The following is a 55,352-nucleotide window of genomic DNA, read 5'->3' on the forward strand; positions in this document are numbered from 1 at the left end:
TGCTTTATTCTAAACACCAAATCTGGCTCATCAATTTTCTGACATTAATTTCTCAAATAAACTTCGAGTAATTTCTACCATCAATCAATGAAAATAATTTCGATCAATCAATCAGTAAAAATCCACACAAGTTGTTCTTCATAATCTCTTAATGATCTATCTAATACCTCGTCAGTATTAGATGCTGGACTCAATAAACTCAACAACTCAGTGCTTCGCACTTCGTTCATTTCCATCTATCTCGTCGGTATGGGGTGCATTCTATACGGTTTTATTTTCAGTGCAAGCCTATTTTATAAATAATTATAGAATATGCCATTAAGCGATCAATATTTATCCCAATTGAGCATTTATAGCACTAAATTTAAAGTCTGAGTACACTTTTTATAGGTTTTGATACACAAAAAACTTAGTCCATAATACGTGTACTAAGTTTTTTGTGTTGCGGTGTGATCTAGTTTGCTTGTGTAGCGAGCCAACTCATAAATTTTTGACGTTCTGTTTTATCCGCTTTCTTCCATAACTCAATTAATTGTTGATCTACAGCTATAGCATTTGATTTTGTATTTGTAGCAATTTGTTGAGTCGAAGATTGTGGGTTTGTCACAGTTTGTGTATATACGGCTGGTGGCTGATTAGCAGGCGTAGCATTTTTTTGTGTTAAATCTAAAGCCCCTCCAAACATGCTTCGACTTAACCATGGTTTTTGTTCTGTATTCGCACCAGTTTGCTGAACTAATACTTGCTGTTTTTTGTCAAAAAGTGCAATTGTCGGTTGCTGCGCATATTTTTTTGCATCTTCAAACGTTTTTGGAGCATTGATTAAAGCTAATTTATAGGTTTCATTATCTTGAAGGCTTGGTGTTTTCAAAGTAACAACACCTGATTTTACGATATCGTGCTCACCAGACATATGTTCAAAGTATTGAATGTAACGAACACTAATGTCTGAGCTGCCTGCATCTAATTTATAGACGTTATTTTCTGAACGAAATAAACCTGTATTCACTTCTTGATCGTTTACCGCAAGGATCTTAATTTCTTCTGGTGCTGTAATTGTAACCGCTGAAAATACTGAACTACTTACTATTAATGCCGCTGTAGCAAATGTTAAACGTAAAGCCATTTTGCCTTCTCTTGATTCATTGTTAAATTTTAGTTGCACTATGCAAGTTATAAATGACAATTTTATGACAAAGTCATTTTTGAAATGCAATCGTTTTCTTGAACTTATTTTTATATGCTTTACACAATAGAAGATATTGGCATTTGGTCGAGAGAACGTTTATTTCACTAAATTTCTGTATACGTGATTATTGTTATTGGAACATTTTGTGATACCGCAACCATCAATATAGATAGTTGCGGCTAAGACATTTAGTTAAATGTTTTAAAACGAATATTATCTTCTAGATATGTTTTTTCGCCAGCAGGAGCTTCGATTGAACCTAATACTAATTGGGCGCGTAGTTTCCAATTGCTTGGAATGTCAAAAGTTGCCGCAACTTCAGCATCAACCACTGGGTTATAGTGTTGTAAAGATGCCCCAATGTTATGTTCAGCCAATATTGTCCAAACTGCATATTGGGCGATTGCTGATGAATGCTCCGACCATACTGGAAAGTTATCTGCATAGAGAGCAAATTGCTCTTGCAAGGATTTAACGACATCTTGGTCTTCATAAAAAAGAACCGTAGCATAACCTGCTGAGAAGCTATCTATTTTTTTACTCGTATTCTCAAAAGCTTCCGCTGGAACCATTTTACGCAAAGTTTCACGTACAATTTCCCAGAAATTATAATGTGATTGACCAAATAAGCTAACAACACGTGAGGTTTGAGAGTTAAATGCAGAAGGACTTTCACGTACAGCATCTTTAATAAGCTGTTCAACTTCAGTTTGTTGCAGATTTACATTTTTTCCGATTGCATAAATTGTACGGCGTTTTTTCATATGCTCTAAGAATGCCATTATTATTTCCTCATTCATTGGTTCGTTAAATAGAGATTTATATCTCAATTGACTTAGGAATATCATAAGTCCTTTGTAAATTATATAAAGACCTATGGCTGTGACAGTCTGTCTTATATTTAGAACGTTCAAAGCATAACAAAATTTGCTTCATTAAAGCCTAAACGGAATTGTCACTCTTTATTTAAAAACTAAAAATTCTGCTTCTTTATTCATAGCTTTTACATGCTCAGCTTCTTGTTCAACAGAACCAAATACCAATTGGGTTTGAAGTTTCCATTTTGTACTTATTTTTAAGTATTGTGCGACTTTGTAATCAATTGATGGGTTGTAATAATTAAAGTTTGCTCCTATTCCTATTTCTGCCAAAGCCATCCAAACCGCATACTGCGCCATTCCTGAACTCTGTTGTGACCACAATGGCACTTCTGCCGAGTTTAAAGGGGAGTTCTTTTTCAAGTTTTCAATGACTGTTTGATCTTCAAAAAATAAAACCGTCCCATACGCCGAGCTACATTTTTGAATTTTGGTTGCCGTTGCAGAGAATAAATGTTCAGGTATTTGAGTTTTTTGAATCTCTTGCACTAAATGCCAGAAATCCTTATGTGCTTTGGAAAATAAAATAACGATACGTGTAGTTTTCATATTCAATGCAGATGGACAATTTAGAACCGTCGCCTGAATTAAATCGGTTAAGTATGCTTGATCATGTACTACGCGCTTGCCTAATTGTTGTATACAGCGACGTTGTTGTAATTGTAGTAGATAACTAGACTCTCTTGAATCCGTTTCATTTTTTCTATTAAAAATTAAGTCTGTTGTAATTTCAGTCGTTAGCATTTGGCTAAGTTTATCTAATAGTGCCATTGATTACCCCATAAAACCGAATATACATATTTTTTGTAAGGATTTTATTTTAACGCTAAATTTTCGGGAAAAACCTATTTATCGCAAATAAACTGTTCTCTTTTAAATCAAATAGATACCCTAAAAAAGACAAACTCCGCATTTTGCGGAGTTTGTGTGAAATACACTACTTTTTATTTTTCTGTTTCAAACAATGCAGCTACAAATGATTTTGCAGAGAATGGTCGTAAATCATCAATTTTTTCACCGACACCAATAAAGCGAATTGGAACATGTGTACGACTTGCAATATTAAATAGAACTCCGCCTTTTGCTGTTCCATCTAATTTAGTGATCGTAATACCTGTAAGACCAACAGCCTCATCAAACAACTCGACTTGGTTAATCGCATTCTGGCCCGTGCCAGCATCGACCACTAACATAATTTCATGTGGCGCTGTAGCATCAATTTTTTGCATAACACGTTTAACTTTCGTCAACTCTTGCATTAAATGACTTTTGTTATGTAAACGCCCAGCCGTATCAGCAATTAAAACATCTACACCTTTTGCACGTGCACTTTCAAAAGCATCAAAAATAACAGAGGCACTATCTGCTCCATGACCTTGGGCAACGACAGCGATGTTGTTACGCTCCCCCCAAATTTGTAATTGCTCTGTTGCTGCTGCACGGAAAGTATCCCCTGCTGCAAGCATGACTTTCTTACCCTCACCTTGCAAACGCTTAGCCAATTTACCAATAGTGGTGGTTTTACCTACACCATTTACGCCCACAACCAAAATTACAAATGGATTTTTATTTGGATCAATATGTAAGGGCTTAACACGTGGAGCCAACAAACTTACCAATTCTTCCTGTAATGCTTTATACAAAGAATGTGAGTAAATTAAATCACCACGCGCAGTACGCTCTGTTAAATTCGCGATAATTGTTTTGGTCGCATCTACACCAATATCTGCAACTAAAAGCTGCTCTTCAACTTCTTCGAGTAGTTCGTCATCAATTTCTTTACCGCCGATCAAAATATTGACCATACCATCAGCAAAGTTTTTACGGGTTTTGGTTAACCCTTCTTTCATTCGGCTAAAAAAGCCGCCTGTTGGCTTTTCGGTAGTTTGCTCATCAGAATCTTTTTGAACTGGTGTAACAATTTCTTCAGCTTTTGGCGTCTCAATAATAGGCACATTTACCGCAGGTAAACTTGGTAAAGTTACATCATCATCCCCAATATCAGCATCAATCAAGAATTTATTTTGCCCAGTAGATTGTTGTTGCATGCCGAATCCTTTGAAAAGCAGCGTGTTAAAAGTTAATAATTTTAGCATAAAAGATAAGGATTTTCTTTATCTTGCCGTAGCCTGTAAATCAGCTACAAAAAGCTACACCCTTGTCTTGCTTTTATACGTAATTTTCTTAAAAATGAATGTAAATACCAAGGCCTGTGAGTTCCTTAAGTGTTTGGCAAAAATAATAATAAGCACCTAGAAAAACCTTCTATATTCGCAGGTATATTACTTTTTATTTGTCCAATTTATTATTCTCCCGTTTACGCAAAACCCGAAAACAATCTGACTCATTCAATCTCAAAATATACTTTAGACAATGGCCTGAAAGTAATAATTCGTGAAGACCATCGTTCACCTATGGTCATGACACAAATTTGGTATGCCGTTGGCAGTAGTGATGAATCAGGAAATCAGCTTGGTATTTCACACGCTTTAGAACATATGATGTTTAAAGGCACAACCCGAGTACCTAATGATGAATTTACCCGCCTAAGCCGTCTCTACGGTGGCAGCGTGAACGCAGCAACTTTTACCAACTACACCAATTATTATCAGCTCTACCAAAAAGATTTTTTAGCTTTAGCATTGGAAGTAGAAGCTGATCGGATGAGTAATTTACTGCTCAGACAACAAGATTTTGATACTGAAATTAAAGTCGTCATGGAAGAGCGACGTCAAAGAACCGATGATAATCCACGTGCCCTTGCATCGGAACGGTTTAGATGGATTTCTTATCCAACCAGTCATTATAGACAGCCTGTAATTGGCTATATGAAAAATCTCAACACTTTACAATTAAATGATCTCAAAAAATGGTATGAAGACTGGTACGCTCCCAATAATGCTATTTTAGTTATTGTTGGTGATATAGATACAAAACAAACGCTTCATCAAGTAAAACAATACTTTTCTTCAATTCCAGCAAAGACACTCCCCCAAAGAAATGATGTTCAAGAACATACAAATATTGGCTATCGCTACATGGAGGTTAAACTTCCCGTACAAGTGCCAAATCTCTTTTTCGCTTGGAATGTTCACTCCTTAGCCACTGCGCAAAATCCACAAGATGTCTATGCGTTGGTGATGATCAAAAATATATTGGATAGCGGAATAACTACACGTCTACAAAATAATTTAGTCCGTAAACAGAAGTTAGCAACATCGGTTAGTGTATCTTATGATCCATATAATCGTGGCGATAGTCTGTTTAGTGTTACAGCTCTACCTGTTGAAGGAATTTCACTTGAGGAGATTGAAAAAGCCTTATTGGCTGAAATTGAAAATCTTAAAAACACCCCAGTCTCTAATGATGAACTGAATCGTGTAGTGACACGATATATTGCCGATTTTATTTATAGTCAAGATGATATAGCTGGACAAGCCCGAATGATTGGAACATTGGAGGTGAATGGATTGAGCTATCAATTAATCGATCAATTACAACAACACTATGAATCAGTTACCCCCGAAGATATTCAACGCGTAGCGAATACTTATTTCAACCAAAACAATCTAAGCAACATGCATATTCTCCCTGATCAGAAAAAATAACCAATGGAGAAGAAAATGTGGAAATTTCATTTATGTATTATCAGCTCTTTTTTATGTTTACCTGCTAGTTTTGCCGAGGCTCTACCAAACACGCAATCAACAAATGAGTTCAAATCAATGACTCAGCTACAAAGCCTCAAAAATATTCAGGAAAATCCACATCAAACCGCACCTTTCGTACATGAACTGAATAATCGCTTTCATGTTCGATCACTGTTTGTAGAATCTCCAACTCTACCCATGGTGGATATTCAACTGACATTTAATGCAGGTTCAGCACGTGACTCGGAAATAGGATCTAATCTTTATGGTTTGTCCAACATGGTGGCACAGCTAATAGATGAAGGAACCAGCAACTATACGGCGGAAGAAATTATTTCTACTTTCGAAAGTGTTGGAGCAAAATTCAGCGTAGCGTCATATCGAGATATGTTTATTATCAAATTAAGAACCTTATCTGACCCTGAAAAGTTACAACCCGCAGTGGCAATGATGCTTGACATGTTGAATCATTCAACCTTTCAAACGCCAAGTATTGATTTGATGCTCAGTAATAGAGCAGTGGGGCAAAAACAATTAAAAGAAAACCCAGAGCGTATGAAAAATATTGTTTTTTATCGCACTTTATATGGGAAACACCCTTATGCCGAACCGATTACAGGAACTCAAGCCAGCATTAAACGCATTACGCCTGAAAATTTGATCGAGTTCCGCAAGCGTTTTTTAGTACGTAATAATTTGAACATTGCAATTACTGGACAATTAAATCCGAAGGAAGCATTAAAACTGTCTGAAAAAATAGCCAAGCAATTACCCGCAGGAAACGAGGCCGATCCCCTTCCAGCCCCCAATATTCGTACAGATTTTAACATTCGGCATATCCCTTATGCTTCAAGCCAAGCACATATTATTATGGGTGCAATTGGAACGACTCGTGATGATCCTGATTATTTAGCGCTACTACTTGCCAATCGTATATTCGGCACAGGTGGATTCAATTCTATATTAAGCCAAGAACTACGTGTAAAACGCGGACTAACCTATGGTGCTTATAGTAATTTTAGTTTTATGCAAGTCGCTGGTCCTTTTAGCTTAGGCTATTCTACCGAGCAAGATCATTTGTTAGAAAGCATTCAAATTGCACATCAAGCCTTAGTCAATTTCATCCATACTCCGATTGATAAACAACAGCTTGAACAAGCAAAATTGGGCATGATACGAGCTTTTCCAAATCACTATAGTAGCAATGCCGCGATTAATGCTCAGTTAGGTGCTATTGGTTTTTATCATTTACCTGCGAATTATTTAGACTACTACACTGAAGAATTAAGTAAAGTTACCGCTACTCAAGTACAAAGTGCTATTCAAAAGCATTTACATCCAGATCGATTAACGATCATTATTTTTAGCAAAAAATTAGATAAATCTGCCTTAGAGCAAATTCTACAAAATAATCTAAATACCAATGAAAAACTCATTCCAAACGAAGCAGCACGACCAAAATTCAACGAAGCGTCTCATCCGCCAAAGGAGGAAGCTCCTGCGCCCGATTTTTCTCCGCATGATACGCCCGCATCAGTTTTAGATAATGACCTATGGTGATCTGATGCTTATACAAAAGCTGATCTGCCATATCTTGAGTAGAAGGATAATATGCTTGCCGAGATAACTGCTTGATTTGATGATATTGCTCTGGTGTAACAGGTCTAAATAATGCAAAAGTGGCCAAAAAAAGAATTGCCCCAATAATCAGCAAGACCAAGAAATAATATAAATTCTCTAATTTGAATTGATTAAAAAAATGAATAATTTTTTGCTTTGCACTATGCATACACTACCTCGAATGAGTAGGTAGTGTAGGTTGACAACAATAGAATCTCAAGTTTATTTGCCCAGTCTTAACCTCAACTGGCTAAAAATGGGCAAATTCTGTCTTAAGCACTGGTAATATTACGGACTACAGCAAAATAAAGGATAAAAGCAATTAACGCTAATGCCAGTACAATGGTAAATACGCCTACACCATGTTCTGCATCTGCAGGATGTAAGTCCTCATCATCAGCAATTCTACGCAGCTCCCCATCATACATTTTATAAAATTCAACTCGCTGTTGCGGCTCTAATGTTCGTGTAAAATCATAAACACGTTTACGTTGAGCTAAACAATATTCCCCCAAATGAATCTCATTATGAAAAACAGCTTCATCTAACTGTTGACGATGATAATGAGCCAATTCAATAATTTTTTCCGCATTGAGTGGCAAATCAAAAGTAAAACCATCTATTGTATTTGTCATATTATTCTCCTTTTAATTACAGTATCCTGTAGTTCCATCTTAATAAAAAAACTTTTTGACTATTGTTTAATCATGTAACTTGAATTTATTTAGACTACCCCCATATCTTATTTGACTTTTCACTTAATCTGTAATATTAGTTTAATAATACTTAGTTAAATTAGTATGAAGACTATAAAAGTCGAGCTGTGCAATCATAATTACAATAAGGAGTTATCTATGATTCAACAAATTTCTCATCATGAGTTAGAACATGTGTATGCTAATGCGGTAAACACAATTCAATCGCAAATGAACTTTTCAGAAGCAGTTTTACAGTTGGAAGATGCTGCCCGTGCAGGTCATGGTAAAGCAGCAATGTTTTTAGCTGAACTTTATTACCAAGGTTTTCGTGTAGAACGTGATTCTCTTAAAGCTCAGTACTGGCAGAAAATGGCCACAATGCAAGCATAATGAAACGTCACTTAGGTGGCGTTTTTTTTGGGCTTTATTTAAAAAAATATTTACTTACGATTTTTCGCAAAGCTTACACTGAAATTTAACATGATATTTTTACAATAACCCATGACTTCACAAAGTTTGTCCAATATGAAACAAATTAGTCAATTACAACCGATCGCGAAAGACTTATTTTTTAAAATTACTGTTCTTAAATCCATGATGTACTGCGGTGTGTTGTGGGGTTTATATAATGAAGGCTGGGCAATCATGTCCGACCAAGATGATTTTATTTTTCCATTCTGGATGAATAGCGCTCAAGCATATAAATACGCAGAGGTACATTGGCCGAGCTATACACCTCGCAAGATTACCCCTACCGATTTTCAAAAATCGTTGCTTCCAACTTTAACTCGACTCAAAGTCATTCCTGCGCTATGTAATTCTTCTAGTCAAAAATTTAAACTCACCACTCAGCAAATGCGACATTTTTTCTTTGCTGATGTGCAATTACAGCCCGCTTAAAGCAAATTAAATTAGGTGTTTACACTTAACACCTAATTTTTTTAATTTTATGCAATTTATGACTGCTTAGGTATTTGCATTTTGCATATTTCAAGTTAAGTTAAAAGTCAAACAATAAACAACATCAGAGATGAATAATATGACTAAAGTTGTACAAGTCCTTCAAGATAAATCCGAACAGTCAGTTTTTACAATTCGTCCAGATTCAACCGTATTTGAAGCCATTACACTTATGGCAGACAAAGGTATTGGTGCTTTAGTGGTAACACAGGACGAAAAAGTCGTTGGTATTATTTCCGAACGTGATTACACGCGTAAAGTTGCATTAATGGAACGCACTTCATTTACAACCAATGTCAGTGAAATTATGACGGCCACTGTATTGACCGTAACAACCAGCACCAGTATAGAAGACTGCCTGGAGTTAATGACTGTTCGCCACCTACGCCACTTGCCTGTGGTCGAGAATGAACGACTGATTGGCTTAATTTCAATTGGTGACTTGGTAAAAGCAGCGATGGCAGATCAGAAAAACTTGATTGAGCAATTGCAGCAATATATCTCTGGTTAATCAAATATCAGCCCATATAGAAAAAAGGTCAGCGCTTGCTGACCTTTTTAAGTGTACGTTTTAATTGAGACCAAGTTTGTCTGCAACATAATCAGAATCTTTATCACCACGACCTGATAAATTCACCACAATTTTCACATCTTTAGGTAATTTAGGTGCTTCTCGTAATGCCCATGCGACTGCATGTGAGCTTTCTAGTGCAGGTACAATCCCTTCAACACGCGACAAAGTCATAAACGCATCTAAACACTCTTGATCGGTTGCTGTTGTATATTCAACACGCCCTAAATCTTTAAGAAAGCTGTGTTGTGGTCCTACACCAGGATAGTCCAAACCAGAAGCAATTGAATGTACAGGTAAAGGCTCACCTTGTTCATCTTCCAGCACATAACATGCCATACCATGAATTTGACTTGGTTTACCTAAAGTTAAAGTTGCAGAATGCATTGCTGTATCTAATCCATGACCAGCAGGCTCAACACCCACTAATTTCACCTCAGGATCATTTAAGAATGCAGTAAATGCACCAATTGCATTGGAGCCACCACCTACACAAGCCACAACATAATCAGGACTTTGCCCAAATCGGTCTTGGGCTTGCACTTTAATTTCTTTACCAATAATACTTTGAAAATCACGCACCATTTTCGGAAATGGATGCGGACCAACAACCGAACCAATCGCATAAATATAATTTTTTGGATCGTTTAGATATTCTTCAAAAGCACTGTCTACTGCATCTTTAAGGGTCGCGGTCCCACGTGTGACCGAAACTAGTTTCGCCCCGAGAATCTTCATTTTCACAACATTTGGATGTTCTTTCTCAATATCCACCTGTCCCATATGAATTTCACAAGGAATTCCAACTAAAGCACAGGCTGTCGCCAAAGCCACGCCATGTTGCCCCGCGCCTGTTTCCGCGATGACTTTAGTCTTTCCCATGTACTTAGCAAGTAATGCTTCACCAAGACAATGGTTAATTTTATGAGCACCCGTATGGTTCAAATCTTCACGCTTTAAATAAATTTGCGCGCCACCCAATTGCTCAGACAAACGTTTCGCGTGAAATAAAGGGCTAGGACGACCTACATAGTTTGCAAATAAGTCCGCCAGCTCATTTTGAAATTCTGACGTATGACGAATTTCTTCATATGCCAAGTTAATTTCATCCATTGCTTCTTTAAGATGCGGAGGAATAAACTGACCACCATAAGGCCCAAAGAAACCTTCGGCATTTGGTAAATCTACCCCATTAATTTGATGATTCATCGCTTATCCCCCCCTTTATCACATTTATTTATCAAATATTTAATACTTACTTAGAAACATAAAATATTTAACGTGCTAAGTATTTGGTTAAATCCTCTACCCCTTTTAAGGTCATCGGATACATATGCTGCTCAAAAATCTGTTTGATTGCACCAATGGTCTGCGTGTAATGCCAATAATTTTCCTCTTCAGGATTTAGCCAAGCCGTTTTATCAAAATGCTGACGTAACCGATGTAGCCACACCTGCCCCGACTCATCATTCATATATTCGACCGAGCCTCCAACCGAATTAAGCTCATAAGGTGCCATACTTGCATCACCAACGACAATTACACGATAGTCTCGCCCATAAGTATTGAATAAATCCCATGTGTTCATGCGTGTATTTGAGCGACGTACATTATCTTTCCAGACATAGTCATACAAACAATTATGGAAATAGAAATACTCGAGTGTTTTAAATTCTGTTTTGGCTGCACTAAATAATTTCTCACATTGCGCAATATGAGAATCCATTGAGCCACCCACATCAAACAACATCAAGACTTTAACGCGGTTACGACGTTCAGGCACCAATTGAACATCTAAAATACCCTGCTTTGCCGTTTCTTTGATAGTGCCATCAATGTCCAACTCCTCGGCTGCACCTTGGCGAGCAAACTTACGCAAACGGCGTAATGCCAATTGCATTTGACGTGTCCCCAAAATCTGCTCATCATCCAAATTACGGTATTTGCGCTGTTCCCAAACCTTTACCGCAGACCGCTTCCGACTTGGACCACCAATACGCACACCTTCAGGATGGTCTCCATAAGCACCAAAAGGAGATGTTCCTCCCGTACCAATCATTCGATTGCCACCTTGATGCTTTTTATGTTGTTCGCGTAATCGCTCTTCCAACATTTTCATCAATTCTTCGAGAGAACCTGCTTTTTTAAGTTCTTCACGCTGCTCTGGCGTAAGGTGTTTTTCTAATAATTCTAAATCGAACCAATCTTTGGGTAACTGCTGAACTTGATTGAGTAACTCATCCAAGTCAAATGTTGAAATACCGTCGAAATAGTCCTTCATACCCCGATCAAATTTATCGAAGAAACGCTCATCCTTCACCATAATGGTTTTTGCAAGCTGATAAAACTCTTCTTGATCGGCAAATACTAAGCCTGATGCAACCGCCTCATTCAGATCAATGAGCTCTCGTGTAGACACAGGCACACCATATTTACGTAAAGTATAAAACAAGCGCACAAACATGCGTGTTTCTCCATTAGCGACGCGACATAAAGGCTAAACGCTCAAGTAACTGCACATCTTGCTCGTTTTTAATTAATGCACCATAAAGTGGTGGAATGGCTTTAGTTTTATCATGGTTACGCAGTACATCTTCAGGCATGTCATCTGCCATTAACAGGCTTAACCAATCAATCAATTCAGAGGTTGAAGGCGGTTTTTTTAGCCCAGGAACCTGACGTAATTTAAAGAAAACTTGAAGTGCTTCATTTACTAATGCTGTTGAAACCTGCGGGAAATGCACATCAATAATTTCACGCATGGTTGCTTCATCTGGAAACTCAATATAATGGAAGAAACAACGACGCAAGAAAGCGTCAGGCAATTCTTTTTCATTATTTGAGGTGATGATGACAATTGGGCGTTGAGTCGCGGTAATGGTTTCGCCTGTTTCATACACAAAGAAAGACATTTTATCGAGTTCATGCAACAAATCATTAGGAAACTCGATATCCGCCTTGTCAATCTCATCAATCAACAACACGCAGCGTTCTTTACTCGTAAATGCTTCCCACAACTTACCAGGTTTAATATAGTTCTTAATGTCGTAGACACGGTCATCACCCAACTGGCTATCACGCAAACGCGAAACCGCATCATATTCATACAAACCTTGCTGTGCTTTGGTTGTCGACTTGATGTGCCATGTAATGAGTTTTAAACCTAAGCTATCTGCAACTTGCTCTGCCAATAAAGTCTTGCCTGTTCCTGGCTCTCCTTTAACCAATAATGGCTTTTGCAATGCACGCGCAGCTTTCACTGCTAGCTTTAAACTATCAGTCGCGATGTACTGACTTGTACCCGTAAATTGTTGAGTATCAACAGACATAAGATAACCTTATTTTTTATTTAAAGTGGTGAACTTTTCTTGTTAACTACAGAAATTCCGCGTTTATCACTGTACTTAGACCAGCAATATCCAACGATCAAACCCAAACCCAGAACACATAAAATTGCAGATAAATTAAACCAGATGAGCGGGTTTTCTTTAGTCAATATGCCAAACATCAAACCAAAAAATGCAGGCGCAATCGAAGCATTTGTCCCTTCAGAAACCGTTGGCGTTAGCATCAAGGCAAAAATAACCATCCAGCTAATACCGCCAAACGGTTTTGGCAAGCGTTTCGCTATTGCATACCAGCACCATAAAATAATGATGCTACCTAACAAATACACACTCACTGCAATCGTATCTTCAGGAATTGTGTCTAAAATTGAAAGTAAATTATCCATAGTACAACTCCTGAATGAAATTAAGCGCCACGCAAGCCTTCTGGGGCTACAGCATTCGGATTAATTAACCCTTCTGGTGGCATTTGAATGAAGAAACCGTTGGTTTGTATCGAATCCATTACATGCAATACATTTACACGTGCCAATTTGCGTGTCTCAGATAACTCAATATGCATCACGAATGTAGCACGACCAAAAGCAACTCGCAGCGCTTCAGGAACAACGTCTAATGGATTAGATGCTTCTGCATCATTTTCAGAAGGACGAGCAACATAAAGATACATCTCGTCTTTTTTGCTCGATTTATAGATTGAACAATGCATGTTTAGAACATTACTTAACTTAGAAAATACAGCGCCAAGCATACAACAAAAAATAATCTGATTCAGTAGTGATTATTAACGCAGCAGTCGTCAATTTGTCTAAGTGTCAATTCTTTAAACAAATCTGAGTGACTATTGGGCGACTTGCATTTGTGTCGATAAATATTGCTGATCGTCGTGTAATACTTGAATGAGCGGCCTAGTCAAAAGCTCATAACGCCATCCAAGTAAATAGTTTGGTAAATCCTGCTCATCATGACCCGAGACGACATGCTGATACACAGCATTGAGCCACTTTTTGCGCAATAAGACTTCCTTCGGAACTGCTGTTTCATTGACCACTTTTTGAATGACAGCATCGACCTTATTGCCAATTTCTTTAGATGAATGGCGGATTGGGCGTGCCATACGCAATGGCCATTCTTCTTGAGCAGGTAAAAATTTCAATAAGTCTAAAATGGTTTTCCCATGTTCACGTAGAATGTTTTGACGAATATCTTTGACATTACACAATTGAAAATGATTTTTCTCGACCAAATCAATCATGGTCGAATTTTTAAGAATAAAGCTACGCGGCTGATTGAGTGCCTTAACCATTTGCTCACGCCAAACAGCCAATTGCTGTAATTGCATCAGCTCACGGCGTGAATGACGATAATTTCCAATATCTTGATAAAGCAAAGCCAATGGCGTTTCTTGACCAATTTCATAGGTTAGATTTCGACAATCTTCCTGAGCAAAATCTAATAAATACTTTTCTTGTAATTCTGATCTGACTTTTTGTGCCAAAGCCATGATGTACAGTACATCATTCGCAGCATAATTGAGTTGTTCTGGAGACAATGGACGCGCCAACCAATCTGAACGGGTCTGATCTTTATCAATATCCACATTCAACATTTGTTTCAACGCATTTTGATAACTGACTTGCAAGCCATGACCTAAAAATGACATCCCAATTTGGGTATCAAAAACATTACTGAGTGACTTGTCTTTTGCGTAATGATAAATTAAATCAATATCTTCGCCGCAAGCATGAAACACATTCAATTGCGCAGTAAAGATTTTTTTCCAGAATAATGTGAGATCTAAAGTCGTCCCATCTAATAAATAGACTTGATTAGCAACGTTAATTTGGAACACACCAAGCTTTGGCCACAAGGTATCCACTTTAATAAACTCTGTATCAAGCCCATAAATGGAATTTTGATCCATGATGGACAAAAAGTTATTGAAATCTGTTTGGTGCTGAATAAACTGAAACATACTGCCGAGTCTAGGAATAGATTCTCTAAAAAGATATCTTACCTCATATATAACAATTATCTATAAAAATTTTAAATTTCTGTTAAATAATTATTTTAAATTTTAGTACATAAGCTCTATTTATCTGTTTATTGATACTTTTTTTATATTATTAATTTCCTAAAAATATACCGATCGTTAAAATATCTTTCAAAATTTAAAGGACTATTCCTCTAAAATGAACATGAAACAAGTATTTACTTATTTCATGCGCATACGGTTGTGTACAGCCTGACTCAAAGTATGACTATCCACATATTCCAGCTCACCACCTTGTGGTACGCCTTGTGCAATTCTTGTCATATGGACAGGTAAATGCTTACAAGCTTCAACCAAATAATGTGCAGTTGCTTGACCTTCAACGGTTGCGTTGGTTGCAAGAATCACTTCTGTAATCTTGCCATCAGTTAAGCGCTGTACTAAATGAGGAATGCCTATTTCGTCTGGTCCAATACCATCGAGTGGTGACAAATGCCCACCTAAAACATGATATTTGCCTCGGAAACTTCCGCTTTGCTCAATGGCCATCACATCCGCAGGAGACTCTACCACACACAATAGCTGGTCATCACGCTCGTTAGAAAGGCAGATATCACAGACTTCTTCTTCTGTAAGTGAATGGCACACACAACATTCATGAATATGATTGGTTGCTTCGGTCAAAGCATAAGCTAAACCTACTGCACCTTCCCGATTTTTCATAATCAGATGCAATGCCATACGTTGTGCAGACTTTGGCCCCACACTCGGTAAAATTCTTAAAGCTTGAACTAATTGTTCAAATCGATCACTAAACACGATTATTCCTATATAAAAATACCTCCCTAAAAAGGGAGGTAAGAAACCACTTAGGATTAGAACATCCCTGCAAGACCTGGTGGTAGACCCATGCCTGAACTTGCACCTTTTAGACGCTCTTCAGAGATTGCTTCTGCCTGACGTGCCGCATCATTCATTGCAGCAGCAATCAAGTCTTCAATCATATCTGGATCGTCTTGTAACAATTCAGGGTTAATCTCAATACGTTTCACCACATTACGGCAAGTCATTGTCACTTTAACCAAGCCACCACCTGCTTCCGCATGAACTTCGGTTTGTGCAAGCTCTTCTTTGGCTTTTTTAAGATTGCCTTCCATTTCTTTTTGCATGCGTTGAGCTTGCTGCATCAACATATTAATGTTCATAAAAGTCTCCGAACAATATTTAAAAACTAACGCTCAATTTAAATCAGATTTAAACCACGGTTTAAATCGCGAATAATATCATCAATGTCTTCTAAACCGACTGAAACACGGATTAAACTTTCACGAATACCCGCAGCTTCTTTTGCTTCAGGCGAAAGCTTACCATGAGTCGTGGTTGCGGGATGGGTAATTGTTGACTTCACATCACCCAAGTTACCTGTTATTGAAATAAATTGGGTATTGTCGATGACTTTCCAAGCCTCTTCACGTCCACCTTTTACTTCAAAAGATACAATACCACCAAAGCCAGTTTGTTGTTTTGCTGCAAGCTCATGCCCTACATGTTCAGGCAAACCTGCATAATAAACTTTTTCAACTTTATCGTGCTGTTTAAGATATTCAGCTAACTTTTGCGCACCTTCAGAGTGTGCCTTCATGCGCAAACTTAAAGTTTCCAAACCTTTGAGGAATACCCACGCATTGAAAGGACTCATTGATGGGCCTGTTGTACGCACATAACCAAAAACTTCCTCAAGAAGTTTATGACTCCCCACGACAGCACCACCCAAGGCACGACCTTGCCCATCTAAATACTTTGTTGCTGAATAAACAATTAAGTCGGCACCAAACTGAATTGGGCGCTGTAATACAGGCGTACAGAAGCTATTATCAATCGCAAGCAATGCATTATTTGCATGTGCAATATCTGCCAAGGCCTGAATATCTGCCACTTCGGCCAAAGGATTTGATGGAGACTCTACAAATAAAAGTTTAGTGGTCGGTTTAACCGCATTTTTCCAAGCTGACAAATCCGTTAAATCTACAAAATCGACTGCAACACTAAATTTAGCCACATACTTTTCAAATAATGAAACTGTAGAACCAAAAACAGCGCGGGAACAAATCACGTGATCCCCTGCTTTTAAAAACGACATTGCCACTGCCATAATTGCAGCCATACCCGAACTGGTTGCAACTGCACGCTCAGCACCTTCCAAAGCAGCTAAACGTTTTTCAAACATCGATACAGTTGGATTGGTAAAGCGCGAGTAAATATTTCCTGGTTCTTGTCCAGAAAATTTGGCCGCAGCTTCAGCCGCATTTTCATAAACAAATGATGAGGTTAAAAAAATTGGCTCGCCGTGCTCACCCTCAAAACTACGCGTATGACCAGTACGAATCGCTAATGTATCGAGTTGATATTCAATGTCGTCTTGTTGGCTCATTTCTACGATTCAGTTCTCAGAACTGCCTTTGTGAATAATTGCCAACATTTTGAGCGTCTACGGCATTTCAGGTCAAGGTAAAATATAAAATTATCGTTTAGACTTCGAGCAAATCTTCAGGTAGGTCAATTAAAATGTCCACGTTGACAAAACTAAAACAGCGGATCGCCAGTCAGAAAGTCCAACTCAAAAACTTATCTACGCGCGTCTTCAAACAACATTCGCTTATTCTGTCTGAAAGTACGCCCTACGAAATTATCGCAAGCAATGATTATGCTAAAGTACGTTACTACCCAGCCGTCTCAAAACGTTATCTCGAACCCTTAGTTTTTGTAGCACCTTTTGCCATTAATATGGCCATTTACGATTTGTTTCCTTATCGCTCTTTAGTGAAGTATTTTCAAAATCAAGGTTTTGATGTGTATTTAGTGGAATGGAAGCACTTTCGTTTTCGTGATCGACATATTCACTTTCTCACGATCGTTGATTATACACTCCCAGACTGCATTCATAAAATACGCCAACATGCTCAGTCTGAACAAATTTCACTGCATGGCTGGAGTATGGCAGGCATTTTTGTTTTACTTTATAGCGCCCTACAGCACCCTAATTTTGTCAAAAACTTAATTGTTCTGGGTAGCCCTATTGATAGTTATGCTTCTGGATTCATTGGTAAAGTGAATCAAAATATGTATCGACTTGTTCAAAAAAATACAACGCTCAATCAATTCTTGTTTTCGACCAATATTCCAAAAAAATTTACCCATACATCGGGTCGTTTAAATTCAATTGGTTTTAAAATTCTAGATCCTAAAGGCTGGTATGCAAGCTATAAAACCCTTTTGAACAACTTAGATGATTTGGAAACCATCAGTGAAAATGCCACGATTAGCCAGTTTCTCAATAATATGATTGATTATCCTGGTGGCATCAACCAAGACATGATTTTTAAAATTTGGCTAAAAAATGAACTCAAACATGGTGTTATTCAGCTTGAAGATAAACAAATCAAATTAAATTCCATCACCTCATCCTTGTTTATTGGCGCTGGTCAGACCGACCAACTTGTTACTGAAGACTCAATAAAGCCATTATGTGAATTGACAAACAGCCAAGATGTCACGTTTACTCTTATCCCCGGAGGACATTTGGGTTTAATGTCAAATAAGGCAAGCGCTGAACAATTTTGGCCCAAACTCACCTCTTGGCTAGAACAAAGATCGACAAAGATATAAAGGAAAAATCATGATTCATTCAGTTGCTTTTATCGGTTTAGGTGCTATGGGTTATCGTATGGCGGCCCATCTCCCTAAACATTTTGAAACCGTGTTTGTTTGGAATCGTAATTTTTCCAAAGCCGAACAACATGCAGCTGAATATGGAACCCTTGCTGTCTCTTTACAAGATGCAGTTCAAGCAGACATCATTTTTTCTTGCCTTCCAACGAGCCAAGATGTTGAAGCGCTTATTTCTGGATTGGAATTAAAAGCAGGCAGTATCTGGATTGATTGCACAAGTGGTGTACCAGAGTCTGCTAAAAATCTGGCAGAAGCTTTACAAACACAACAAGTGAATTTCTTAGATGCTCCTGTAAGTGGTCAAACGATTGGCGCTGAAAATGCCACACTAACCGTCATGGTAGGTGGTGATGCAGAAGCGTTCGAAAAAGCACTTCCTGCCTTGCAAGCGATTGGAAAACTCATTAAGCATGTGGGTAACTCAGGTGCAGGTTTCGCTGTGAAAGCGGTGAACAACATGCTTCTTGCGGTCAATCTTTGCTCAGTAGCCGAAGGCTTTACCACTTTAAAAGCACATGGTGTAAATTTGGGTGAAGCACTAGATTGCATTAATGCCTCTAGTGGTAAAAGTGGAGTGACGGAGACCGTATTACCGCAACGTGTTTTAAACCGTAGTTTCCCTCTTACCTTTGCTTTACCGTTATTGGCAAAGGATACTGGAATAGCATTAGATTTAGTCCGTGATGCTAAACTTTCAGCACCTGTAATTGCATTGACACAAAGTCTCATACAAGCAGCAAGTGATCTTTCGCCTGCAGAAAGTGATTTTTCTAGTGCAGTAAAATTATATGAATCTTGGAGCAAAATTACGTTGGAATGATTTGTTTTTTTATAATCAAAAGTTTATTTCAAATTTAATAAAAAAAACCCTACTTAATATAGTGGGGGTTTTTTATTTTAATAATTTTAACAAAATCAGACATAACCCAATTGGCGAATACCGCAATCTTTTAATCAAATAATTTTGACCAATTGGTCGCCAGATACTGTTCATTCTTTTCTACCACAACTCCAGAGGTTGTAATTCTCATATTTTCAGCCGTGATAATCAATTCTGGTACAGTTTTGTTAAATTCAAAAACAAATTGATACTTATCATTTCCTAGATCTTTAACTTCGTAATCAATTATGTAAAATTGCCCGCAACTTAAATCATTCGTAATACTGAATTTATCAATCGAAGCATTTTCAAAAGTCACCAAAGCTTTCTCAAGCGAATATTGTTCCAATTCACAATCAAAATCAGAAAAGATATGGACATATAAAATAACATCGAATTTCCATAATTCTGGATTCCAATCAAGTAAGAATCCATACAATCTGGCATCATGTAAAGCCCCAAGATATTTATAAAAATTTTCAATCATGTCATTCCCCATAACAAATTCAAAAAAGTCCAACATAACGTTGAACTAGAGACAATAACAATTAAAGTTAAATGAGTTAAATTTTTATTATCAATTTAACTTTATAAAATTATTGATATATATAACTTTTGCCTATCATGTTGAGCAAAAGTACGTTAGAGTAATTTATTGCCATTGAAGATGACAAATTAAACCCAATATTGTAATAAGGTATTAAACATATACTGTTACAAACCGTGAGGAAACTCTTATGAGTAAGTTGCTTATTGCTTGTCTTGCTGGTCTATCTACCCTTATTGGTGCAAATACTTTGGCTGCTACGCCAGAGCAAGAGTGTCAAAAACTCAAGAATGATCATGATGTCATCTATGCATCTAAAGGTTTCTGTTTTAAAGACCCTGAAGCAAAAGCAAAGTTTGGTAATGACAATTGCTATACTACCAAACCTAAATTTTCAGACAAAGAGCAGCAACGTCTTGACGAAATCAAAGCTCGTCAGAAAGAATTAAATTGTAAATAACCACCAAGCTTCTCCTTAAATGGAGACTGTTAAAGGAATAATTATGGCTTACGATGATCAAAATATTTTTGCAAGAATCCTTCGTGGAGAACTTCCTGCAATTAAAGTCTATGAAGATGATCAGGTTCTTGCTTTTATGGATATCATGCCGCAAGCTGAAGGCCACACCCTAGTCATTCCTAAAACTCCAGCTATAAGCTTACTTGATCTTCCTGCCGAAGCTGCCGCCTATACCATTCAGGTCACACAAAAAATTGCACGTGCAATAGAAAAAGCACTGGGTGTAGATGGCATTATCTTAATGCAATTAAGTGGAGTACCTGCTGGACAAACTGTTCCACATGTCCATTTCCATCTCATTCCGACCAACGTGCATCATTTAGGTAAGCACGCTGCACAAATGGGTGATCAAGAAAAGATTAAAGCTCAAGCTGAAAAAATTAAAGCTGCTTTAGAATCTTAAGTTGATAAGCTACAGATTAAATGGAGCCCGTTGGCTCCATTTTTCATTTAAGGTAAAAAATAAAATAAAAACTGAGCGTTATCCAATCACATCGCGTCATCAAACTGTCATTTAGTTTTCACTTTGCTGTCACAAAGTTTACAGATACTGCATAGCAAGTTGGTGAGCTATGTAACGAATTGTACAGAAGCGAGCTGAAAATAAGAGTTTGTAGGCACTTGCCATAAAAATCGTGTTTTGGAGAAATCTCAATGAAAAAATTGCTACTTGCTGCAGCAGTGACAACTTTAAGCTTAAACGCAGCACAGGCAGCGCCAACATTGTACGGTAAACTAAACGTATCGATCGACAATGTTGATAACAAAAATTTTGATGGCAAGAGTGATGTAACTGAAATCAACTCTAATGCTTCTCGCTTTGGTATTAAAGGTGAAGAAAAGCTAACAGAAAAATTATCTGCAATCTATTTAGCTGAATGGGCAATCGCAACTGATGGTTCTGGTTCAGACACAGACCTTAGCGCACGTAACCGTTTTATTGGTTTAAAAAGTGATGGTATTGGCGCATTAAAAGTAGGTAAATTTGACTCTTACTTCAAGACTGCGGCTGGTAACAATCAAGATATCTTCAACGACCACACAATTTTAGATATCACCAATACCATGTATGGTGAAGAGCGTTCAAACAATGTCGTTGGTTTTGAATCTGACCCTAAATTACTTGCAGGCTTATCATTCAACGTAATGTTCCAACAAGGTGAAAGTTCTTCTAGCGTAGTAGCGGGAACAACTGGCAATAATGATAAACGTGATGGTTTTGGTGATGCTGTTTCAGCTTCATTAAACTACGAAAATAAAGATTTAGGTCTAGCCCTAGCAGTTGCTGGTAACTCTGGCATTCAAGGTAAATACAATGCATATAGCTTAAAAGATATTTACTCTGATGCTTACCGTGTAACAGGTTCTTATGACTTCGCTTCAATTGGTGTGAAAGGTTTGGTACTTGGCGGTTTGTGGCAACATGCTGAACCAAAAGACGACTTAACTGCTTATGACACTGGTAAAAAAGATACAAACGGTCAAGCGATTCTAGCTAACTACAAAGGTCTAGAAGAAGATTCGTGGATTGCTGCTGTTACTTACAAAATTGGTAACACTCCTTTTGCTGTGAAAGGACAATACCAATCAGCAAAAACTGCACGTGATGGTCATGATGATCGCACTATTGACCAGTATGGCATCGGTTTAGACTACAAAATTAACAAGCAAGCACGATTTTACGGCATCGTAGCACAACAAAAACGTGATTGGTTAAGTGATGACGACAAGCGCACTGTGATTGGTACAGGTATGGAATACAATTTCTAATCCTCACCAATTTTATAAAAAACACGCTTAGGCGTGTTTTTTATTTAGGATTAAACCAATTCACCCAAGAACTTGTGCCGCGTAATTCTATAGGCACTGTGTCAATTAAGCGTTCTTTTAATATCGCTATTTGGTTAGTCTGCTCTGCCAAACGCGCTTTAACCGAGTGAATACATTCGCGATCTCCAAATTCACACCGGTCCAAAGTAGTTCCACCACAAGGACCATTCGCTAAGCCTTTTGGACAAGTTTCAGGGCAAATATATAAGGTGTCCGCTAGACGACATTGACCGCAACTTTCACAACCGACTACCCCATGTTTAGACAAGTATTCAGACTTTATAAGTAATTTATTAGCAAAATACCCCGACCAAAGCTTAGGATTAAAAAGTTTGCGTCCTACGTTCCTCGCAATCTTGGAATCAAACATTGAATCATGCATAAACTGCATACTTTTATATTTGAGCATTTGCTCTGAAGACACTTTCTTTTGAAATACATCAGATTTAGGCTTAAGCTCATCACCCGATTTCAATTGATGCAGTTCACTCCAAATCTGCATGCACTGCTCAAAACTAAAATCCTGAAAACGCTCAAGCGCCTGTTCTAATTTTTTTTGCTCTTCGGCCTTATGACAGGCAGATAAATGCACTCCAGCAAATCCCCAAAAACGACAAATTAAAATCTGCAAAGCACAACGTGCATAAACATTTTGTTCTGCAATGACAGCATCTACACTCTGCTCGTGTTTAAGCAACTGTAAAAGATGCGGAGTTAAAACAATACCTGCAACTTTATGCTTAACCATAAATTCTGCTCGCGCCACTGTTAATGGCATGACGCAGGCAAATAAATCCAAACATGAAGGCAGTTTATTTAAATATTGCTTGGCTTCTTTTAACGCGTCCAAATCAAAGCCTAACTGCGTGACAACGTAGTCTGCCCCAGCCTGTACTTTCTTATCTAATTTAAAATATTGAGCATCGTGCTCAGCTTTTGCATATTTAAATGGATTCAGCGCCACCCCAACTTTTATTTGAGGCGCAAGCTTTTTGGCCTGCATTACAGCATTTACAGATTCTAAATAACGCGTCCGTGGCAAATTTACATCTTGACCATCTTGATGATGCTTTAACTTATCACCTGTCAGTAACAATACATTAGAATATCCTTGCTCCTGTATCGCCCGAATAAATTCATTAAAATCTGCTATGTCTCGCCCTTTACCCGAAAAATGTAAAATTTTTGGAATCTCAGCAGCATAATTTTGAGCAATTGCTAATGGCTCAGGATCATCATCACTACGTACACGATCAGCAATCGTCATGGTCACTGGGTAGCCAGCTATGCACGATGGCACAAGTTGTGCGTGCTTAGTCGGCAAGTATTCAAGAAAAATAGAAAAAGGCTGATTTTGCAAGGAATCAGTAAGTAAAGGCATCATATCAGGAAGATGTGTGACAAATGTCAAAAAAGAAAGCAGCTTATTATAAAAGATGAAAATGCTCATTGGCAAAATAAATAATGAGCTTGTACAAACTTAAAAAAGTACAAACTCATTTTTATAATTATTCCCTAAACGGAAAAATTACCAGCGAAATTTATTCCAGTTCTCAGGATTCGCCCAGTATTTAGAGTTAAACCAATCTGGGACATGTTTGTAGTTTAAAATGTTGAATTGCCAGATTGCCAAATCATTACCCTGTGCTGACTTTTCAATAAGTTGGGTAAAACCAAGCGAGCGCATTAATTTATTATCTTGCTCTGTCGCGACCACAACCAACTTTTTCGCCATTAAATCACGTAGCTTCACTAAAAATTGTGCCTTGGTCACATCTGATAAGCTGCTCATCTCTAAGTTATCTAATACAACAAAACCCAAATCATACCGCTGAGTAAAAGGCAGACTTAGCAACTCAGTTACGTTAAAATAAGCCCAACGAATTGATTGATTCTGGTCATATTGTTCTAAATTTTGGCCAATACACAATGCAGTTTGAATAGGCTGTTCCTGAGATAAATCGTCTAACATAAAAGTGATGACATTCTGTTCAGCCATAACTGCATCCTTAATATTGAGTGAGCTTTTCATGGAACTACAAGGCATTTGTCATAAAATGCAAGCAGGTCTCAAAGACCTTAGTGTAACTGATCAACAGACTCGCAAGGCAAATGTTGAATATAAATTTATCTTAGATCGCGCAGAAATTGAGCTTCCATTCAGTTTAGGTCAAGAAATCGAGTTGGAGTGGACTGGAAATATTTACTGTGTTTCTTGTGGCAGTAAAACACCGAAGTCTTATTCTCAAGGGCATTGTTTTAAATGTTTTAAAACCAAAGCATCTTGCGACATGTGTATTATGAAACCAGAAACCTGCCACTATCATCTAGGTACATGCCGTGAAGATAGTTTCGCGCATGAAGTATGTTTTCAACCGCATATCGTTTATTTGGCTAATTCCAGTGCATTGAAAGTCGGAATTACCCGTCTTGGACAAATGCCTACACGTTGGTTAGACCAAGGTGCTACTCAGGCTCTTCCAATTATGAAAGTGAGTTCTCGTCGCTTATCGGGTCAACTCGAAATCATGTTTGGGACTCAAGTTGCTGATAAAACTGACTGGCGCAAACTTCTTAAAGGTCAAGCTGAACCTATCAACTTACTTGAAGTACGTGAACAACTGATAGAAGAATTTGCACCTAAAATTCAAACCATTCGTGATGAATTTAGCCAAAATCTTGAATTTAACGAAAGCGTTGAACTTCTGGAAAATGAACAACCTCGTGAGTTCATTTATCCTGTCGAACATTACCCTGAAAAGATTAAGTCACACAATCTAGATAAGACTCCGATCATCCGAGGGAAATTACAGGGTATTAAAGGTCAATACTTACTGCTCGATACAGGTGTGATTAACATTCGTAAATATACAGGCTATGAAATTATTCTTCGGGCTGAATAATCTTATAAGCATAAAAAAACCAGCCTAGGCTGGTTTTTTTTATTACTGTCGTCTATTTAATTTTCGCTTGGCTCTTTAAATATTGAGTATAGTCATCAAGTTCTTGCTGACCACGAAGTTGTTGATAAAGCTTCGTCAATTCTGCCAACTGTTCTGGTGTCAGAGCATTTGCAGCAGTTTTGTTCACATTAGAAATTGCAACCACAACAAACTCATTTGGTAATGACGCTGTTGTTACTGACCACATGCCTGCTTTAGGTGCTGGAACACTGAATGCCGCACGTTCAATCTGGCGTTTTAAACCTTGTGAGCGCGTAAACACACCTGCATCTTCAAAACTTAATTGATTTTTAGCAATTACTGTTGCAGCTGGTTGAGTTTTAAATTCATCCAATGCTTTTTGAATTTTTGCTTTAGCCGCAGCCGTAGCTTTCAACTCAATCAATTTTGCTTTCACGCGCGCGCTTGCTTCAGCTAGTGTTTGTTCACCAGCTGCATGATAATCACGTACTTTTACCCAAACAACATCGCCATTCGCTAATTGGATGTTACTTGAAGCATTACGGTCACCACTTTTCACATCATCATTAAATAGTTTAGCTTTTACATTTGCTTCGCTTAAAACTGGATGCTGCATGCCTAAAGTTAAACCTTTGATTGATTGAACCTGCACACCTTTAACTTCTTGAGCTACGGTATCGAGTGCATCACTACCCACTACCATTTCATTCAAGTTATTTACGGTATCAGAGAATGCATTTGCCATTTTCGCTTTTTGTACTTCAGCAATTAAACGTGGTTTTTCAGCTTCAAAAGATGGCAACTTAATTGCTGGCGCTTCAGCAGAAATAATGTGATAACCGTATTGGGTTTTCACTGGCGCTGAAACCTGACCTGATTTTAAAGACGCAACAGCTTTATCAAATGCATCGCCAAAGACACCCTTCTCATAGGCAGCAAGAACCCCACCTTTTGATTTTGAGTCAGTGTCATCAGAATACTTTTGAGCAGCATCTGCAAAACTCATACCTGCTTTAATTTGTGTAGCCACACTATCAGCTAATTTCTTCGCATCAGCATCTGAGCGCGAATCAGCCGTAATAAGAATATGCTTCACTGAAGGCTTAACTGTAGACTTTTGAGATTCAACAAATTTTGCATAAGCTTGTTGCAATTCTGCATCCGTAACCTGAGCATTTACCGCAGGTAAGTTCGTTGGGCTAAGCAACACAAAATCGACGTCGACACTTGCAACTTGTCTAAATGCATTTTTATGCTTGTTATAATAATCAGAAACTTCTTGCTGACTAACTTGAATGCCTTTTTTATAATCATCAAGTTTGATACTTGCCAAATGAATAGTACGTTGCTCAGTTTGCAAATTCGCAATTTGCTGAATATCAACCTTACTCACCAAGGCATAATCCATCACCATTGACGACATCATCTTCAAAGCATGATCTTGACGTAAATTTTCAATCAATGCCTGGCTTGTTAAACCCACTGATTTTAAATAATTCGCATAAAGCGCTTCAGAAAACTTGCCGTTTTCTTGCAAGCTTGGTTGTTGTGCAATCATTTGCTCAATTTGAGCATCGCTCAATGAAATGCCTAATTTTTCTGCTTGTTGTAATAATAAGTTACGTGCAATCAATGATTCTAAAGCTTTATCTTTAATAAAAGACTGATTCAACAATGTTTCATCACCATTTACATAAGATAAGTACTGCTGACTATACGACTTCGTCGCGTTTTCCAGCTCTTTATTGCTAATTTCTTGCCCATTCACTGTTTTTGCAGTGTCCTTAGAACTACCACTACTAAAATATCCTTCAATACCTACAAGTGCTAAAGGGGTCAAAAACAAAATGAGCAAAACTTTGCCCAACCAGCCCTTAATAACTTTACGAAAAGATTCCATAAGTATTCCAATATTTTATTTGTGCCGCATTTTACCCGAAAACCTGATATGAATGAATGCGTTTAGACATCAAATCAGCATTATTAATAAAAAACGCGCCAAGGAGGCGCGTTTGGTAAATCGTTAAAAGATTAAGCTACAGAATCTTTTAAACCTTTACCTGCTTTAAAGCTAGGAACTTTGCTAGCTTTAATTTCAAGAGTCGCACCAGTTTGTGGGTTACGACCAGTACGAGCAGCACGTTCTTTCACATTGAAAGTACCGAAGCCAACAAGCGTAACTGTATCACCAGATTTAAGTGCTTCTGTGATTGAAGCAATTGTCGCGTCTAAGGCTTTACCTGCGTCAGTCTTAGACAATCCCCCTTTTTCTGCAATTGCATCAATTAATTCTGATTTATTCATGAAGATGAAGTCCTCTAATATCGTTTATTTAAGGTTCAAGGATATAGTTTAAATTACCATAACGCCTTTATAGCAATGCTTTAGGGGAGAACGCAATACTCCTCTTGAGCTTTTCTACAAATTTAATCGCAAATTTACTTGGAAAAAATAGCAAACTTCCGAAATCTGTCATTTTTTATCAATTTTTGCTTTCAGTTGTTCATTTTCTATAATCAAAGCATCAACCTTACTATGTAATTGTAAAATCAAACTTTCCAAATGCTGAATATCTTTTGCTGTAACCAGACCGATCCGATTTAAAGAATGATGCACACTGTGATCAATCAGTTTCTCCACTTTGTCTTTAGTATCAACGACTGACTCTTTAGCTTTCTCTGAAACTTTTTCGACCGTTTGGTCAGCAATTTCCGTTGTTTTAGACTCAAGCTCTTCACCCACTTTAACCAAAGAGTCAAATAACTTATTCCCTTCTTCTTCAGCTCTTGAAAAAGCTCCCAAACCTGCCAGCCAAATCTGTTTGGTATATTTTCTAAAATCCAGCCCAGCTTTTGATCGATGACGGATACGCTCTCTTTGCATATCATCCAATGCCGAAACTCCATCTTCATTATTCTCTGTTTTTGTCGTTTTATTCATTCGAGCTACTCCAGCTTATTTTCTGTCCCATTCACACAACAACCGTATAAATAAACTCATAATAGCAAACTTAACACTTGATCGATTTGCAAAACTGTTCTACAAAGCAGGTTTAATATGCAATTAATTTCAGTCCTCAAATATATACAATGAGATAGGACAATTTGTTTACCCGCAAGGATTAGGTTTTATGAGCGATTCGCAACAAAGACAAAATCAACCACATTTGTTGCTGACAACATCCATGATTGTTTTAGAAACGATTTTTACTTTTATTGTTAAACGCGATCCTGTTGTTGCATTACAAGCTAAAAAATTTATTGAACAGAAAGTTGCGATCAAAATTAATAGCTATGTTCCCTATTTCGACTTTTATGTGCAATTTAATGAGCATGGCATCCTATTTGATACTAAAGCACCTGAGAAACCTGTGGATCTTGACGTCAGAACCACACTTATGGATCTCGTCAAAATTTTTGTGTTTGCAAATCGACGCAGTATTAAAACGATGCGTATAGATGGTGATATTGTACTAAAAGATGAGTTTCGTGATTTAGTATTGCTTTTTAGCGCCCCTAAAGTACTTGCTGACTGGAAACAGTGGTTCCTACAACCCGCTGATGATGAAAAGAATATTACCTCCTCCAATAAACGTGTCGCGCCACTTTTAGAGAAAATTGACCAGCAACGCTCTAAAATAAATTCACTTCAAGTCGAGGTAAAACAATATAAAAATCGCATCCGCCGCCTAGAACAAAAGCAAAAGCGTATTAATGCTGCCTTTTTTGTAACCACAGTACTTCTTATTACTTTATTTGTGTATAATGTTTGGCTTTCATAAATTACTATTTTTACTATTAATTAAAACAAAATAAATGGTCTTAAAAAAACTTGACTATTTTAGTCAGGATTCATAGAATCTACACATCTAGTCTAAACATGTGTATCGAATCATGCGCTTAACAACTCGCGGTCGCTACGCGGTGACTGCTCTACTTGATCTAGCTTTGCAGCCTACTGAACAAACGATCACTCTAGCCGAAATTGCAGCTCGCCAAACTATTTCCGTTGCGTATCTTGAACAACTTTTTGCCAAGCTAAAACGTCATGGATTAGTTTCTAGCGTTCGTGGTGCGAATGGTGGATATCACCTTGCTCGTAGCGCTGAAGACATCACTGTGTTAGAAATTATTGAAGCTGTAAATGAAACTGTAGATGCAACACGTTGTGACCATAAAGGCAACTGTCAAAATGGTGCAATGTGTTTAACACATGATTTATGGCAAGAACTCTCTCACCACATTGCCGATTATCTCGCTAAAATCACACTTGCTGATCTTGTAGCCCGCGACAACGTACAAACCGTTGCCATTCGTCAAAATACAGCATCATTTGATTCAGCCCTTTTATCGGTTACAGGTAGTATTTGAAATGAAACGTCCGATTTATCTTGATTATGCAGCAACCACTCCTGTAGACCCTCAAGTTGCAGAACGCATGATGGAATGTTTAACTTTCGAAGGTACTTTTGGCAACCCAGCTTCTCGCTCACATGCATATGGTTGGCAAGCTGAAGAGAAAGTTGAATACGCACGCGAACAAGTTGCGAATTTAATTAAAGCAGACCCACGTGAAATCGTGTGGACTTCTGGTGCAACTGAGTCTGACAACCTAGCATTAAAAGGTGTAGCTCAATTTTATGCTTCTAAAGGTAAGCATATTATTACCAGTAAAATCGAACATAAAGCAATTTTAGATACTTGCCGCGAATTAGAGTCGGAAGGTTTTGAAATTACTTACCTTGAGCCTTTACCACAAACAGGTTTAATTACCCCTGAAATGGTTCAAGCTGCAATTCGTCCAGATACTATTCTTGTTTCCCTCATGATGGTAAACAACGAAATTGGTACTGTGACTGATGTTGCTGCAATCGGTGAAATTACTCGCGCCAACAAAATTTTCTTCCATGTTGATGCTGCGCAAGCTGCGGGTAAAGTTGAAATTGATCTTTCTACTTTAAAAGTAGACTTAATGAGTTTCTCTGCTCACAAAATTTATGGTCCTAAAGGCATTGGCGCATTGTTTGTTCGTCGTAGCCCTCGTGTACGCTTAAAAGCACAAATGCATGGTGGTGGTCATGAGCGTGGTATGCGTTCTGGTACTTTACCAACACACCAAATCGTAGGCATGGGTGAAGCATTTGAACTCGCAGGCAAAAACTTGACTGCTGAACAAACTCGCTTACGCGCACTACGTGACAAACTTTGGAATGGTTTACAAGATCTTGAGCAGGTATTCCTTAATGGTCACCCAACTCAAAACGTTGCAAACTACCTCAATGTCAGCTTCAACTTTGTTGAAGGTGAATCATTAATGATGTCCCTCAAAGATGCTGCCGTTTCTTCTGGTTCGGCATGTACATCTGCAACTTTAGAACCATCTTATGTACTTCGTGCATTAGGTCTTTCTGATGAGTTGGCTCACAGTTCAATTCGCTTCAGCTTTGGTAAATACACTACCGAAGAAGACATTGATCATGTGTTAAGCGTGACCCGAGCTGCTGTTGATAAGTTACGTGAACTTTCTCCGCTTTGGGATATGTATAAAGAAGGTATTGACCTTTCTACAGTCGAATGGGCTGAACACTAATTCTCTGCTTTCAATGAGATCATTTCGTATGATCTCATTGATTAAACCGAATTTAACCCCATATTAATATTAACGCTGACCCCGAGGTTTGGAGAAGCATCATGGCATATAGTGAAAAAGTAATTGATCATTACGAAAACCCTCGTAATGTAGGTGTTTTAGACAAAAACGCTGAAAATGTTGGTACTGGTATGGTTGGCGCGCCAGCTTGTGGTGACGTTATGCGTCTTCAAATCCAAGTTAACGACGAAGGTGTAATTGAAGAAGCTCGCTTTAAAACTTATGGTTGCGGCTCTGCAATTGCATCAAGTTCGTTAGTGACTGAGTGGTTAAAAGGCAAAACCTTAGACCAAGCACAAGCTATTAAAAACATTGATATCGCAACTGAGCTTGCACTTCCACCAGTGAAAGTTCACTGCTCTGTACTTGCAGAAGATGCAATTAAAGCTGCTGTTGAAGACTATCGCAACAAGCAGACTAAAGCTTAATTGTTTCAAAATCAGTGAAAGAATAACGGAGTTTTCATGATCAATTTAACTGAAAATGCTGCAACTCATATCAGCAATTACTTAAAGAATCGCGGTAAGGGTGAAGGTATTCGCGTTGGCGTGAAAACTTCTGGCTGTTCAGGCTTAGCATATGTACTCGAATTCGTTGACGAAGTTGATGCACATGATGAAATGTTTGTACAGTTCGGTGTTAAAGTCTTTGTAGATCCAAAAAGCTTAGTCTATCTCGATGGTATGGAAATGGACTATGTGAAAAATGGTCTGAACGAAGGCTTCGAGTTTAACAACCCGAATAAAAAAGGTGAATGTGGTTGCGGTGAATCTTTCACTGTTTAATAGCCCTACCGCCTTTCTTTTTTAAAACAGTGTCTTTACACTGTTTTAATTCTATTTATTTACATGAAATTATTGCGGATCCCATCTTCCATGAATCATTTTGAGTTGTTTAACCTTCCAGTAGCGCTCGATATTGATTTAGCAAGTTTAAAAAGCGAATTTTTAAAACTGCAGCAACAATATCACCCTGATAAAGCTGAAGATAAAGATCAAGCCTTGATTAAATCAAGCGAAATCAATCAAGCATTCAAAGTTTTATCTCATGTCGATAGCCGTGCTGGTTATTTGTTAGCTCTCAAAAAACAAGATCATCATTTAGATCAATCAATTAATGATTTTGAATTCCTTCAATCTGCGCTAGAAATACGCGAACAGCTTGATGAAGCATCTTCGACCGAAGATCTTATCTCGCTAAAAAAAGAGGTTTCGCAATGGATTGACGGTTTAGTTCGTGAATTCAAAATCGATTATACCGATGAAGATTGGGCTGAAGCACGTGACACAGTCAGAAAATTACGCTTCTTTCAAAAAGTCATGCTCGATATCGACAAAGCTGAAGATCGTTTCTTGGATGATGATAGTTTCGATCTTGATGATGATTTCTAATTTTTTAAATTTTACTGCTCAAAGGATGTAACGCATGGCACTCTTGCAAATTGCAGAACCGGGGCAATCAAGTGCACCTCATGAACACCGTATCGCGATTGGAATTGATTTAGGCACAACCCACTCTTTAGTCGCAACTGTGCTTTCAGGAAAAGCCAAAGTTCTTAACGATGAACAAGGTCGAGTGTTACTTCCTTCAATCGTTCATTACGCTCCACATCAAGCCCATTATGGTGACGATGCAAAACCTTTTATTACCACAGATCCTAAAAATACTATAGTTTCTGTTAAACGGTTTATGGGACGTTCTAAAGCTGACATTAAATTTCAACACCCCTACACACTTGTGGGTGAAGATCATCAAATGCCTGCATTTGAAACTGCACAAGGTCGCAAAACACCTGTTGAAATTTCTGCAGAAATTTTAAAACAACTGAAAGACCGTGCTGAAGAAAGTCTTAAAAATCCAGTTAATGGTGCTGTTATCACAGTTCCTGCTTATTTTGATGAAGCTCAACGCCAAGCAACACGTGATGCTGCTCAACTTGCAGGCTTAAATGTTCTTCGTTTATTGAATGAACCAACAGCTGCGGCCGTTGCTTACGGTTTGGATCAAGAAACCAATTTAGCAACAGATCGTAACTATGTGATCTATGATCTAGGTGGTGGCACATTTGACGTTTCTATCCTTCGTTTTTCGCAAGGCGTATTCGAAGTTTTAGCAACAGGTGGACACACAGCATTAGGTGGCGATGATCTTGATCGTCTGATTGTGAAATGGGCAAAAAAACAATTAAACATCGAACTTCTTGATGATGCTGAATATGCACATTTCGTTGTCGCTGCTCGCAAGGCAAAAGAAGCGTTATCTGATGTTAATGAAGTTGAACTCAAACTTCTTGATCAGTCACTACAGCTTGATCGCCCTACTTTTGAATCAATTATTCAAATTGCACTTGATAAAACCATCAGTGTCTGTAAACGCGTCATGCGCGATGCTAAATTAGAACTTGATGACATTCAAAATGTAGTTTTAGTGGGTGGCTCTACACGTTCTTACGCTGTACAAAAAGCGGTTCAAACAGTATTCAACCAAGAACCGCTATGTACCATCAACCCAGATGAAGTAGTCGCAATTGGTGCATCTATTACTGCCAATCAATTAATTGGCAATTCGACTGATGGCTCATTGCTTTTAGACGTTACCCCTCTTTCTCTTGGCTTAGAAACCATGGGGGGCTTAGTTGAACGCCTAATTTCTCGAAATACCGCTATTCCTGTTGCACGTCGTCAAGAATTCACTACATATCAAGATGGTCAAACAGCCATGTTAATTCATGTAGTACAAGGCGAACGCGATCTAGTTGAACATTGTCGTAGCTTAGGTCGTTTTGTGCTACACGGCATCCCACCGATGACCGCTGGACAAGCTCGCATTGAAGTGACCTTCCAAGTCGATGCAGATGGTTTACTCACAGTGGCTGCAAAAGAAACCACGTCTGGTGTACATGCGCAAATTGACATCAAACCATCTTATGGTTTATCTGAAGCAGATACCGAACGACTATTACTTGATGGTTTTAAATATGCTGAAGAAGACAAAAATCTTCGTCATCTTCAAGAAACCAAAGTTGAAGCACAGCGTGAACTTGAAGCATTAGCGCAAGCCCTAAAAGTTGATACCCATCTTTTAAGCACTGAACAGCTTGACCAGCTAAATACTGCTAAGACTCAACTAGAGACTCAGCTAAAAAGTGATGATATCAAAGCTATTGAACAATCAATCGAACAGCTTAAAATACACAGTGATAATTTTGCCGCATTACGTATGAATCAACATATTGATGCTGCATTAAAAGGCACTAAACTCGAAGACTGGTCAAACTCAAACTAATTAAGGTAAAGATTATGCCACGTATTAAAGTACTTCCACATGCGCAATTCTGCCCAGAAGGTGCTGAGTTTGAAGTAGAGCAAAATGCAAACTTATGTGAAAGCCTATTAAAAAACAACATCAAAATTGAGCATGCATGTGACATGTCTTGTGCATGTACGACTTGTCATGTGATTGTACGCAAAGGTTTTGATAGTCTTGAAGAAATGAATGATGTTGAAGCAGATTTGTTAGATCGTGCTTGGGGATTAGAACCTGATTCACGTCTTTCATGCCAAGTTGAAGTTGTAGATGAAGATCTTGAAATTGAGATTCCAAAATACACTATCAACCATGCATCAGAAAATCATTAATCTATGCCTGTGTAAAAAACCACGCTAATGCGTGGTTTTTTGTTGTTCAATTTCTTACTTCTTATAGAAAGTCACATCACTTTAGGATTAACTTAATTTAATGAATATGCGTATTTTCAATAGGCTGGATGACTTCATCTTCAAGTTTTAACTTCACAATACCTTGGGAGTTGGTTAATTTTTGCTGAGTTTGAATGCGCTTAATCATTTTATCTAACACTGTGATCAACTCTGGATACTCAAAGTTTTGCACTTCATCTAAGTTCAGCAATAAGTGAAAACCTTTATATTCATAATCAAACCAACGCTGATAATCTGTTTTTTGAGAAGTATACTTTTCCATCACCTGCCAAGTACGAACAGGCCCCTGAATTCCCTTCAAGTAAATTGGTGATTTGGGCGCACATAAATAGTCATTTTTAATCAGATTATAAGTATCATCCGAAATTAAGATTTCATCGACCGCTGCTGCACTTTGTAAGCGAGCTGCCAAGTTCGCATCACGCCCCACAATTGTATAAGCCATACGATGTGCAGCACCATAATTCCCAACGTGGCAATATCCTGTACTAATTCCCATGCGGATATGCAATGGCGGATAACCCATTTTAATCCAACGCTCACGAAGCAACTTCATTTGCTGGCGCATGACCATCGCCATTTCTACACAGGTTTTCGCATCTTGCTCAACACCTTGCGTATTAGGATCACCAAAGAAAATTAAAATAGCATCGCCCATAAATTTATCAACAGTACCTTCATATTGCTTAGCAATTTCGGTCATGTGACTTAAATAATCATTGAGTAAGTAGGCAAGATCATCTGGAATTAATGTTTCAGACAGCTCGGTAAAACCTTGAATATCGGAAAAAAAAACTGTCATTTTTTTACGTTTATATTCAATTTTGGCTTCCGACTCTCCTTTCATAATCGATTGCCAAAGCTGTAGTGGTGCATAACGACTGAGTTGGTTTGCGAACTCCATATAGCGGTTCATCTGATTATAATAATATTCACGCTTGGTATGGATATAGCGAATGCGACGGCTTTGATAAATAATCCCAACACCAAAGTAGGTGATTAAACATAAAAATGAAAGAACTGTCAGTTCTGACGATGTATGTTCAAAATACTCACCAAAACCGAAAATAAAAATATTACTAAAGTAAAAAACAGCTACACCAAACACACATGTGAGCATGGCAGAGAAAAAAGAGACTTTTGTATTTATAGATGAAAATAAAATTGCAAAAATTGCAGTAAAAGTCAGCACCAAACTTAAATGTACTGCCGACAACATAATTGCTATGACTACAACATCAATCGCAAATAATGTATTTCGTTTGGTATGGTAACCAAACTTAAATTCCAACCAATTCGAAAGTTTAGGAAGAATTAATGCCACAACTCCAAGCAGGATTGGGACATAAATTTGATACTTGGTTTCTGGGGATGTGTAGTGATAAACAACTAAAAGTAGAGATAGCATTGCATATCCCATCACACGATGAAGATATTCAAAATGCTTAGGGTCTCTATCTATCCAATTGCTTAATGATAGCACTACCTACTCCAGAACCCGAATCTAATCACAATTCATCCATAAACAAATGATTTCTGGGATCAATCCATGCGCCAGTCAAATGGCATATCGCCTTGACCACGTAGAGCAAGCATTAATGTTTGACGCATGTGCGCAAGAACTTCATTGGTATATGGAACTGCTGTTGTGCCCCAAACTGGTTTAGGCCAAGCCACGTCATTTTGATAACGAACAACATGATGGAAATGTAACTGAGGAACCATGTTACCCAATGCTGCAACATTCATTTTATCAGCACGGAATACACGTGAAAGTTGACTAGATAACCAACTTGATTCCCGCAAGAACTGCTCTTGATCTGCTTGACTTAATTCATAAAGCTCAGTTACTCCAGGTACACGTGGAATAAGAATAAGCCAAGGAAACTGCATATCATTCATTAAACGACATGTAGAAAGCGGAAAATCGCCTACAAAAAACGTATCTTGAGCAAGTTGTGGATGCAAACTAAACATATCTTTATAAATGATGGAAAATTAGAATGATGGTTAATACTATCACATCAAACTAGAGCTGAGTATTCTATAAAAGGTGTTTCATTACAAATAAATTGCTATTTTATATGATATTGATCACATTTAACACTTTAATAATTTTTCCAAATAAATCAATTGTTTCTTTGGCTATCGTTCTAATCTTACTTTTAGAAAGTCAAGCCAAAGAAGTGTTGCCTATCAACTAATTTAACTCTTTAAGTAAACTCTCAAGTAACTCATTAATAAATTGGATTCTTTTTTGAAAATCTTCCAACATCACCATGACTTTTAAGCGCTGACCGCCTTCCATACGGAAGAAGGTTGGATGTTTTTGCATCATACTAATGATAGTCATCGCTTGGACGGGGGTATCTTGTGAAAACTCGATATAGCCACCATTAGTATTGATATCAATTTTAGTAATCCCTAAATGTTCAGCCTTAAGACGCAGTTGATGTACAGCAAAAAGCTGCTTTACAGGTTGCGGTGGAATACCAAAACGATCAATCAATTCCATACGAATATTATCGAGTTTTTCTTGTTGATCTGTATTACTAATACGCTTATAAAACAGAAGTCGTTGATGTACATCTCCCAAATAATCATCTGGAATTAATGCAGGCATATGCAAATTGATCTCAGCCGTTAACGACAATGGTGCATCAAAGTTTGGTGTCTTACCTTTCTGAATTGCTTTCGTCGCCTTTTCAAGCATTTCCATATACAAACTATAACCAATTGCTTGCATAGAGCCACTTTGCTGCTCGCCAAGGAGTTCACCCGCACCGCGAATTTCAAGGTCTTCAGTTGCCAACATGAAACCAGCACCTAATGTTGCAGCACGCTGAATGGCATCGAGTCGTTTTTCTGCATCACCTTTAAGTCCTTTAATAGAAGGCACTAACAAATAGGCATAGGCTTGGTGATGCGAACGCCCTACTCGTCCACGCAATTGATGTAACTGCGCTAAGCCCAATTTATCGGCTCGTTCAATTAAAATTGTATTGGCATTTGGGACATCAATCCCTGTTTCAATAATGGTTGAACAAACCAATACATTGTATTCTTTATGGTAGAACTGCTGCATGACTTGCTCAAGTTCGCGCTCTCGCATTTGTCCATGTGCAACCGCAACCCGTGCCTCTGGCACAAGCTCACGGATACTTTCTGCTGCTCTTTCGATGGTTTCCACTTCATTATGCAAGAAATAAACTTGCCCACCACGAAGCAGTTCACGCAGAATCGCTTCTTTTACCGATTCTGATGTATGTTCTTGTACAAAGGTTTTCACAGCTAAACGACGTGCGGGAGGTGTCGCAATAATCGATAAATCACGCATTCCGCTAAATGCCATATTCAAAGTCCGCGGAATTGGCGTTGCTGTAAGTGTCAGCATGTCCACATCGGCACGCATCGCTTTGATTCGCTCTTTGTCACGTACACCAAAACGATGTTCTTCATCTACAATCATTAAACCGAGATTCTTAAATTGGACATTCTCTTGCAGAATCTTATGGGTGCCCACCACAATATCAACTTTACCTTCGGCTAGGTCTTCAATAATTTTGAGGTGAGTTTTGCTAGAACCAAAACGCGACAATACTTCTATACGAATTGGCCAATCTGCAAAACGATCTTTAAATGATTCATAATGCTGTTGCGCCAATAAGGTGGTTGGCACCAATACAGCAACCTGTTTATTGTTTTGAACTGCTAAAAAAGCCGCGCGCATAGCAACTTCAGTTTTACCAAACCCAACATCACCACAGACCAAACGATCCATCGGCTTGGCCAATTGCATATCATGCAGCGTTGCTTCAATGGCATTGGCTTGATCTAAAGTTTCTTCATATGCAAATCCGCTGGCAAATTGCATATATAAGCTCTGATCTAACTCAAAACTGATGCCTGGTTTAGATTGTCGACGCGCCTGTATATGCAATAACTCCGCTGCCACATCATGAATTTGCTCTAAAGCTTTTCGTTTTGCTTTATTCCAAGCATCTGTACCCAGTTTATGTAATGGGGCTAAATCAGGATCCCCACCACTATATCTGCTGATTAAATGTAAATTCGTGACAGGAACATAAACTTTGGCTGCATCGGCATAATCAAGTTGCAAAAACTCATGCTCTTGATCATCAATACTTAGTGTGACTAAACCTGCATAACGCCCAACCCCGTAATCAATATGCACTACTGGCGCACCAATACTCAGTTCAGTCAGACTTTTAATCAGAAACTCTTCGGAAACTTCCTGCTGACGCTTACGGCGGCGCTGTACTACGCGATGCTCATAAAGTTGATTTTCTGAAATTACACTCAACTGCCCTCGAACGACCAACCCTCGATCAAGTGGTGCACTGGTAATTGCAATTGCTTGTAAAGATTGCTGGAAATCAGCAAAGCTTTCGACACTTGGAATATCACCTAAAAAAGGTCGTAAAGCATCTTTTAAAGTTTCGCGTCGACCTGCACTTTCCGCAACGAGTAATACTGGATGATTAACTGCATCTAAATATTGCTTTACAGCTGCAAAAGGCTTTTCTTGTTTAGGATCAACCGCTAAACGTGGTGGAGCTTCCGTATCTAAATTGATTGCTCCAGCGCGCTCTTCTACGGCTTCAGTTGATGCAATAACACGAGCAAATTTATTTAATTGTTCTAAAACAACGTTAGGTGAGAGAAATAACTCTTCTGGTGGCAAGATCGGATGATCAATATTATGACGACGGTCTTCATAACGGCGTAAAACTTCTTTCCAGAAGCTCGATATCCCATCATCCAATCCATTATCTGTAATGACAATGCCATTCTGTGGTAAATACGCCATAAGCGTACTTTGACCTTGCATCAAAGACTTATCGAAAAAAAGTGGTAAATAAAACTCTATGCCTGGCGAAGCAATTCCTTCAAGTACATCTTGATAAATTGGATTTTTTTTCGGATTTGCTGTTGGAAAACTTTCAGCATAACGGTCTCTAAATAAAGAACGTGCTTCTTTTAATGGAAATTCTTTTGCAGGGAGTACACTAAATTTTTCTAGATTTTGCGTGGTACGTTGGGTTTCAGGATCAAAAAATTTTAAACTTTCGATTTCATCATCAAAAAGATCGATACGTATCGGTGAATTTTGCCCAGATGCAAAAATATCCATAATACTGCCGCGCACAGCAAATTCACCATGGTCATATACTGTATCAACCAGATGATAGCCTGCCTGAATCAATCGTAACTTTTGCTTTTCAATATCAAATTTTTGTCCAACTTGAATATCGAAATGTTCTCCCAATACCCAAGAGGTCGGTGCAACGCGCTGTGCCAAAGTCGAGGCAGAAACCAATAACACCCCTTGTTGTGGCATATTAGATAAAATAGCCAAACGTTCCGAAACAATATCTTGATGAGGAGATAAACGGTCGTAAGGTAAGATTTCCCAATCAGGGAAAATGGTTGGCTTTAGTCCATAAAACTCAAGTTCACTTTCTAACTGAGCTAAATGCTGACTATTTCGTGCAACGAGGATAAAAAGTTGCTGATGTTGTTTTGAGATTTCTTTAAATAATAGTGCAGCAGCTGAACCTTGTAGTTGTCCGATCCAGCGTTTGTCACCTGCTTTCAACTTAGAGAGATTGAGTTGAGCAATTTCTTGTTGGAACATGTAGATCGCTTTTTAGAGATAAGTCACTTGGTTACAATCTTATCACGCAGCTAAAACTACATAAAATTTTTATACAGTTATATAGTGACTGAATCTTATTCATCAAGCACGTCATTGTGAGATTAGGTTAATAAATGACATGCCCGATATAGATATTTTTTACTTTTAGGCTCTAATTTTATTTCTCTCGAATAAAATTACGATAGTAATCGTTCAGTTTTTTCACAATGCTTTTAAATTGGAGTAAGTTTTCTTCCGTATTGCCTAAACGCGCGACAAATTTCTGTTGCGTAATTTCCAAATCAATTTTTTCATTAATTAACATAGCCGCATAGTAAAGTGCTTTCAAATCATCAAACTTATTTAAGCGACGATTGGAAAAATACTCTAAGCGCTCTGATAGAGCTTGATTTAGAACAATACCATCTACAATATACCCCTGTTGTGGATTGAACTGAATCGCATGTTCATGCAGATAAGCCTCTTCCTCTTTTACTCTAGAACTTTTAAATACATCTTTCAGCTTATTTAGCATCTCAGCACATCTCTCCAACATTTTGAATGACTATTATATAGTGCAAATACCTCTTATCTCTTGCCCAACAGGACATTTGATATTCACTTTTATAAATTGACACCAGCAACTCTAAAAAAGTGCCATACAAATATTGCGTTCAAACTAGGTTTTTATTTCTATAAATGAAAACTAGATAGATAATTTTCTTCATCGTTTTCTTTGTGACATTAAAGCCAAGTGATCACAAAAATTTAATAAAATAATTATACAAATGTAGAATATAGAAGATTAGAATCCAACCTTGCAGAATTTAATTGAAAAATATAGCAATATCTAAAATGCTCTAAAAATTCTAATTTTCAAATTTCATGACTTCATTGCGCTAAAAGCAAGAGTCAATTAAAGCTATCTAACTAATATTTCTCACAAATAAAGCATAATCTGATTGTTATTTTATGTAACAAAATCATTATTTTGATGAAATTCCATCTTTATAGGTTAAATTATCATCAAATATAGTGAATAATCATCTTTTTAACGCATCCATTCTTTTAAAAAGACCATTTTACATATGCTTAGTACAATTTTTTGTCATTTTTAGTTTTGTAACCAAAATTACATTTCGCTACACAAAATGACTATAAACACCCTAGAAATGTAACAGTAAGTAATTTTGCTTTTATGATTGAATCACCTCCTCGCTATTGCAGCTCAAAAAATCATCTTGGATTGATGGTTTTAGGACAAAGGATGGGCATATGAGTCAAGTGAACCCTACATTAATCACCTTTATTTTTTACATTATCGCAATGGTCGGTATTGGCCTATATGCCTATAAGGCAACTTCAGATTTCTCTGACTACATTTTGGGTGGACGTAGTCTTGGAAGCGTTGTAACTGCACTTTCAGCAGGTGCATCGGACATGAGTGGCTGGTTACTCATGGGTTTACCAGGAGCAATTTATCTTTCTGGTCTCTCTGAAGCGTGGATTGCTATTGGTTTAATTATCGGTGCATGGCTAAACTGGCTTTTAGTCGCTGGACGTTTACGTGTTCACACTGAATTTCAAAATAATGCGCTTACATTACCAGATTATTTCACTGGTCGTTTTGGCGACAAAAAACGTGTGTTACGTATTATTTCCGCTTTCGTAATTTTAATCTTCTTTGCTATTTACTGTGCCTCAGGTATGGTTGCTGGCGCACGCTTATTCGAAAGTTTATTTGGATGGGACTACTCTACTGCCCTGTGGATTGGTGCACTCGCAACAATTTCATATGTATGTATTGGTGGGTTCCTTGCTGTAAGTTGGACTGACACATTCCAAGCAGGCTTAATGATTTTTGCCTTACTGTTAATGCCAGTGATTACTTACCTTGCAATTGATGATCATAGTCAACAATTCGGTGTACTGCTCGAAACTGCTCGTCCACAAGCAATGAATATGCTTGAAGGTTTAAGTACTGTTGCTATTTTATCTTCAATGGCATGGGGCTTAGGCTATTTCGGTCAACCCCACATTTTAGTCCGCTTTATGGCGGCTGATTCTGCAAAAACTATCCCTGCTGCTCGTCGCATTGGTATGGCATGGATGATTTTATGCTTAGGTGGCGCAGTTGGTGCTGGTTTTGTTGGTATTGCTTACTTCCAGCAACACCCTGAATTTGCAGCAGCAGTAACACAAAACCCTGAAACTGTTTTCATGGAATTAAATAAAATCTTATTTAACCCATGGGTAGCAGGGATCATTCTTGCTGCAATTCTTTCAGCAGTGATGAGTACTTTAAGCTGTCAGCTTTTGGTATGTTCTAGTACTTTAACAGAAGATTTATACAAAGCGTTCATCCGTAAAAATGCTTCTCAAAACGAGTTGGTTTGGATTGGTCGTTTAATGGTAATCAGCATTTCAATCCTTGCGATTGTGCTTGCTCAAAATCCTGATAGTAAAGTTTTAGGCTTAGTAGCTTATGCTTGGGCTGGTTTTGGTGCTGCGTTTGGTCCATTAATCATCTTGTCATTGTTCTGGAAACGCATGACACTCAACGGTGCAATCATAGGTATTCTTGTAGGTGCAGTAACCGTAATCGTATGGAAAAATACGATGGGCGACACTGGTATTTATGAAATCATCCCTGGCTTCATCTTGTCATTCGTCAGTATTGTCGTGGTGAGCTTACTTGGTAAAGAACCTGAGAAAGATGTTGTAGAACGTTTTGAACAAGCGGATGCATTCTATAAACGCGAAATGGCTGAATTGAAGAATAAATAATTCTTCGTACAGTTAAAAAATAAAGGGGCTAAATGCCCCTTTATTTTTATCTACTCTTTTTAACTTTCAGGTTCAACTTCGCACTTTCTTTAATAACTTCCATAACAGGATAACTTCGAGTTTCTTTAATTCCTGGCAGTTGCCACAGCACCTGACCTGAAATTTTACGAAACTCTTCCATACTGGCGCAGCGAATCTTCACAACAAAATCAAATCCACCACTAGTCATATGACATTCAACAATTTCTGGATACTGCATGACTGCCTCACAGAACTCATCTAATACATTCGGTGTAGTTTTATCGAGTAAAATCTCTACAAAGACCACAAAATTTGAATTCAACATCGCAGCATTTAACTTGGCTTCATAGCCAAGAATAAATCCATCTTTACTGAGCTTCTGTACCCTTGCAAGCACAGCCGTAGGAGATAGATTCACCTCTTCAGCCAATTTAATATTCGATATTCGTCCATCGTTTTGCAGAATATCTAAAATTTTAATATCCGTTCGATCAAGCGATAAAATTTGGCTAGACATCTGAATTAATCTCTAAAAATAAGGGAAACAATAGTGAGTTATTCGGGTTTATTTCTGTGATCATTAATTATATACGGCAATTTGCTTAACTCAATCTTTTCAGTCACAGGAAGTTGGCATGAATACGATCATCTCCCCAATTGATGGAACCAAACCTCATCAAGACTATATTACGCTTTTCAAAGAAAAGACCGCTTACGAAACAGAAATTAACACTGCTTGGCGCCGTGCCGAATCTGAATGTGTTGAAAATCTACTTGAGCATAGCAAAATTTCAGATGAATTGAACACACGTATTCAAGACTTAGCTTTTAACCTTGCACACACTTTACGTGAGCGTAAAAGTTCTGCAGGTAAAGCTGGTATCGTGCAAGGTTTATTACAAGAGTTCTCTTTATCTTCGCAAGAAGGTATTGCACTTATGTGTCTTGCTGAAGCGTTATTACGTATTCCTGATACTGCCACACGTGATTTATTAATCCGTGACAAAATTAATCAAGGTAACTGGAAAGACCACGTTGGTCAAAGCAACCTGATGTTCGTTAATGCCGCTGCGTGGGGCTTAATGTTAACAGGTATGCTCATGGAAACACCTAAGCAAGCTAGCCTTTCTAGTATGCTTACAGGCTTAATTGCACGTAGTGGTCGTGGCATCATTCGTAAGGCTGTTGACGTTGCTATGCGTATGATGGGTGAACAGTTCGTTACTGGCGAAACCATCAAAGAAGCATTAAGCAATGCTGAACGTCTTGAAGATAAAGGTTTCCGTTATTCATACGATATGTTAGGTGAAGCAGCGTTAACTGATCACGATGCTGAGCGTTATTATGATGACTACACCAATGCGATTCATGCGATTGGTCAAGCATCTAAAGACAAAGATGTTTATAGCGGTCCTGGTATCTCTATCAAGCTTTCTGCATTACACCCGCGTTACCAACGTTCTCAAACTGAACGTGTACACAAAGAACTTTATAGCAAAGTTCTTGAACTCGCGCGTTTGGCAAAAGGCTATAACATTGGCTTAAACATCGATGCTGAAGAATCTGAGCGTTTAGAGCTTTCTCTAGAGCTATTAGAGCGTCTTTGCTTTGAGCCTGAATTGGCAGATTGGAAAGGTATTGGCTTTGTTATTCAAGCGTACCAAAAACGTTGCTTCTACGTTGTAGATTATATTGTTGACCTTGCTAAACGTAGCAACAAGCGCCTCATGATCCGTTTGGTGAAAGGTGCGTACTGGGATAGCGAAATCAAGAAAGCACAAATTGAAGGTATGACGGACTACCCTGTATTTACCCGTAAAGTACATACAGACTTGTCTTATATCGCATGTGCAAGAAAATTATTGGCTGCACCAGAGCAAATTTACCCTCAGTTTGCGACGCATAATGCTCAAACTGTAGCGACAATTTACCAATTGGCAGATCCTGCGAAATATTACGTTGGTCAATACGAATTCCAATGCTTACACGGCATGGGTGAACCTTTATACGAACAAGTAGTTGGTCCAAAATCTGAAAATAAACTGGACATTCCTTGCCGTATTTATGCCCCAGTAGGTACGCATGAAACTTTATTGGCATACTTAGTACGTCGTTTACTTGAAAATGGTGCAAACACCTCATTTGTAAACCGTATTGCTGATAAGAGCTTGGAGATTCAAGACCTGATCGAAAATCCGCGTGAATCGATCTTAACTTCTGCGAAACAAGAAAAGGCGATTGGTTTAAAACACCCTGCTATTCCATTACCACAGAATTTATATGGTGCATTACGTCAAAACTCTTCAGGCGTAGACTTAGCCAATGACAGCGAATTGTTAAGCTTGGACAAAACAGTTCAAAGCCTGATGTCACAGCAATGGGCCGCTGAATCAATGGGTCCTGGTTTAGCTGAAATTGCTGCTGCAGCCGAAGTTGCTGTAATCAACCCTGCGGTACATAGCGACAAAGTTGGTTCTGTTAAAGAAGCTTCTGCTGAACACGTAAACCTAGCATTGACGAATGCTGCAAATGCACAAGCAGCTTGGGTAAATACACCGAAAAATGAACGTGCTGCATGTTTAAACCGTGCTGCCGACCTTATGGAAAGCCGTATCCAAGAGTTGATGGTGTTGTTATGCCGTGAAAGTGGTAAAACCTATGCCAATGCCATTGCTGAAGTTCGTGAAGCAGTAGATTTCCTTCGTTATTACGCTGCACAATGCACAAACTTGGCTACAAATGCTCAAATTGCGTCATTAGGTACAGTATTGTGTATTAGCCCATGGAACTTCCCATTGGCAATCTTCAGTGGTCAGATTTCTGCAGCACTTGTTGCGGGTAACACGGTTATTGCAAAACCAGCTGAACAGACACCACTTATTGCATCTTTAGCTATCCAAATGCTTTGGGAAGCTGGCGTACCTCAAGCTGTTGTGCAGTTAATTCCTGGTCGTGGTGAAACTGTTGGTGCGCAATTAAGTGCTGACCCACGTATCCAAGGCATCATGTTCACAGGTTCTACTGAAGTTGCGAAAATTCTTCAGAAAACTGTTGCAAAACGCTTAGGTACAAATGGTCAACCGATTCCGTTAATTGCGGAAACTGGTGGTCAAAATGCTATGATCGTGGATTCATCAGCATTAACTGAACAAGTGATTCTAGATGTTGTGAACTCGGCTTATGACAGTGCTGGTCAACGCTGTTCTGCACTTCGCATCCTTTGCGTACAAGAAGACAATGCTGAAAGCGTGATTCGCATGTTGAAAGGTGCAATGCAACAACTCAATGTAGGTAACCCTGCATTATTAAAAACTGACATCGGTCCAGTTATTGATGCTGAAGCACAAACCAATATCCAAAACCACATTCAAAAAATGCGTGGTAAAGGCTATGCCGTGCACCAGTTCATGCGTAACGATGCTGCTGATACAAGCTTGAATCAAGGTACATTCATCCCACCAACGTTAATTGAATTACCAAACTTAAACGACCTTGAGCGCGAAGTGTTTGGTCCAGTATTACACATCATCCGTTACTCACAAGGTAATGTGAAGTCTGTAGTGGATCAGATCAATGCGAAGGGCTACGGCTTAACTATGGGTCTACATACACGTATTGATGAAACCATCAACACTGTGATTAGCACATCTGAAGTGGGTAACTTATACATCAACCGCAACATCGTTGGCGCTGTTGTTGGCGTGCAACCTTTCGGTGGTGAAGGCTTGTCTGGTACTGGTCCTAAAGCAGGTGGTCCACTTTACTTGTACCGTTTAATGCAAGAATGCAGCGCGAAACAGTTAAGCACCCCATTTGCTGTAGGTAAAGTATTACAAGCTGCACCGAAGAATGAAGTGTACGAACAATTCAGCGCTTGGGTGAAAAAGCAGTTCCCACAAGTGAAATTGCCTCAAGTTTCTGCGCTTGCTTCTGGTCAAGTGTATGAATTAAATGGTCCTACAGGTGAAAGCAACCAATATACAATTGTTGCACGTCACTGCGTATTGTCTCTTGCTGAGCAAGAACAAGACCAATTGGTTCAATTGAACGCAATTTTTGCTGTAGGTAGCAAAGCGGCTGTACTTGCTGACAATGTATTCGCATTGAAGCACATGTCAACGATGCCTAAAATTGTGGCTGAACAATTCAAAGTCATCCAAAGCATTGCAACAGGTGATTTTGATGCAGTTCTACACCATGGTACAACGACTCAAGTACTTGAATTGCAAACTGCAATCGCACAGCGTTCAGGTGCTATTGTGGGTATTACCCATTTACAGCCTACGGAACAAAACATTCCTGTTGAACGTCTTGTGATTGAACGTGCAATCAGTATTAATACTGCCGCTGCTGGTGGTAATGCAAGCTTAATGACCTTGAACTAAGGTTTAAAAGCATCCTGTTCAAGGGCTATCTTTCCCTTACCAAGCCATTACTGGTCTAATGGCTTGGTTTCTTTTTATTTAAGAAAAGCATATTTTCTCTGTATCGATCCAACTGTAGCCCAGTTCTTTAGATTTTCATTCGAAGTTGCTGAATTCGCTTAGTCTTCTTCAGTAAACTTTGTTACCATCCCTGTTTTCTACGTTTTATAATTTTTGACTGCATATGACTTCATCTTATCAGCAACAACTTGATGCCAAAGTTGAACGTATTTCTGCACAATTTGCCGAATTCAATTCCCCATCTCTTGCGGTGTTCGCATCTCCAGAACAACATTTTCGTATGCGTGCAGAATTTCGTATTTGGCATACTGATGACGATATGTTCTATGCCATGTTTGAACGCGATGAACAACAACAAAAACAAGTGATTCGTATTGATGAATTCCCAATTGCCGATGCCAGCATAAATCAACTCATGCCTGTGCTCTTGGCAGAGCTGAAAAGTGATGAAGCTTTATCAAAACGCTTATTTGAAGTTCACTTTTTAGCGACTTTAAAAGGCGAAATCCTCGTTTCCCTAATTTATCGTTGCCCACTAAACGAACAATGGCAAGCCTTAGCAAAACAGCTTGCAGATAAATTAAATATTAAAATTATTGGCCGTAGTCGCGGTCAGAAGGTTGTGCTGTCTGATGAGTTTGTGGTTGAAGAACTGCAAGTTTTTGAGCAAAAATATCAGTACAAACAAATTGAAAGTAGCTTCACCCAGCCAAATGCTCAAGTCTGTCAAAAGATGTTGGAATGGGCATGTAATGCTGCAGGTCAATCGAACAAAGACCTCTTAGAGCTATATTGTGGCAATGGTAACTTTACCCTACCGTTATCTACGCGATTTAATCGTGTGTTGGCTACCGAATTAGCCAAATCGTCGGTATACGCTGCACAATGGAATATTGAACAAAATAATATTGATAATATTCAAGTAGCGCGACTTTCTGCTGAAGAGTTTACCCAAGCCTACAATGGTGAACGTGAATTTAGACGCTTACAAGAAGCACAAATTGAGATCAGCAGTTATGATTTTGACACCGTATTTGTCGATCCACCGCGTGCGGGTATTGATGATGAAACACTGAAACTGTTACAGCGTTTTGAACGTATCATTTATATTTCTTGTAACCCAGATACCTTACATGACAATTTAAAGCTACTTACGCAAACGCACAAAGTTACACGTTTTGCTTTATTCGATCAGTTCCCGTATACCCACCATGTTGAATCTGGTGTGTTACTGGAAAAATTGTAAGAATTATTTAATCATCTCCTTTACGTCCTCAAGTTATTTAAAACAATAACTTGAGGATTTTTATTTGAAATAAAGTAGTTAATTTCACCGTACATTTTGGCCTGTCATAAAACCGTTAAATCTTGCCATTATGATTGAAATTTTGCGTGTTCAACTGCTGCTTTTATCACTTAGATCATCTTGCATTATTTATAGAATTGGCTATATTTCGTTCTATGTTATTCATGAATGAAGGCTCTATGAGTTTTTGGCAAAAATTGTTTGCTGCACCGCAGCAGTTGAATGAGCATAAAAATCAAATCGCGTGTGTCGAGAACGATTGCTCATGCAAAACAGATGAACAACTGTTAAAGGCTCTTGCTCAAGCCACAGATGACGATGTCATCATTGGTATTAAACGTGTTTTAGCCTCTCGAGGTTATAGCCGCAAAGAGCTAAACGAAATCACCCGTTCACCATTACAGTGATGCCGATTTCGTCATTAAAAAGCATTGGAACAACCAATGCTTTTTTATTGCCTTTTTGTTTCTACTCACAGTCCTGATCTTCAATATACGCCAACATCGGTCCAAACGGACTACTCTGAATCTTGATATCCTTCTCAGCCAGATACATCGCTGAAATGGAGCCATCTAGATATAAAGCTTGCTCTAACTTGAGCTCATTTTGCATAAAGCTCGCTAGAGCATAAAAATTTACAGCTTGCTCAGTCAGCACAAAATATAGCACTTGATCTTTTATCCCCACGGCGTTACGTATTTTCAGAGATGAACTTTCTGCTATGAAAATTGGATTGATTCGTCGATTAGACACCAGCATCGGCCCTGACTGCGTTGCATAATCCGCTTTAAATTTACCTTTCACATATTGAGAAGTGCTTAAAATAACAGCCTGTTTACTGTTCCAAGCCAAAATACCATTCGGCTGTAAATAGAAATTTCCCCATCCAAGGTGCTGGTTCAGTGGAAATAGCTTTTTCTTATTTTCAATATATAAACCTACAGGATGGAACGTGTAATGAAACATGCCCGCATTCATTGCAAATAGCATTTTCTCACATGTGTTTAATTGTGTCGGGATTTGGCTAAAGTAATTTACTGGTGTTTGATCGTTCTGTTTATTTAACAATAAACGAAGCTTGGATAAATCATGGACTTCAACTACAGTATAGTTGAGATCATTATATTGCCTCGTATAGCTAGTCACTTGAGCAAATTGAGACATAGACATTAGGCTACTGATCAGCATAGTGATCAATTGCAGAACCTGTCTCAATGTTATTGTCATGTGAACTATTACACTTTCATCACTTCTCTTCTATTTTATTGCTTTTTGTAGCATTCATATGCAACTATTCACTTATCTTCATTATTCCAAGTAAACTACATGCTAATATAATGCTTAAGTTTATTCGTTTAGTGTAGCGATGCATCAACAGAAAAAACCGTTTCATATTGGGGCACATTTGGTGGTAAAACACTTCGCCTACTCTCATCATGGGATTTATATTGGGCGTGGACGTGTTATCCATTATTCAGGTTTTGCCCATTTCTTCAAAAAAAGACCGATTGAAACCACCACTCTGGCAGAATTCTGTCATGGTAAAAAAATTGATGTCGTGCATTACCAACATTCTAAATATTCGGGTCGCAAAGTCGTACGCCGTATGCGCTCACGTATGAAAGAAAACCACTATCACCTGATTATGAACAATTGTGAACATCTTTGCACTTGGGCAATTACAGGTGTGGAAAGCAGTCCACAAGTGGTTCGTATGATGAATCGTTTAACGACTATCGGTTATGTAAGCTCAATTATGAGCTATATGAATGGTATGTTGCTCACTATTACCACCACTTGCTTTGCACTTGCGCTATATATTAAAAAGAAACTGCGTGATAAAGCGAAAATGCAAAGACAGACTTATTTATTCTTCAAAGATCAAGAACATAAAAATCGTTAAGTTGATGTTTAAAAGTACCATTTTCTCCTTTTAAGCGATCCATCATATTTAACTCACTTTGCAATCTCTATTTCAAAAAACATTAGACATTAAAAAAGCCCCTCAACTCACGGTTCAGGGGCTTTCACATTTCAAATCAGGTTTTATTTACCTGGTTTAAAACTGTCTTTTAAATCTAAAATACGGTTAAACACTGGCTTTTCAGCTGAATGGTCATAACGATCTGCTACAAAATAACCTTCACGTTCAAATTGGAAACGTTGTTCAGGCTCTGCTTGTGCCAAAGCGGGTTCAATCACAGCTTGTACCACTTGCAATGATTCTGGGTTTAGATTCGCCAAGAAATCATCGGTTGCATCTGGTGCAGATTCGGTGAATAAACGGTCATAAATACGTACTTCAGCAGGAACACCTTTGCTTGCAGATACCCAGTGAATTACACCTTTCACTTTACGACCTTCAGGATTTTTCCCTAAAGTTTCAGGATCAATTGAACATTTTAGTTCAACCACTTCACCGTTTTCATCCTTAATGATTTCATCACATTTAATGACATAAGCATGACGTAAACGCACTTCACCTTCAGGGACTAAACGCTTGAAGCCTTTTGGTGGAATTTCTTCAAAATCTTTACGATCAATATAGATTTCAGAAGTCAAAGGAATAACACGCTCGCCCATATCTACGTTTGGATGACGTGCATGCACCAAGTCCAAAGCTTCAGGTAAGTTGGTTAACGTGACTTTTAGTGGATTCAAAACTGCCATACCACGACCAGCCGCATTTTCTAGCGATTGACGGATACAGAATTCAAGCATTGCCACATCAACAATACCATCAGTCTTAGACACGCCCACACGCTTACAGAAATCACGTAAACCTTCAGGTGTAAAACCACGACGGCGCATACCGACAACTGTTGGCATACGTGGATCATCCCATCCATTTACATAACCACCTTCAACCAATTTACGCAATTTACGCTTTGAGGTAATGGTGTAGTCAATGTTTAAACGGCTAGATTCGTACTGACGAGGCACTGCTGCTGAATGAACTTTCTCAATGACCCAGTCATAGAATGGACGGTGGTCTTGGAATTCCAAAGTACATAAAGAGTGCGTAATGCCTTCAATTGCATCAGACAATGGATGAGCATAGTCATACATTGGATACATTTTCCATTTGTCACCCGTTTGATGGTGCTCGGAATGCAATACGCGGTAAAGAATTGGATCACGCATGTGTACATTTGGAGATGCCATGTCAATTTTGGCACGTAATACCGCTTCGCCTTCTTTCATTTCACCAGTACGCATTTTTTCAAAGCGTTCTAGGTTCTCCGCAACTGTTGCATCACGGTAAGGTGAATTCTTTCCAGGCTCAACAAAGTTACCACGGTTTAATTTAATTTCTTCAGGTGATTGCAAATCCACATAAGCATCACCTTGTTCAATCAATTGCACTGCCCATGCATATAATTGATCAAAATAACCCGACGCATAACGTGGTTCATCTTTCCATTCAAAACCTAACCATTTTACATCATTGGCAATACCATCAACATATTCTTGTTCTTCGGCATCAGGGTTTGTATCGTCAAAACGAAGATTACAATAACCATTAAATTCTTGTGCAATACCAAAATTTAGGCAAATCGCTTTTACATGGCCAATATGCAAATAGCCATTTGGCTCTGGTGGGAAACGCGTTACAACGGTTTGTGTACGCCCAGAAGATAAATCGTCAGTAATGACCTGACGTACAAAATCCAAGCCAGGCTGTTGTTCTTGCTGCGCAGCATCGACAGAGGCATGATTACTTGGTGTCGGGTTATTTGGCAGAGATGCAACAACATCATTTGGCTTCATAGTAGATAGATCACTTCTAAAAATAAAAAACAGGATATTTTAAACGCAATTTCAGTATTTTTAACAAAGAAATGTACGTTTTTACTTGCCTTGTAGTTTACAGTTTGCTTATGCTTCTCTCAACCAAAAACCCATGGCTTTTATGTCCATGTTAAGGAGATTACACAATGAGTTTTCCTCAAGTCGAATTAAACACCAATAAAGGTCGTATTGTTCTTGAGCTTAACGCTGAAAAAGCACCTAAAACAGTTGCTAACTTTTTAGAATATGTTCGTGACGGTTTCTATGACGGCGTAATTTTCCACCGTGTGATTGATGGTTTCATGATCCAAGGTGGCGGCATGGATGAAAACTTCAAAGAAAAAGCAACTCGTGATTCAATTGAGAACGAAGCAGACAACGGTTTGAGCAATGACGTCGGTACTATCGCAATGGCGCGTACCCAAGCTCCTCACTCTGCATCTGCACAGTTCTTTATTAACGTGAAAAACAACTCTTTCCTTAACCACACTGGTAAAACAGCGCAAGGTTGGGGCTATGCAGTATTTGGTAAAGTTACTGACGGTATGGATGTAGTAGAAGCAATCAAAGGCGTTCGTACTGGCAACCGTGGTTACCACGCAGATGTTCCTTTAGAAAACGTTGTCATCGAATCTGCAAAAATCATTTCTGAGTAATTAATCTCCCTAAATCCCTCTTTAAAAAGAGGGACTTCCTCCCTGAGTAAAGGGAGGTTAGGAGGGATTATTTAAAGGATAAAAGCGTGACCCATCTGTTTATATCAGATTTACATTTGTCACCCGATCACCCTCGACTTGTTCGAGGGTTTTTCGCTTTGCTTAAAGAATATCAATCTAAGCAAACTCAGCTCTATATTTTAGGTGATTGGTTCAATGCTTGGATTGGCGATGACTATACTGCACCATGGTTAGATGAACTCGTTGCTGCATTACAACAGTTTAATGCCGCAGGTAATCAGATTTATTTCCAAGTGGGTAATCGTGATTTCGCCTTAGGTCAAAAATTTCTGGATCAGTTTAATGGCATTTTATTGCCTGACGACTATGTCCTAAACATCAATCAACACAAGTTCCGCCTAGAACATGGTGATGCGCTTTGTACCGATGATGTCGGTTATCAACGCTTTAAAAAAGTGATTCGCAATCCTCTTGTATTGGGCTTTCTACGAAAAATGCCACTCAGCTTCCGCACCAAACTTGCCAACGGTTTCCGTAAAAAAAGTTACGCTGCGCAGCAGTTTAAAAGTTATGAAGTGATGGATGTCAATCAACAAGCCGTTACCCAAGCTTTAGCGGATGTAGATATTCTCATTCATGGACACACCCATCGTGCAGCCATTCATGAGCTACAAGGCAAAAAGCGTATTGTCTTGGGTGATTGGAAAGAAGATTCAGCACAAATTTTGGTTGTTGATCCAAAACAACAGGACTTAATATTAAAATTAAGTACGTTTAATTACTAAGTATTTAAAACTCTTATTTTTCGCTGGCTTACCTGTTCAGGGTTAATAACCACCTTCTATTCGCTTTTCCTCACTGCCCTTTTTATACTTCGCCAACAATGTTCTTAATCCATTCATCAAGACACTGGTATCTACGCCTACAGCGACAAACTCTGTTCCTAATTCTATGTATTTCTGCGTGACTTCATCTGTGGTGGATAAGATGCCTGCGGCTTTTCCTGCGGCACGAATCTTTTGAATGGCTGCTATGACAGCTTTCTGTACGTCAGGATGGTTCGGATCACCTTGATAGCCCATCGTCGCAGATAAATCGACTGCCCCAATGAATACTCCATCAATCCCTTCAATTTTAAGAATTTCATCTAAATGATTTAAGCCTTGCACTGACTCAATTTGAATCAATAAACAAATTTGTTCATGCGCGTGTGCATAATAATCAGGAATACTGTTCCAACGCGTTGCACGCGCCAATGCTGCACCGACACCACGAATCCCTTCTGGTGGATAACGTACCGCTTTTACCATAAGCTCTGCCTGCTCAACCGTTTCTACCATTGGAATCAATAAGGTTTGTACCCCAATATCCAATAACTGTTTAATTAATTGAACACTTCCAATGGGTGGACGTACCACCGCTTGTGAAGGATATGCTGCCATGCTTTGCAGTTGTGATAATGTCGTTCTTAAATCACTCGGGGCATGTTCACCATCAATCAGTAACCAGTCATAGCCCGCATTTGCAATCAGTTCAGTTGCATACGCATCTGCCAAACCAACCCAAAGCCCTATTTGTTGTAGCTTTTTTAAATTTTGCTTAAAGTAATTAATCGTGTCAGTCATCATGTTCAACGGTCATAAACGCACTTACTAAAAACAGTAAAGCCTTCTTCACACCTAAATACCAATATTGATTTTCTATTTGATCATTGCATTCACCACTTAATCTTGCAGAATCCCCTCCAATCTCATAATTGAACAATCTTTGATAGATCATTCGTATACGCTGCTTGAATGTATAACTCTAAACGATTAATGTGATCCTAGCCAAAATAATGGACAGCACGTCCCTCTAAAGATAACGTAACTTTAATCTTTGGAGATTCAAGAAATGGCTAAACGTTTTAGTCCTGAATTTAAACAGCAAGCGATTGATTATGCACTTTCAAACTCCCACGA

At 38.4% G+C, this 55,352-nt stretch carries 54 protein-coding genes; 26 read left to right on the top strand and 28 right to left on the bottom strand.

The genetic code is table 11. The features are described 5' to 3' along the window. Positions 1 to 454 precede the first annotated feature (454 nt). The 4 genes from I593_RS03910 to ftsY all read right to left on the bottom strand — a co-directional run bounded on the left by I593_RS03910 (position 455) and on the right by ftsY (position 4,115). Complete coding sequence (locus I593_RS03910; RefSeq protein ID WP_016166262.1) at positions 455 to 1,126, bottom strand: DUF2057 domain-containing protein; 672 nt, start codon at positions 1,124 to 1,126, stop codon at positions 455 to 457. A gap of 251 nt (positions 1,127 to 1,377) precedes the next feature. Next, positions 1,378 to 1,971 carry a nitroreductase family protein gene (locus I593_RS03915; protein WP_016166263.1) on the bottom strand — a complete coding sequence of 198 codons (594 nt, stop codon included), beginning with the start codon at positions 1,969 to 1,971 and terminating at the stop codon, positions 1,378 to 1,380. 180 nt (positions 1,972 to 2,151) lie between these two features. Beyond that, positions 2,152 to 2,838 (bottom strand): nitroreductase family protein, encoded by a 687-nt coding sequence (locus I593_RS03920; RefSeq protein WP_016166264.1) that lies wholly within the window; start codon positions 2,836 to 2,838, stop codon positions 2,152 to 2,154. 173 nt (positions 2,839 to 3,011) lie between these two features. After that, positions 3,012 to 4,115: a signal recognition particle-docking protein FtsY gene (gene ftsY / locus I593_RS03925; RefSeq protein ID WP_016166265.1), complete on the bottom strand. Its 1,104-nt coding sequence runs from the start codon at positions 4,113 to 4,115 to the stop codon at positions 3,012 to 3,014. A gap of 219 nt (positions 4,116 to 4,334) precedes the next feature. Here ftsY and I593_RS03930 point away from each other — a divergent pair, with 219 nt between their 5' ends. Together I593_RS03930 and I593_RS03935 are read left to right on the top strand one after the other, a co-directional pair. Beyond that, entirely contained in the window at positions 4,335 to 5,675 is a 1,341-nt protein-coding gene (locus I593_RS03930; RefSeq protein ID WP_035302453.1) for a M16 family metallopeptidase, read from the top strand. A gap of 15 nt (positions 5,676 to 5,690) precedes the next feature. Next, on the top strand, positions 5,691 to 7,277 hold the full coding sequence (locus I593_RS03935; protein WP_016166267.1) for a M16 family metallopeptidase: 1,587 nt from the start codon (positions 5,691 to 5,693) through the stop codon (positions 7,275 to 7,277). 332 nt (positions 7,278 to 7,609) lie between these two features. Here the strand turns inward: I593_RS03935 and I593_RS03940 are convergent, their stop codons facing one another. Next, the gene (locus I593_RS03940; protein WP_016166269.1) at positions 7,610 to 7,972 is read right to left on the bottom strand and encodes a hypothetical protein; all 363 of its coding nucleotides are present in this window, start codon (positions 7,970 to 7,972) and stop codon (positions 7,610 to 7,612) included. A gap of 219 nt (positions 7,973 to 8,191) precedes the next feature. Here I593_RS03940 and I593_RS03945 point away from each other — a divergent pair, with 219 nt between their 5' ends. From I593_RS03945 to I593_RS03955, 3 genes are all read left to right on the top strand, one after another. Then, positions 8,192 to 8,425: an SEL1-like repeat protein gene (locus I593_RS03945; protein WP_016166270.1), complete on the top strand. Its 234-nt coding sequence runs from the start codon at positions 8,192 to 8,194 to the stop codon at positions 8,423 to 8,425. A gap of 135 nt (positions 8,426 to 8,560) precedes the next feature. After that, complete coding sequence (locus I593_RS03950; protein WP_035302455.1) at positions 8,561 to 8,935, top strand: DUF2750 domain-containing protein; 375 nt, start codon at positions 8,561 to 8,563, stop codon at positions 8,933 to 8,935. A gap of 139 nt (positions 8,936 to 9,074) precedes the next feature. Then, on the top strand, positions 9,075 to 9,506 hold the full coding sequence (locus I593_RS03955) for a CBS domain-containing protein (RefSeq protein ID WP_016166273.1): 432 nt from the start codon (positions 9,075 to 9,077) through the stop codon (positions 9,504 to 9,506). 60 nt (positions 9,507 to 9,566) lie between these two features. On the opposite strand, the gene trpB is transcribed toward I593_RS03955, so the two are convergent. The 9 genes from trpB to I593_RS04000 form a co-directional block, all read right to left on the bottom strand. Beyond that, a complete protein-coding gene (gene trpB, locus I593_RS03960; RefSeq protein ID WP_016166274.1) occupies positions 9,567 to 10,775 on the bottom strand; it encodes a tryptophan synthase subunit beta in 1,209 nt (402 codons plus the stop codon). Between the two features lie 67 nt (positions 10,776 to 10,842). Continuing rightward, a complete protein-coding gene (locus tag I593_RS03965; protein WP_016166275.1) occupies positions 10,843 to 12,030 on the bottom strand; it encodes a vWA domain-containing protein in 1,188 nt (395 codons plus the stop codon). Between the two features lie 13 nt (positions 12,031 to 12,043). After that, positions 12,044 to 12,895 carry an AAA family ATPase gene (locus tag I593_RS03970; protein ID WP_016166276.1) on the bottom strand — a complete coding sequence of 284 codons (852 nt, stop codon included), beginning with the start codon at positions 12,893 to 12,895 and terminating at the stop codon, positions 12,044 to 12,046. A 20-nt stretch (positions 12,896 to 12,915) separates the two neighbouring features. Further along, positions 12,916 to 13,299: a hypothetical protein gene (locus I593_RS03975; protein ID WP_016166277.1), complete on the bottom strand. Its 384-nt coding sequence runs from the start codon at positions 13,297 to 13,299 to the stop codon at positions 12,916 to 12,918. A gap of 20 nt (positions 13,300 to 13,319) precedes the next feature. Then, positions 13,320 to 13,622 carry a YcgL domain-containing protein gene (locus tag I593_RS03980; RefSeq protein WP_026441167.1) on the bottom strand — a complete coding sequence of 101 codons (303 nt, stop codon included), beginning with the start codon at positions 13,620 to 13,622 and terminating at the stop codon, positions 13,320 to 13,322. Positions 13,623 to 13,754: 132 nt separating this feature from the next. Next, complete coding sequence (locus I593_RS03985; protein WP_035309768.1) at positions 13,755 to 14,888, bottom strand: ribonuclease D; 1,134 nt, start codon at positions 14,886 to 14,888, stop codon at positions 13,755 to 13,757. Positions 14,889 to 15,128: 240 nt separating this feature from the next. Next, positions 15,129 to 15,725, bottom strand: a complete 597-nt coding sequence (gene recR / locus I593_RS03990) for a recombination mediator RecR (protein WP_016166280.1) — start codon at positions 15,723 to 15,725, stop codon at positions 15,129 to 15,131. Between the two features lie 56 nt (positions 15,726 to 15,781). Further along, complete coding sequence (locus tag I593_RS03995) at positions 15,782 to 16,111, bottom strand: YbaB/EbfC family nucleoid-associated protein (protein WP_016166281.1); 330 nt, start codon at positions 16,109 to 16,111, stop codon at positions 15,782 to 15,784. 38 nt (positions 16,112 to 16,149) lie between these two features. Next, positions 16,150 to 17,337, bottom strand: coding sequence for an O-succinylhomoserine sulfhydrylase (locus tag I593_RS04000; RefSeq protein WP_016166282.1), 1,188 nt, complete (start codon positions 17,335 to 17,337; stop codon positions 16,150 to 16,152). Between the two features lie 134 nt (positions 17,338 to 17,471). Here I593_RS04000 and I593_RS04005 point away from each other — a divergent pair, with 134 nt between their 5' ends. Both I593_RS04005 and I593_RS04010 read left to right on the top strand, forming a co-directional pair. After that, complete coding sequence (locus I593_RS04005) at positions 17,472 to 18,572, top strand: alpha/beta fold hydrolase (RefSeq protein WP_016166283.1); 1,101 nt, start codon at positions 17,472 to 17,474, stop codon at positions 18,570 to 18,572. Positions 18,573 to 18,582: 10 nt separating this feature from the next. Next, positions 18,583 to 19,455, top strand: coding sequence for an NAD(P)-dependent oxidoreductase (locus I593_RS04010; protein ID WP_016166284.1), 873 nt, complete (start codon positions 18,583 to 18,585; stop codon positions 19,453 to 19,455). 130 nt (positions 19,456 to 19,585) lie between these two features. On the opposite strand, the gene I593_RS04015 is transcribed toward I593_RS04010, so the two are convergent. After that, positions 19,586 to 20,002, bottom strand: a complete 417-nt coding sequence (locus I593_RS04015; RefSeq protein ID WP_035302456.1) for a hypothetical protein — start codon at positions 20,000 to 20,002, stop codon at positions 19,586 to 19,588. A 250-nt stretch (positions 20,003 to 20,252) separates the two neighbouring features. Here I593_RS04015 and I593_RS04020 point away from each other — a divergent pair, with 250 nt between their 5' ends. From I593_RS04020 to I593_RS04030, 3 genes are all read left to right on the top strand, one after another. Then, entirely contained in the window at positions 20,253 to 20,522 is a 270-nt protein-coding gene (locus I593_RS04020) for a YARHG domain-containing protein (RefSeq protein ID WP_016166286.1), read from the top strand. A 43-nt stretch (positions 20,523 to 20,565) separates the two neighbouring features. Then, positions 20,566 to 20,985, top strand: a complete 420-nt coding sequence (locus I593_RS04025) for an HIT family protein (RefSeq protein ID WP_016166287.1) — start codon at positions 20,566 to 20,568, stop codon at positions 20,983 to 20,985. 251 nt (positions 20,986 to 21,236) lie between these two features. Continuing rightward, entirely contained in the window at positions 21,237 to 22,352 is a 1,116-nt protein-coding gene (locus I593_RS04030) for a porin (RefSeq protein WP_016166288.1), read from the top strand. A gap of 40 nt (positions 22,353 to 22,392) precedes the next feature. Here the strand turns inward: I593_RS04030 and I593_RS04035 are convergent, their stop codons facing one another. Then, entirely contained in the window at positions 22,393 to 23,793 is a 1,401-nt protein-coding gene (locus tag I593_RS04035; RefSeq protein WP_026441169.1) for a methylenetetrahydrofolate reductase C-terminal domain-containing protein, read from the bottom strand. A gap of 147 nt (positions 23,794 to 23,940) precedes the next feature. After that, a complete protein-coding gene (locus tag I593_RS04040; protein WP_016166290.1) occupies positions 23,941 to 24,411 on the bottom strand; it encodes a DUF6231 family protein in 471 nt (156 codons plus the stop codon). A gap of 31 nt (positions 24,412 to 24,442) precedes the next feature. Between I593_RS04040 and I593_RS04045 the strand changes: the two genes are divergently transcribed. After that, on the top strand, positions 24,443 to 25,315 hold the full coding sequence (locus I593_RS04045) for a DUF2797 domain-containing protein (protein WP_016166291.1): 873 nt from the start codon (positions 24,443 to 24,445) through the stop codon (positions 25,313 to 25,315). Between the two features lie 52 nt (positions 25,316 to 25,367). Here I593_RS04045 and I593_RS04050 read toward each other — a convergent pair whose 3' ends face one another. The 3 genes from I593_RS04050 to I593_RS04060 all read right to left on the bottom strand — a co-directional run bounded on the left by I593_RS04050 (position 25,368) and on the right by I593_RS04060 (position 28,219). Then, positions 25,368 to 27,236: a SurA N-terminal domain-containing protein gene (locus tag I593_RS04050; protein ID WP_016166292.1), complete on the bottom strand. Its 1,869-nt coding sequence runs from the start codon at positions 27,234 to 27,236 to the stop codon at positions 25,368 to 25,370. A gap of 131 nt (positions 27,237 to 27,367) precedes the next feature. Then, the gene (locus I593_RS04055) at positions 27,368 to 27,640 is read right to left on the bottom strand and encodes an HU family DNA-binding protein (protein ID WP_004697018.1); all 273 of its coding nucleotides are present in this window, start codon (positions 27,638 to 27,640) and stop codon (positions 27,368 to 27,370) included. Between the two features lie 168 nt (positions 27,641 to 27,808). Next, complete coding sequence (locus I593_RS04060) at positions 27,809 to 28,219, bottom strand: phasin family protein (protein WP_042069161.1); 411 nt, start codon at positions 28,217 to 28,219, stop codon at positions 27,809 to 27,811. Between the two features lie 247 nt (positions 28,220 to 28,466). Here I593_RS04060 and I593_RS04065 point away from each other — a divergent pair, with 247 nt between their 5' ends. The 8 genes from I593_RS04065 to fdx all read left to right on the top strand — a co-directional run bounded on the left by I593_RS04065 (position 28,467) and on the right by fdx (position 34,623). Further along, complete coding sequence (locus I593_RS04065) at positions 28,467 to 29,117, top strand: hypothetical protein (RefSeq protein WP_016166294.1); 651 nt, start codon at positions 28,467 to 28,469, stop codon at positions 29,115 to 29,117. Between the two features lie 112 nt (positions 29,118 to 29,229). Beyond that, a complete protein-coding gene (locus I593_RS04070; RefSeq protein ID WP_016166295.1) occupies positions 29,230 to 29,706 on the top strand; it encodes an Rrf2 family transcriptional regulator in 477 nt (158 codons plus the stop codon). Position 29,707: 1 nt separating this feature from the next. Further along, positions 29,708 to 30,925 (top strand): IscS subfamily cysteine desulfurase, encoded by a 1,218-nt coding sequence (locus tag I593_RS04075; protein ID WP_016166296.1) that lies wholly within the window; start codon positions 29,708 to 29,710, stop codon positions 30,923 to 30,925. A gap of 101 nt (positions 30,926 to 31,026) precedes the next feature. After that, positions 31,027 to 31,413, top strand: a complete 387-nt coding sequence (gene iscU, locus I593_RS04080; protein ID WP_016166297.1) for a Fe-S cluster assembly scaffold IscU — start codon at positions 31,027 to 31,029, stop codon at positions 31,411 to 31,413. Between the two features lie 36 nt (positions 31,414 to 31,449). Then, positions 31,450 to 31,770, top strand: a complete 321-nt coding sequence (iscA, locus tag I593_RS04085; protein WP_016166298.1) for an iron-sulfur cluster assembly protein IscA — start codon at positions 31,450 to 31,452, stop codon at positions 31,768 to 31,770. Between the two features lie 90 nt (positions 31,771 to 31,860). Then, the gene (hscB, locus tag I593_RS04090) at positions 31,861 to 32,376 is read left to right on the top strand and encodes a Fe-S protein assembly co-chaperone HscB (protein ID WP_016166299.1); all 516 of its coding nucleotides are present in this window, start codon (positions 31,861 to 31,863) and stop codon (positions 32,374 to 32,376) included. A gap of 34 nt (positions 32,377 to 32,410) precedes the next feature. Next, entirely contained in the window at positions 32,411 to 34,270 is a 1,860-nt protein-coding gene (gene hscA, locus I593_RS04095; RefSeq protein WP_016166300.1) for a Fe-S protein assembly chaperone HscA, read from the top strand. A gap of 14 nt (positions 34,271 to 34,284) precedes the next feature. Further along, a complete protein-coding gene (gene fdx / locus I593_RS04100; RefSeq protein WP_016166301.1) occupies positions 34,285 to 34,623 on the top strand; it encodes an ISC system 2Fe-2S type ferredoxin in 339 nt (112 codons plus the stop codon). A 97-nt stretch (positions 34,624 to 34,720) separates the two neighbouring features. Here fdx and I593_RS04105 read toward each other — a convergent pair whose 3' ends face one another. From I593_RS04105 to I593_RS04120, 4 genes are all read right to left on the bottom strand, one after another. Continuing rightward, positions 34,721 to 36,124: an adenylate/guanylate cyclase domain-containing protein gene (locus I593_RS04105; protein ID WP_042069159.1), complete on the bottom strand. Its 1,404-nt coding sequence runs from the start codon at positions 36,122 to 36,124 to the stop codon at positions 34,721 to 34,723. 122 nt (positions 36,125 to 36,246) lie between these two features. Further along, positions 36,247 to 36,681 carry an HIT domain-containing protein gene (locus I593_RS04110; RefSeq protein WP_016166303.1) on the bottom strand — a complete coding sequence of 145 codons (435 nt, stop codon included), beginning with the start codon at positions 36,679 to 36,681 and terminating at the stop codon, positions 36,247 to 36,249. Positions 36,682 to 36,904: 223 nt separating this feature from the next. Then, on the bottom strand, positions 36,905 to 40,363 hold the full coding sequence (gene mfd / locus I593_RS04115) for a transcription-repair coupling factor (protein ID WP_016166304.1): 3,459 nt from the start codon (positions 40,361 to 40,363) through the stop codon (positions 36,905 to 36,907). Positions 40,364 to 40,541: 178 nt separating this feature from the next. Then, on the bottom strand, positions 40,542 to 40,898 hold the full coding sequence (locus tag I593_RS04120; protein WP_016166305.1) for a hypothetical protein: 357 nt from the start codon (positions 40,896 to 40,898) through the stop codon (positions 40,542 to 40,544). A gap of 740 nt (positions 40,899 to 41,638) precedes the next feature. Here I593_RS04120 and putP point away from each other — a divergent pair. After that, positions 41,639 to 43,150 (top strand): sodium/proline symporter PutP, encoded by a 1,512-nt coding sequence (gene putP, locus I593_RS04125; RefSeq protein ID WP_016166306.1) that lies wholly within the window; start codon positions 41,639 to 41,641, stop codon positions 43,148 to 43,150. 46 nt (positions 43,151 to 43,196) lie between these two features. On the opposite strand, the gene I593_RS04130 is transcribed toward putP, so the two are convergent. Continuing rightward, complete coding sequence (locus I593_RS04130; protein WP_016166307.1) at positions 43,197 to 43,688, bottom strand: Lrp/AsnC ligand binding domain-containing protein; 492 nt, start codon at positions 43,686 to 43,688, stop codon at positions 43,197 to 43,199. A 118-nt stretch (positions 43,689 to 43,806) separates the two neighbouring features. Here I593_RS04130 and putA point away from each other — a divergent pair, with 118 nt between their 5' ends. The 3 genes from putA to I593_RS04145 all read left to right on the top strand — a co-directional run bounded on the left by putA (position 43,807) and on the right by I593_RS04145 (position 49,329). Then, complete coding sequence (putA, locus tag I593_RS04135; protein WP_016166308.1) at positions 43,807 to 47,556, top strand: trifunctional transcriptional regulator/proline dehydrogenase/L-glutamate gamma-semialdehyde dehydrogenase; 3,750 nt, start codon at positions 43,807 to 43,809, stop codon at positions 47,554 to 47,556. A gap of 223 nt (positions 47,557 to 47,779) precedes the next feature. Then, positions 47,780 to 48,862, top strand: a complete 1,083-nt coding sequence (gene trmA / locus I593_RS04140; protein ID WP_016166309.1) for a tRNA (uridine(54)-C5)-methyltransferase TrmA — start codon at positions 47,780 to 47,782, stop codon at positions 48,860 to 48,862. Positions 48,863 to 49,101: 239 nt separating this feature from the next. Beyond that, positions 49,102 to 49,329 (top strand): hypothetical protein, encoded by a 228-nt coding sequence (locus I593_RS04145; RefSeq protein WP_026441170.1) that lies wholly within the window; start codon positions 49,102 to 49,104, stop codon positions 49,327 to 49,329. Between the two features lie 61 nt (positions 49,330 to 49,390). Here I593_RS04145 and I593_RS04150 read toward each other — a convergent pair whose 3' ends face one another. Continuing rightward, positions 49,391 to 50,092 (bottom strand): phosphodiester glycosidase family protein, encoded by a 702-nt coding sequence (locus I593_RS04150; RefSeq protein WP_016166311.1) that lies wholly within the window; start codon positions 50,090 to 50,092, stop codon positions 49,391 to 49,393. Positions 50,093 to 50,288: 196 nt separating this feature from the next. On the opposite strand from I593_RS04150, the gene I593_RS04155 reads away from it, so the two are divergent. After that, entirely contained in the window at positions 50,289 to 50,825 is a 537-nt protein-coding gene (locus tag I593_RS04155) for a lecithin retinol acyltransferase family protein (protein ID WP_016166312.1), read from the top strand. Positions 50,826 to 50,968: 143 nt separating this feature from the next. Here I593_RS04155 and I593_RS04160 read toward each other — a convergent pair whose 3' ends face one another. Beyond that, positions 50,969 to 52,693, bottom strand: coding sequence for a glutamine--tRNA ligase/YqeY domain fusion protein (locus tag I593_RS04160; RefSeq protein WP_016166313.1), 1,725 nt, complete (start codon positions 52,691 to 52,693; stop codon positions 50,969 to 50,971). A gap of 167 nt (positions 52,694 to 52,860) precedes the next feature. On the opposite strand from I593_RS04160, the gene I593_RS04165 reads away from it, so the two are divergent. Both I593_RS04165 and I593_RS04170 read left to right on the top strand, forming a co-directional pair. Further along, positions 52,861 to 53,370 carry a peptidylprolyl isomerase gene (locus I593_RS04165; RefSeq protein WP_016166314.1) on the top strand — a complete coding sequence of 170 codons (510 nt, stop codon included), beginning with the start codon at positions 52,861 to 52,863 and terminating at the stop codon, positions 53,368 to 53,370. Between the two features lie 86 nt (positions 53,371 to 53,456). Continuing rightward, positions 53,457 to 54,176, top strand: a complete 720-nt coding sequence (locus I593_RS04170) for a UDP-2,3-diacylglucosamine diphosphatase (RefSeq protein ID WP_016166315.1) — start codon at positions 53,457 to 53,459, stop codon at positions 54,174 to 54,176. A gap of 42 nt (positions 54,177 to 54,218) precedes the next feature. Here I593_RS04170 and hpaI read toward each other — a convergent pair whose 3' ends face one another. After that, positions 54,219 to 55,016: a 4-hydroxy-2-oxoheptanedioate aldolase gene (gene hpaI, locus I593_RS04175; RefSeq protein WP_026441172.1), complete on the bottom strand. Its 798-nt coding sequence runs from the start codon at positions 55,014 to 55,016 to the stop codon at positions 54,219 to 54,221. Between the last annotated feature and the right edge of the window lie 336 nt (positions 55,017 to 55,352).

The sequence above is a fragment of the Acinetobacter tandoii DSM 14970 = CIP 107469 genome (assembly GCF_000400735.1).
GTDB classification, from domain to species: domain Bacteria; phylum Pseudomonadota; class Gammaproteobacteria; order Pseudomonadales; family Moraxellaceae; genus Acinetobacter; species Acinetobacter tandoii.

Bases quoted from the DNA above. Each gene is read 5' to 3' on its own strand.
- I593_RS04165 (WP_016166314.1), top strand. From the start codon at position 52,861: ATGAGTTTTCCTCAAGTCGAATTAAACACCAATAAAGGTCGTATTGTT.
- I593_RS03980 (WP_026441167.1), bottom strand. From the start codon at position 13,622: ATGCATTGTTCAATCTATAAATCGAGCAAAAAAGACGAGATGTATCTT.
- ftsY (WP_016166265.1), bottom strand. From the start codon at position 4,115: ATGCAACAACAATCTACTGGGCAAAATAAATTCTTGATTGATGCTGAT.
- putP (WP_016166306.1), top strand. From the start codon at position 41,639: ATGAGTCAAGTGAACCCTACATTAATCACCTTTATTTTTTACATTATC.
- mfd (WP_016166304.1), bottom strand. From the start codon at position 40,363: ATGTTCCAACAAGAAATTGCTCAACTCAATCTCTCTAAGTTGAAAGCA.
- trpB (WP_016166274.1), bottom strand. From the start codon at position 10,775: ATGAATCATCAAATTAATGGGGTAGATTTACCAAATGCCGAAGGTTTC.
- iscA (WP_016166298.1), top strand. From the start codon at position 31,450: ATGATCAATTTAACTGAAAATGCTGCAACTCATATCAGCAATTACTTA.
- I593_RS04110 (WP_016166303.1), bottom strand. From the start codon at position 36,681: ATGTTTAGTTTGCATCCACAACTTGCTCAAGATACGTTTTTTGTAGGC.
- I593_RS04145 (WP_026441170.1), top strand. From the start codon at position 49,102: ATGAGTTTTTGGCAAAAATTGTTTGCTGCACCGCAGCAGTTGAATGAG.
- I593_RS04035 (WP_026441169.1), bottom strand. From the start codon at position 23,793: ATGCCTTTACTTACTGATTCCTTGCAAAATCAGCCTTTTTCTATTTTT.
- putA (WP_016166308.1), top strand. From the start codon at position 43,807: ATGAATACGATCATCTCCCCAATTGATGGAACCAAACCTCATCAAGAC.
- I593_RS03950 (WP_035302455.1), top strand. From the start codon at position 8,561: ATGAAACAAATTAGTCAATTACAACCGATCGCGAAAGACTTATTTTTT.
- I593_RS03910 (WP_016166262.1), bottom strand. From the start codon at position 1,126: ATGGCTTTACGTTTAACATTTGCTACAGCGGCATTAATAGTAAGTAGT.
- I593_RS04005 (WP_016166283.1), top strand. From the start codon at position 17,472: ATGTCCACGTTGACAAAACTAAAACAGCGGATCGCCAGTCAGAAAGTC.
- I593_RS04060 (WP_042069161.1), bottom strand. From the start codon at position 28,219: ATGCAAAGAGAGCGTATCCGTCATCGATCAAAAGCTGGGCTGGATTTT.
- I593_RS04040 (WP_016166290.1), bottom strand. From the start codon at position 24,411: ATGGCTGAACAGAATGTCATCACTTTTATGTTAGACGATTTATCTCAG.
- fdx (WP_016166301.1), top strand. From the start codon at position 34,285: ATGCCACGTATTAAAGTACTTCCACATGCGCAATTCTGCCCAGAAGGT.
- hscB (WP_016166299.1), top strand. From the start codon at position 31,861: ATGAATCATTTTGAGTTGTTTAACCTTCCAGTAGCGCTCGATATTGAT.
- I593_RS03970 (WP_016166276.1), bottom strand. From the start codon at position 12,895: ATGTCTGTTGATACTCAACAATTTACGGGTACAAGTCAGTACATCGCG.
- I593_RS04030 (WP_016166288.1), top strand. From the start codon at position 21,237: ATGAAAAAATTGCTACTTGCTGCAGCAGTGACAACTTTAAGCTTAAAC.
- I593_RS04160 (WP_016166313.1), bottom strand. From the start codon at position 52,693: ATGAAGCCAAATGATGTTGTTGCATCTCTGCCAAATAACCCGACACCA.
- I593_RS03915 (WP_016166263.1), bottom strand. From the start codon at position 1,971: ATGGCATTCTTAGAGCATATGAAAAAACGCCGTACAATTTATGCAATC.
- I593_RS04070 (WP_016166295.1), top strand. From the start codon at position 29,230: ATGCGCTTAACAACTCGCGGTCGCTACGCGGTGACTGCTCTACTTGAT.
- trmA (WP_016166309.1), top strand. From the start codon at position 47,780: ATGACTTCATCTTATCAGCAACAACTTGATGCCAAAGTTGAACGTATT.
- I593_RS04155 (WP_016166312.1), top strand. From the start codon at position 50,289: ATGCATCAACAGAAAAAACCGTTTCATATTGGGGCACATTTGGTGGTA.
- I593_RS04105 (WP_042069159.1), bottom strand. From the start codon at position 36,124: ATGGGATATGCAATGCTATCTCTACTTTTAGTTGTTTATCACTACACA.
- I593_RS03935 (WP_016166267.1), top strand. From the start codon at position 5,691: ATGTGGAAATTTCATTTATGTATTATCAGCTCTTTTTTATGTTTACCT.
- I593_RS04120 (WP_016166305.1), bottom strand. From the start codon at position 40,898: ATGCTAAATAAGCTGAAAGATGTATTTAAAAGTTCTAGAGTAAAAGAG.
- I593_RS04015 (WP_035302456.1), bottom strand. From the start codon at position 20,002: ATGATTGAAAATTTTTATAAATATCTTGGGGCTTTACATGATGCCAGA.
- I593_RS03975 (WP_016166277.1), bottom strand. From the start codon at position 13,299: ATGGATAATTTACTTTCAATTTTAGACACAATTCCTGAAGATACGATT.
- I593_RS03985 (WP_035309768.1), bottom strand. From the start codon at position 14,888: ATGTTTCAGTTTATTCAGCACCAAACAGATTTCAATAACTTTTTGTCC.
- I593_RS03955 (WP_016166273.1), top strand. From the start codon at position 9,075: ATGACTAAAGTTGTACAAGTCCTTCAAGATAAATCCGAACAGTCAGTT.
- hscA (WP_016166300.1), top strand. From the start codon at position 32,411: ATGGCACTCTTGCAAATTGCAGAACCGGGGCAATCAAGTGCACCTCAT.
- I593_RS04045 (WP_016166291.1), top strand. From the start codon at position 24,443: ATGGAACTACAAGGCATTTGTCATAAAATGCAAGCAGGTCTCAAAGAC.
- I593_RS04010 (WP_016166284.1), top strand. From the start codon at position 18,583: ATGATTCATTCAGTTGCTTTTATCGGTTTAGGTGCTATGGGTTATCGT.
- I593_RS04050 (WP_016166292.1), bottom strand. From the start codon at position 27,236: ATGGAATCTTTTCGTAAAGTTATTAAGGGCTGGTTGGGCAAAGTTTTG.
- I593_RS04065 (WP_016166294.1), top strand. From the start codon at position 28,467: ATGAGCGATTCGCAACAAAGACAAAATCAACCACATTTGTTGCTGACA.
- I593_RS04075 (WP_016166296.1), top strand. From the start codon at position 29,708: ATGAAACGTCCGATTTATCTTGATTATGCAGCAACCACTCCTGTAGAC.
- I593_RS03965 (WP_016166275.1), bottom strand. From the start codon at position 12,030: ATGTTTGTGCGCTTGTTTTATACTTTACGTAAATATGGTGTGCCTGTG.
- I593_RS04055 (WP_004697018.1), bottom strand. From the start codon at position 27,640: ATGAATAAATCAGAATTAATTGATGCAATTGCAGAAAAAGGGGGATTG.
- I593_RS03995 (WP_016166281.1), bottom strand. From the start codon at position 16,111: ATGAACATTAATATGTTGATGCAGCAAGCTCAACGCATGCAAAAAGAA.
- I593_RS03940 (WP_016166269.1), bottom strand. From the start codon at position 7,972: ATGACAAATACAATAGATGGTTTTACTTTTGATTTGCCACTCAATGCG.
- I593_RS04150 (WP_016166311.1), bottom strand. From the start codon at position 50,092: ATGTCTATGTCTCAATTTGCTCAAGTGACTAGCTATACGAGGCAATAT.
- iscU (WP_016166297.1), top strand. From the start codon at position 31,027: ATGGCATATAGTGAAAAAGTAATTGATCATTACGAAAACCCTCGTAAT.
- I593_RS04000 (WP_016166282.1), bottom strand. From the start codon at position 17,337: ATGAGCCAACAAGACGACATTGAATATCAACTCGATACATTAGCGATT.
- hpaI (WP_026441172.1), bottom strand. From the start codon at position 55,016: ATGACTGACACGATTAATTACTTTAAGCAAAATTTAAAAAAGCTACAA.
- I593_RS04020 (WP_016166286.1), top strand. From the start codon at position 20,253: ATGAGTAAGTTGCTTATTGCTTGTCTTGCTGGTCTATCTACCCTTATT.
- I593_RS04130 (WP_016166307.1), bottom strand. From the start codon at position 43,688: ATGTCTAGCCAAATTTTATCGCTTGATCGAACGGATATTAAAATTTTA.
- I593_RS03920 (WP_016166264.1), bottom strand. From the start codon at position 2,838: ATGGCACTATTAGATAAACTTAGCCAAATGCTAACGACTGAAATTACA.
- I593_RS03945 (WP_016166270.1), top strand. From the start codon at position 8,192: ATGATTCAACAAATTTCTCATCATGAGTTAGAACATGTGTATGCTAAT.
- I593_RS04025 (WP_016166287.1), top strand. From the start codon at position 20,566: ATGGCTTACGATGATCAAAATATTTTTGCAAGAATCCTTCGTGGAGAA.